This window comes from Flavicella sp. IMCC45537, assembly GCF_057197705.1.
Window position 1 is genome coordinate 692,055 of sequence record NZ_CM170067.1, and the last position, 57,671, is coordinate 749,725.

At 33.5% G+C, this 57,671-nt stretch carries 49 protein-coding genes and 2 tRNA genes (2 of these 51 cut by a window edge); 26 read left to right on the forward strand and 25 right to left on the reverse strand.

Annotated elements, in window-relative coordinates; genetic code table 11:
* The 3 genes in view from AC2DGP_RS03200 to AC2DGP_RS03210 are tightly spaced (at most 30 nt apart) and all read left to right on the forward strand, a layout consistent with a single transcriptional unit that may run on beyond the window.
* A protein-coding gene (locus AC2DGP_RS03200; protein ID WP_484491590.1) for a sensor histidine kinase crosses the window boundary here: on the forward strand, nt 1-539 show its 3' portion. 412 nt of this gene lie to the left of the window's left edge; the window shows 539 of its 951 coding nt (coding positions 413-951); the start codon falls outside the window, past its left edge; it ends in the stop codon at nt 537-539.
* A gap of 5 nt (nt 540-544) precedes the next feature.
* Nucleotides 545-1,309: a LytR/AlgR family response regulator transcription factor gene (locus tag AC2DGP_RS03205; protein ID WP_484491591.1), complete on the forward strand. Its 765-nt coding sequence runs from the start codon at nt 545-547 to the stop codon at nt 1,307-1,309.
* Between the two features lie 30 nt (nt 1,310-1,339).
* On the forward strand, nt 1,340-3,073 hold the full coding sequence (locus AC2DGP_RS03210; protein ID WP_484491592.1) for an alkaline phosphatase D family protein: 1,734 nt from the start codon (nt 1,340-1,342) through the stop codon (nt 3,071-3,073).
* 4 nt (nt 3,074-3,077) lie between these two features.
* On the opposite strand, the gene AC2DGP_RS03215 is transcribed toward AC2DGP_RS03210, so the two are convergent.
* From AC2DGP_RS03215 to AC2DGP_RS03225, 3 genes are read right to left on the reverse strand one after another with little or no spacing between them, the layout of a single operon-like run.
* On the reverse strand, nt 3,078-4,565 hold the full coding sequence (locus tag AC2DGP_RS03215) for a TolC family protein (RefSeq protein ID WP_484491593.1): 1,488 nt from the start codon (nt 4,563-4,565) through the stop codon (nt 3,078-3,080).
* A gap of 2 nt (nt 4,566-4,567) precedes the next feature.
* Nucleotides 4,568-5,923 (reverse strand): HlyD family secretion protein, encoded by a 1,356-nt coding sequence (locus AC2DGP_RS03220; protein WP_484491594.1) that lies wholly within the window; start codon nt 5,921-5,923, stop codon nt 4,568-4,570.
* 9 nt (nt 5,924-5,932) lie between these two features.
* Nucleotides 5,933-7,582 (reverse strand): peptidase domain-containing ABC transporter, encoded by a 1,650-nt coding sequence (locus tag AC2DGP_RS03225; RefSeq protein WP_484491595.1) that lies wholly within the window; start codon nt 7,580-7,582, stop codon nt 5,933-5,935.
* A 222-nt stretch (nt 7,583-7,804) separates the two neighbouring features.
* Between AC2DGP_RS03225 and AC2DGP_RS03230 the strand changes: the two genes are divergently transcribed.
* The 4 genes from AC2DGP_RS03230 to AC2DGP_RS03245 all read left to right on the forward strand — a co-directional run bounded on the left by AC2DGP_RS03230 (nt 7,805) and on the right by AC2DGP_RS03245 (nt 14,845).
* Entirely contained in the window at nt 7,805-8,137 is a 333-nt protein-coding gene (locus AC2DGP_RS03230) for a DUF6660 family protein (protein WP_484491596.1), read from the forward strand.
* Between the two features lie 67 nt (nt 8,138-8,204).
* The gene (locus AC2DGP_RS03235; protein ID WP_484491597.1) at nt 8,205-12,548 is read left to right on the forward strand and encodes a CusA/CzcA family heavy metal efflux RND transporter; all 4,344 of its coding nucleotides are present in this window, start codon (nt 8,205-8,207) and stop codon (nt 12,546-12,548) included.
* Nucleotide 12,549: 1 nt separating this feature from the next.
* Nucleotides 12,550-13,758, forward strand: coding sequence for an efflux RND transporter periplasmic adaptor subunit (locus tag AC2DGP_RS03240; RefSeq protein ID WP_484491598.1), 1,209 nt, complete (start codon nt 12,550-12,552; stop codon nt 13,756-13,758).
* Between the two features lie 52 nt (nt 13,759-13,810).
* Nucleotides 13,811-14,845 (forward strand): bestrophin family protein, encoded by a 1,035-nt coding sequence (locus AC2DGP_RS03245; protein WP_484491599.1) that lies wholly within the window; start codon nt 13,811-13,813, stop codon nt 14,843-14,845.
* Nucleotides 14,846-14,874: 29 nt separating this feature from the next.
* Here AC2DGP_RS03245 and AC2DGP_RS03250 read toward each other — a convergent pair whose 3' ends face one another.
* The 4 genes from AC2DGP_RS03250 to AC2DGP_RS03265 all read right to left on the reverse strand — a co-directional run bounded on the left by AC2DGP_RS03250 (nt 14,875) and on the right by AC2DGP_RS03265 (nt 18,447).
* Complete coding sequence (locus AC2DGP_RS03250) at nt 14,875-16,038, reverse strand: right-handed parallel beta-helix repeat-containing protein (protein ID WP_484491600.1); 1,164 nt, start codon at nt 16,036-16,038, stop codon at nt 14,875-14,877.
* A 177-nt stretch (nt 16,039-16,215) separates the two neighbouring features.
* Nucleotides 16,216-16,848: a nitroreductase family protein gene (locus tag AC2DGP_RS03255; protein ID WP_484491601.1), complete on the reverse strand. Its 633-nt coding sequence runs from the start codon at nt 16,846-16,848 to the stop codon at nt 16,216-16,218.
* Nucleotides 16,849-16,857: 9 nt separating this feature from the next.
* A complete protein-coding gene (locus AC2DGP_RS03260; protein WP_484491602.1) occupies nt 16,858-17,436 on the reverse strand; it encodes a TetR/AcrR family transcriptional regulator in 579 nt (192 codons plus the stop codon).
* Between the two features lie 111 nt (nt 17,437-17,547).
* Nucleotides 17,548-18,447 carry an EamA family transporter gene (locus tag AC2DGP_RS03265; RefSeq protein ID WP_484492477.1) on the reverse strand — a complete coding sequence of 300 codons (900 nt, stop codon included), beginning with the start codon at nt 18,445-18,447 and terminating at the stop codon, nt 17,548-17,550.
* A 220-nt stretch (nt 18,448-18,667) separates the two neighbouring features.
* On the opposite strand from AC2DGP_RS03265, the gene AC2DGP_RS03270 reads away from it, so the two are divergent.
* The 3 genes from AC2DGP_RS03270 (at nt 18,668) to AC2DGP_RS03280 (ending at nt 23,612) form a co-directional block, all read left to right on the forward strand.
* On the forward strand, nt 18,668-19,477 hold the full coding sequence (locus AC2DGP_RS03270; RefSeq protein WP_484491603.1) for an SDR family NAD(P)-dependent oxidoreductase: 810 nt from the start codon (nt 18,668-18,670) through the stop codon (nt 19,475-19,477).
* A gap of 5 nt (nt 19,478-19,482) precedes the next feature.
* Nucleotides 19,483-20,496, forward strand: a complete 1,014-nt coding sequence (locus AC2DGP_RS03275; protein WP_484491604.1) for a zinc-binding alcohol dehydrogenase family protein — start codon at nt 19,483-19,485, stop codon at nt 20,494-20,496.
* A gap of 158 nt (nt 20,497-20,654) precedes the next feature.
* Complete coding sequence (locus AC2DGP_RS03280) at nt 20,655-23,612, forward strand: sulfatase-like hydrolase/transferase (RefSeq protein ID WP_484491605.1); 2,958 nt, start codon at nt 20,655-20,657, stop codon at nt 23,610-23,612.
* Between the two features lie 53 nt (nt 23,613-23,665).
* Here AC2DGP_RS03280 and AC2DGP_RS03285 read toward each other — a convergent pair whose 3' ends face one another.
* Nucleotides 23,666-25,495: a cation:proton antiporter gene (locus AC2DGP_RS03285; RefSeq protein ID WP_484491606.1), complete on the reverse strand. Its 1,830-nt coding sequence runs from the start codon at nt 25,493-25,495 to the stop codon at nt 23,666-23,668.
* A 262-nt stretch (nt 25,496-25,757) separates the two neighbouring features.
* Here AC2DGP_RS03285 and AC2DGP_RS03290 point away from each other — a divergent pair, with 262 nt between their 5' ends.
* The 8 genes from AC2DGP_RS03290 to AC2DGP_RS03325 all read left to right on the forward strand — a co-directional run bounded on the left by AC2DGP_RS03290 (nt 25,758) and on the right by AC2DGP_RS03325 (nt 35,490).
* Complete coding sequence (locus AC2DGP_RS03290; RefSeq protein WP_484491607.1) at nt 25,758-27,548, forward strand: hypothetical protein; 1,791 nt, start codon at nt 25,758-25,760, stop codon at nt 27,546-27,548.
* Between the two features lie 18 nt (nt 27,549-27,566).
* Entirely contained in the window at nt 27,567-28,739 is a 1,173-nt protein-coding gene (locus AC2DGP_RS03295) for a ferritin-like domain-containing protein (RefSeq protein ID WP_484491608.1), read from the forward strand.
* A 299-nt stretch (nt 28,740-29,038) separates the two neighbouring features.
* Complete coding sequence (locus tag AC2DGP_RS03300; RefSeq protein WP_484491609.1) at nt 29,039-29,878, forward strand: EboA domain-containing protein; 840 nt, start codon at nt 29,039-29,041, stop codon at nt 29,876-29,878.
* Between the two features lie 10 nt (nt 29,879-29,888).
* Nucleotides 29,889-30,794, forward strand: a complete 906-nt coding sequence (locus AC2DGP_RS03305; protein ID WP_484491610.1) for a TatD family hydrolase — start codon at nt 29,889-29,891, stop codon at nt 30,792-30,794.
* A 1-nt stretch (nt 30,795) separates the two neighbouring features.
* Nucleotides 30,796-31,683, forward strand: coding sequence for a UbiA-like protein EboC (gene eboC, locus AC2DGP_RS03310; RefSeq protein ID WP_484491611.1), 888 nt, complete (start codon nt 30,796-30,798; stop codon nt 31,681-31,683).
* Between the two features lie 48 nt (nt 31,684-31,731).
* Nucleotides 31,732-32,916, forward strand: a complete 1,185-nt coding sequence (locus tag AC2DGP_RS03315; protein ID WP_484491612.1) for a 3-dehydroquinate synthase — start codon at nt 31,732-31,734, stop codon at nt 32,914-32,916.
* Nucleotides 32,913-34,118 (forward strand): metabolite traffic protein EboE, encoded by a 1,206-nt coding sequence (gene eboE, locus AC2DGP_RS03320; RefSeq protein ID WP_484491613.1) that lies wholly within the window; start codon nt 32,913-32,915, stop codon nt 34,116-34,118. The genes AC2DGP_RS03315 and eboE overlap by 4 nt, the downstream gene beginning before the upstream one ends.
* A gap of 4 nt (nt 34,119-34,122) precedes the next feature.
* Nucleotides 34,123-35,490, forward strand: a complete 1,368-nt coding sequence (locus tag AC2DGP_RS03325; RefSeq protein WP_484491614.1) for an alkaline phosphatase family protein — start codon at nt 34,123-34,125, stop codon at nt 35,488-35,490.
* A 76-nt stretch (nt 35,491-35,566) separates the two neighbouring features.
* Here the strand turns inward: AC2DGP_RS03325 and AC2DGP_RS03330 are convergent, their stop codons facing one another.
* From AC2DGP_RS03330 to AC2DGP_RS03390, 13 genes are all read right to left on the reverse strand, one after another.
* On the reverse strand, nt 35,567-36,148 hold the full coding sequence (locus tag AC2DGP_RS03330) for a TMEM175 family protein (protein ID WP_484491615.1): 582 nt from the start codon (nt 36,146-36,148) through the stop codon (nt 35,567-35,569).
* A gap of 9 nt (nt 36,149-36,157) precedes the next feature.
* Nucleotides 36,158-36,604 carry a cupin domain-containing protein gene (locus AC2DGP_RS03335; RefSeq protein WP_484491616.1) on the reverse strand — a complete coding sequence of 149 codons (447 nt, stop codon included), beginning with the start codon at nt 36,602-36,604 and terminating at the stop codon, nt 36,158-36,160.
* Nucleotides 36,605-36,615: 11 nt separating this feature from the next.
* Nucleotides 36,616-37,056, reverse strand: a complete 441-nt coding sequence (locus AC2DGP_RS03340; RefSeq protein WP_484491617.1) for an SRPBCC family protein — start codon at nt 37,054-37,056, stop codon at nt 36,616-36,618.
* Nucleotide 37,057: 1 nt separating this feature from the next.
* Complete coding sequence (locus AC2DGP_RS03345; RefSeq protein WP_484491618.1) at nt 37,058-38,542, reverse strand: Dyp-type peroxidase; 1,485 nt, start codon at nt 38,540-38,542, stop codon at nt 37,058-37,060.
* Between the two features lie 4 nt (nt 38,543-38,546).
* Nucleotides 38,547-38,948 carry a hypothetical protein gene (locus AC2DGP_RS03350; protein ID WP_484491619.1) on the reverse strand — a complete coding sequence of 134 codons (402 nt, stop codon included), beginning with the start codon at nt 38,946-38,948 and terminating at the stop codon, nt 38,547-38,549.
* Nucleotides 38,949-38,982: 34 nt separating this feature from the next.
* On the reverse strand, nt 38,983-40,116 hold the full coding sequence (locus AC2DGP_RS03355) for a ferritin-like domain-containing protein (RefSeq protein WP_484491620.1): 1,134 nt from the start codon (nt 40,114-40,116) through the stop codon (nt 38,983-38,985).
* A gap of 12 nt (nt 40,117-40,128) precedes the next feature.
* Nucleotides 40,129-41,721 (reverse strand): GMC oxidoreductase, encoded by a 1,593-nt coding sequence (locus AC2DGP_RS03360; RefSeq protein ID WP_484491621.1) that lies wholly within the window; start codon nt 41,719-41,721, stop codon nt 40,129-40,131.
* Nucleotides 41,714-42,268, reverse strand: coding sequence for a hypothetical protein (locus AC2DGP_RS03365; protein WP_484491622.1), 555 nt, complete (start codon nt 42,266-42,268; stop codon nt 41,714-41,716). Before AC2DGP_RS03365 ends, AC2DGP_RS03360 begins: the two co-directional genes overlap by 8 nt.
* Before the next feature lie 27 nt (nt 42,269-42,295).
* On the reverse strand, nt 42,296-43,903 hold the full coding sequence (locus tag AC2DGP_RS03370; protein ID WP_484491623.1) for a phospholipase D-like domain-containing protein: 1,608 nt from the start codon (nt 43,901-43,903) through the stop codon (nt 42,296-42,298).
* 404 nt (nt 43,904-44,307) lie between these two features.
* Nucleotides 44,308-44,934 (reverse strand): DEAD/DEAH box helicase, encoded by a 627-nt coding sequence (locus AC2DGP_RS03375; RefSeq protein ID WP_484491624.1) that lies wholly within the window; start codon nt 44,932-44,934, stop codon nt 44,308-44,310.
* Between the two features lie 93 nt (nt 44,935-45,027).
* Nucleotides 45,028-45,810, reverse strand: coding sequence for a DUF6503 family protein (locus AC2DGP_RS03380; protein ID WP_484491625.1), 783 nt, complete (start codon nt 45,808-45,810; stop codon nt 45,028-45,030).
* A 74-nt stretch (nt 45,811-45,884) separates the two neighbouring features.
* Nucleotides 45,885-46,412: a KdsC family phosphatase gene (locus AC2DGP_RS03385; protein WP_484491626.1), complete on the reverse strand. Its 528-nt coding sequence runs from the start codon at nt 46,410-46,412 to the stop codon at nt 45,885-45,887.
* The gene (locus tag AC2DGP_RS03390) at nt 46,396-47,160 is read right to left on the reverse strand and encodes a Rossmann-like and DUF2520 domain-containing protein (protein ID WP_484491627.1); all 765 of its coding nucleotides are present in this window, start codon (nt 47,158-47,160) and stop codon (nt 46,396-46,398) included. Before AC2DGP_RS03390 ends, AC2DGP_RS03385 begins: the two co-directional genes overlap by 17 nt.
* 79 nt (nt 47,161-47,239) lie before the next feature.
* On the opposite strand from AC2DGP_RS03390, the gene AC2DGP_RS03395 reads away from it, so the two are divergent.
* The 8 genes from AC2DGP_RS03395 (at nt 47,240) to AC2DGP_RS03430 (ending at nt 54,830) form a co-directional block, all read left to right on the forward strand.
* Nucleotides 47,240-47,812: a glutathione peroxidase gene (locus AC2DGP_RS03395; protein WP_484492478.1), complete on the forward strand. Its 573-nt coding sequence runs from the start codon at nt 47,240-47,242 to the stop codon at nt 47,810-47,812.
* Nucleotides 47,813-47,815: 3 nt separating this feature from the next.
* Complete coding sequence (gene bshB1, locus AC2DGP_RS03400) at nt 47,816-48,532, forward strand: bacillithiol biosynthesis deacetylase BshB1 (RefSeq protein WP_484491628.1); 717 nt, start codon at nt 47,816-47,818, stop codon at nt 48,530-48,532.
* Nucleotides 48,533-48,585: 53 nt separating this feature from the next.
* A tRNA-His gene (locus tag AC2DGP_RS03405) sits at nt 48,586-48,661 on the forward strand.
* Between the two features lie 126 nt (nt 48,662-48,787).
* A tRNA-His gene (locus tag AC2DGP_RS03410) sits at nt 48,788-48,863 on the forward strand.
* Between the two features lie 296 nt (nt 48,864-49,159).
* Nucleotides 49,160-51,928, forward strand: coding sequence for a T9SS type A sorting domain-containing protein (locus tag AC2DGP_RS03415; RefSeq protein WP_484491629.1), 2,769 nt, complete (start codon nt 49,160-49,162; stop codon nt 51,926-51,928).
* A 122-nt stretch (nt 51,929-52,050) separates the two neighbouring features.
* The gene (locus tag AC2DGP_RS03420; RefSeq protein ID WP_484491630.1) at nt 52,051-52,371 is read left to right on the forward strand and encodes a DUF6787 family protein; all 321 of its coding nucleotides are present in this window, start codon (nt 52,051-52,053) and stop codon (nt 52,369-52,371) included.
* A 105-nt stretch (nt 52,372-52,476) separates the two neighbouring features.
* Nucleotides 52,477-53,427, forward strand: coding sequence for a peptidoglycan DD-metalloendopeptidase family protein (locus tag AC2DGP_RS03425; protein WP_484491631.1), 951 nt, complete (start codon nt 52,477-52,479; stop codon nt 53,425-53,427).
* Nucleotides 53,428-53,495: 68 nt separating this feature from the next.
* Entirely contained in the window at nt 53,496-54,830 is a 1,335-nt protein-coding gene (locus tag AC2DGP_RS03430) for an MATE family efflux transporter (protein ID WP_484491632.1), read from the forward strand.
* Between the two features lie 187 nt (nt 54,831-55,017).
* Here AC2DGP_RS03430 and AC2DGP_RS03435 read toward each other — a convergent pair whose 3' ends face one another.
* From AC2DGP_RS03435 to AC2DGP_RS03450, 4 genes are all read right to left on the reverse strand, one after another.
* Nucleotides 55,018-56,031 (reverse strand): hypothetical protein, encoded by a 1,014-nt coding sequence (locus AC2DGP_RS03435; RefSeq protein ID WP_484491633.1) that lies wholly within the window; start codon nt 56,029-56,031, stop codon nt 55,018-55,020.
* Between the two features lie 157 nt (nt 56,032-56,188).
* Nucleotides 56,189-56,485, reverse strand: coding sequence for a hypothetical protein (locus AC2DGP_RS03440; protein ID WP_484491634.1), 297 nt, complete (start codon nt 56,483-56,485; stop codon nt 56,189-56,191).
* Between the two features lie 5 nt (nt 56,486-56,490).
* On the reverse strand, nt 56,491-57,192 hold the full coding sequence (locus tag AC2DGP_RS03445; protein ID WP_484491635.1) for a hypothetical protein: 702 nt from the start codon (nt 57,190-57,192) through the stop codon (nt 56,491-56,493).
* 20 nt (nt 57,193-57,212) lie between these two features.
* On the reverse strand, nt 57,213-57,671 hold the 3' end of the coding sequence (locus AC2DGP_RS03450; protein WP_484491636.1) for a DUF2235 domain-containing protein. It continues 573 nt past the right edge of the window; only the last 459 of its 1,032 coding nucleotides appear in the window; the start codon falls outside the window, past its right edge; the stop codon is at nt 57,213-57,215.

Below are 57,671 nucleotides of genomic sequence, written 5' to 3' on the forward strand. Positions count from 1 at the left end.
AACTTGCTGCTTTAAAAAATCAAATCAATCCTCATTTTTTGTTCAATTCCTTGAACTCTTTGAACTCCCTGATTAGAGATAATAAAGAAGCAACAAATTTTGTGAATCAACTTTCCTACATGTATCGCTATATTTTACAGAGTGGTAACCGAGACTTGGTTGATTTAAAAGAAGAATTGAAGTTTATAGATAGTTACGTGTTTCTCATCAAAACCAGATATAGAGATAAATTCTCTATTGAATTAGACGTAAAAGATGCAGTTTTGAGTTCTCAGATTCCAGTATTAGCTTTACAATTATTGGTAGAAAATGCCGTGAAGCACAATGAGATTTCTAATAGAAACCCATTGCATGTGAAAATATTTAATGATGATGAGTTTTTAATTATTGAGAATAAAATTCAGCCGAGAAGTACTTTCGTTGATAGTACAGGCCAAGGTTTGGTAAATATTAATAAAAGATATATGCTATTGAAGGAAAAAAGCATAAAAATATCAAATGAAAACAATATCTTTAGAGTCAAAATGCCTTTAAATTAAAAAAAATGAAAGTTGTAATAGTTGAAGATGAAATCGCTGCAAGTGATAACCTAACTCATATCTTAAAATCTATTAACTCAGAAATTGAAATTTTAACAGTTATAGATTCTGTAGCTGATACTATTGATTATTTCTCAAACCCTACAGAGGCGGTTTTGGTGTTTATGGATATTCATTTGGCAGATGGAATATCCTTTGAAATATTTGACAAAGTTAAAATAGAAACGCCAATCATTTTCACAACGGCTTATGATCAATATGCAATTCAAGCCTTCAAGGTAAATAGTTTAGATTATTTATTAAAGCCTATTTCAGAGGAGGATATGGCAGCGGCGCTTGATAAGTTTTATAAAAACAGCGCAAATAGTGAAGCTATTGAAGATCAATTAAAAGGTGTTTTGTCACTTTTGCAAGCATCAACCAATAACAATTTTAAGCTGAGTTATTTAATTCAGAAGCGAGATGAACTGATTCCAATTAAAGTTTCAGAAATTGCTTATTTTTATATTGATACAGGGATCGTTAAAGCCGTTACTTTTGAAAAAGAGGAATATACTTTAAATAAGAAACTAGAAACGATAGAGGAAGAATTGGATCCTACAAATTTTTCTAGAGTGAATAGACAATACATACTAAATAAAGATTGTATTGATAAGTTAAAGTTTCATTTCAATGGAAAGTTGATTGTAGATGTACATCCTAAAACGGAAGAAAGAATCATAGTTAGTAAATTAAAAGCGAGTGAAATAAAAGCTTGGTTGAATTCCTGATAGATTCTATCTTCTTTTTACTATTTGATTATGGGAATAAAGAATGATAGACGAAATTTTATTAAAAAAAGCATTTTAGGAACTGGAGGGTTATTCATTGCTACAAATATTGTTAGTTGTGAAGATGATTTCCAAGAGGAGCAAGCCATAAATTCTTTTTTAAATGAGGAAAATGAGACCTTTCCCTTAGGAGTTGCCAGTTTTGACCCAACAGGAACGAAGGTAATTATTTGGTGTTTTATAGAAAGCCTTCTGTCAGAAGCTAGATTGGAATGGCAAATAGCCTTAGATTCTAGCTTTAATCACATTATTAGATATGGTAGGGTATCAACGAGCGCTTCAGTTGATTATACGGTTGCTGTAGAAGTTCAGGACTTAGAAGAAAACCAAACATATTTTTATAGGTTTATAGATATTATTAGTAGATCTGTTTCTATAGTAGGGGAGACACGTACGTTTTCAAATACAAGTGTAGATAGTTTAAAAATTGCTGTTGCTTCTTGTTCTAATTATGAAATAGGCTATTTTAATGTTTATAAAGAAATCGCTCATTCAGAGGTTGATTTAGTGTTGCATCTCGGAGATTACATTTATGAGCAAAAAGCTAATAGTTTTGGTCAAACTGCGGATACGATCGCTCTAGGCAGAAATCATCTTCCGGAAAATGAGCTGCTTTCCTTGGAGGATTACAGAGCAAGATATCAGCAATATAGATCAGATGAAGATTTAAAGCTGTTACATCAAAAAAAGCCATTTATATGTATTTGGGATGATCATGAAATTGCCAATGATAGTTATAAAAATGGTGCAGGTGCACACCAAGAAACTGAAGGTGATTTTGAACAAAGAAAAAGGGTAGCTTTACAAGCTTATAGTGAGTATCTACCATTTATGTCTTCTGATAATGCCATAGGTTATAGGAGTTTCAAATTTGGCGCATTAGCTAAATTAATAGTTTTAGATACAAGAATAGCAGGTAGAGATAAGCAATTGGAGATAAATGATTATTACAATTTGGATGGTAGTTTAAATCAATCATTATTTCAACAAGATTGGGCAGATGCTTCAAGATCAATTTTAGGAACTACTCAAAAGAATTGGTTGAAGTCTGAAATATCGAATTCTACGGAAGAGTGGCTGGTTGTTGGACAGCAAGTTTTGATGGGTAAAATGTATTATCCTTTAGAATTGGTAGAAAGCCTTAACGCCATTGTTATAGAAAGGAATTCTACTGGTGTAGTTTCAGATCAAAGTATGAATAACTTTGAGTTGCTTTTGTTTGAATTGGTACGTATCAAGTTAAGAATACAAGCATTAGATCCTACATTAACAGAAGAGGAAAGTCTACGTGTCACGAATGTTTTTCCTTATAATTTAGACTCTTGGGATGGGTATCCAACAGAAAGGGAAGAAATTCTTGGTTTATTGGAAACAAAAAAAACACTTGTGTTAGCTGGCGATTCACACAATACTTGGCATAATCAAATTATGATAAATGGAGGAGGAGGTGTAGTGAATGAGTTTGCTACTGCTTCCGTAACATCACCAGGATTTGAAAATATTGTGGACGATTCAGATCAACGACAGAACTTCCAATCTGCAATAACATTGTTATTAGATCAATTAGCATATTTTAATAGCTCTGACAGAGGTTATGTGGAGTTATCAATAGAGCAAAATAAGGTAGATACTCAATGGAAAATGGTTGACTCTATATTGATCAAAGAATTTACCACAAATATTGATCACGAAGTGAATCTATAAAAACTTAAAAGATGACTAAGCTATTGTATAATTTGGCTTTTGTTTTTAAGTAAGTGTTGATCAGTTGTGCAAACTTTAATTCTGCTTCTATTTGTTTAGATTCTCTAATATTTACATAGAAAATCGAGCTTTCTCCAAGAGTGAATTTTCTTTGCTCTGCTTTGGACAGTGCTCCATAGTCTCTAACCAAAACTTTTGAAAATTGAATCTGAGTTTCAAAAGAATTTAATTCTTGTAATAAACCATTTACTTTGTTAGTAATAGAAAGTTCTTGCGTCGACCTTTCATAATTCAGCGCTTCAATTTTTAATTTAGATAATTTTAAATCAGAACGTTCTTTTCTGATAAAAATCGGGACACTTACCTTTATCCCAGCTTTGTAATTATCTAACCCAAAAGCATTGTCATTGCCTAAAGAACCTGATAAAAAGTTATATTCACCTTCTATTGTTGGGAGTAGTTTATTGAATTTAAGTTTTCTATCAATTTCAAGGTTTTCAGTTTTGAAACCTAAGGCTTTTAGTTTTGGGTGTTCACTAATTTCAAATTCGTCTGTTTCAATCTTGGAGGTATTTAAAGCGTTATCCACATTATTTATGGTTAACGTATCAGGTATTACGTTTGAATTTAGTTCAACAGGTACATTATTCTCTAGCCACAGATAATTAGACAATTCTAAGGTAGCTTTTATGTACTTAATGTTAGCCTTTTCAAGGTTTAATTTCCTATTCCCTATAGCAATGTTAGCTTCCAGAGTATCAACAGCAGCCATTTCACCGGAATAAAAACTTTTTTTTATGGCAACAAATCTAGATTCAGCATTGGTTAAGAAGGACTCATGTATTTTTCTTTCATTATAAAACCGAAGCCAATCAAAATAGCTATTTGCAGCATCGTATAAAATATTATTTACTAATATTTTTTGCTCTTCAATAGCCTGTTTTTGATAGTTTTTGGCTTGTTTAACATCTGCCATTCTTTGGTTCATCAACATGTTACCACCTATAGAAGCCGTAACTCCTAATCCGTATAAACCATCAGTTGGAGTTGTACTTTCAGGGTTTAAATATTCACCATCATTATTTTCATAATTTGCTTTTACGCCTACACCATACCAAACAGGTATTTTGAAGGTCGCATTTAGCTTGTCATAATATTCTTTGCTTTTGAATTGCTTTTTAGCATAATCAACTTCTAATTTGGGGTCAAAAGCTCCTCTTGATTTTAGTCTTTTTATATCACTCTCTGTAACAATCAAATTAGCTTGTTTAACAATAGGGTGAAATGTTTTTACGTAACTTAAAAATTCAGAAAGACTAATAAAATCATTAAACACACCAATAGAATCCACGGGTGTTAATTTATTTAGTGGTACTAAAGAGTCATTTTCTTTTAATACTATGTTAGACTCTTTTAATGAAAGAGAGTCATTTGAGATTTGTCCAATCAAAAAGCTTGGTCCTAATAGAAAAAAAAGAATATATTTTTTCATAGTTATTTTTTAGATTTTTCTTTGGATTGCATATCATTTGGTTGGTAATAGTTAGGTGGGAAACTATTGATTTGCCTCCATAGTTCATACCAAATCGGTACATCTTCTAACAATGCAAAGGTACGTGCTCCTGAACCAATTCTAATCGCATCTGGCCAAGCATGATCTGTAGAATCTGGTGCTAACAACACACGGTATTTTCCGTTTGGACTTATAAAATTTTGTATAGCCACAATTTGTCCACCATAAGTTCCATAAGACTGATTTGGCCATCCACTAAATACAATAGCTGGCCAACCTTCAAACTGAACCCTAACTTTTTCCCCAACATGAAGGAGCGGTAAGTCATTTGGTTTTACAAAAGTTTCTACTGCCAATTCGTACGAGGCAGGCATAATCCCTAAAAGTTCTTGTCCTTCCTTAAAGGTTTCTCCAATTCCTCCAATAATAGCTTTATTGATGTAACCATTTTGTGGACTAGTGATAAATAGAAGATCGTTTCTTTTTTGATAATTGGTAAAACTGTTCTCTAATTTTGAAACCTGTACTTGAGTATCGTAATGACTAGATTTAGCGGTATATAAATCACTTTGAGCTTTAGAAATTTTATCAACGTAAGTGTTTTCTATCTGTGATACATCCACCTGAGCATTGATGATGTTATTTAAACTAGTAAGTAGTTTATTTTCTTGCGCAATTAATTTGGCATTAGATTCTTGTAGTTTTAGGTTTTTTTCTTCCACATCTTTGATAGCCTTCAAGCCGTCTTCCGCAAGAATTACAGTACGATCATATTGACGTTTTGATATTTCTGCATTTATCTTTGCTGCTTCAAAATCAATACTATCACTTTTAGCCTTTAAATAAGATTGTAACAATTTATTTTTCGCTTGTTTCATTTTCAGCTTTTGCTCTTGTTTTAAGGCAACAATCTGTCTGTTTAAAGCTTCTATTTTAGATTTATAAGCGTCTACTGAAGAGCTTTTGGCAGTTATCTGATCGTTAGTTCTTTCAATCAAACGATCGTCAAAATAATCAATTTTAATTTCAGATATTCTAAGAATGGTATCTCCTTTTTCTACATAATCACCTTCTTGTACAAACCACTCTTCAACTCTTCCAGGAATTTGCGATTGTATTGTTTGAGGACGCTGATTCGGTCTTAAAGTAGTTACAATTCCATTGCTTTTTATATTTTGGGTCCAGGGCATAAACAAAGTGATGATACCGATAAAAGCGAATATCATGAGAAACCTATTGAAATGCTTGTAGTGTTTTTTATAATATGCAAACTGACCTGATTGATAGGACAATAAATCTATTTTGCTTCGTCCTTTTGTATTTGATATATTGAGCATATTGTTTAATTATTTTAATTTACCTTCTTCTAAAGTGATGATTTCATCAGTGTAGTTCTCCCATAATGGGTTGCTACTTACAACAATTAAAGTCCATGGTTGAGAAGGTTTTGATAAATATTCTACAATTGATTTAGTTTCTTGTTTATTAAATCTATCTAAAGGATCTTCCAAGATAAGTACCTTAGGTTTTTTAGCGATTGCCCTTGCCAAAATTATTTTTTTAGCAATGGTGTATGAAATTTGTTTTCCATCGGGCTGTAATATAGTTTGTAAGCCATTTGGTAGTTCCTTAACATATTGAGTAAGACCAACATATTTAATTATTTTGAAAACCGTTTCGTCTGATACTTCTTTGATTCCAAAAGTAATATTGTCTTTTAAGCTACCTTCAAACGGAGTTTCCTCTGATAATGATAGTCCTAATTGAGCACGATAGTGATTCAATTGCAAACTTTGAGCAGAGACATTGTTGATGTACATATTACCTTCTGTTGGCTCTATAACAGCTGAAATAACGCGAAGTAGACTAGATTTACCAGAACCACTTTCTCCTTTAATTAGAATTCTTTTTTTGAAAGGTATTTTTAAATTGATATCCTTTAAAATAGCTTTTTTTCTATTGGAAACCTCGTAAGTAACATTTTCCAATTCAATGTTAAAATCTTCTTTAAAAAGAGGTTTTTCTCCAACTTGTGGCTCTAATTCTTTGTCTACAACTTGACCCAGTTTTTCAATAGAGGTTAATACATCATAAAAAGACTCAAGTCCAAGTATTAATTTCTCTACCGATCCGATAACTAATAGAATAATAATTTCTGCTGCAACGAATTGCCCAATATTCATTTCTTGGTTTAATACTAAGGCCCCTCCAATAACCAATAAACTTGCCGTTATTAGCATTTTAAAACTGATCATTTGGGAGTATTGTATTACTAGTACTCTAAAGTGTTTCTCACGAGACTTTAAATATTTTATTACAAGCTCGTCGTTTTTCTTTAAAGCAATACTAGAATCTCCAGATAATTTAAAACTAACAATTGTTCTAGCAATCTCTTGAATCCAATGTGCTACTTTATATTTATTTTTTGATTCTTCTAAACTTGTTTCCAATCCTCTTTTTGCTGTGAATTTAAAAACGATATACACAAGCATTAATAACAATAAACCAAACAAAATAAAAAATGGATGATAAAAAGAAAGCAACATTAAGGCAAAAATTATTTGCAATAATGCTGTGGGGACATCTATTAAAATTTTTGATAGACCTTTTTGAATGGTTAGGGTGTCAAAAAAGCGATTCGCAAGTTCAGGTGGATAATAGTTCCTTAATTCATTCATTTTTATTTTAGGGAAACGATAACTTAATTCAAAAGCTGCTCTCGTAAAAACACGTTGCTGAATCGTTTCAATAATACGCAATTGCATTAATTGTAGACCTCCATTAAATAGTACTCCAATGGTTACTAATACAACCAACACTACCCATGAAGTAGATATTTGAGCACCTTGAATTAGATTAATAATAGCTTGAATTCCTAAAGGAAGTGACAAAGAAACGATTCCTGAAAAAATTGCATAATAGAAAATTTGAAAAATTTCTTTCTTTTCTAGCTTTAATAAACCTATGAATCGTTGCCACGGAGTTAAGTTATTCATAATGAGTTGTAAAATTTACATTTAATTGCAAAGATAATAGTAATACTATCGAAAAAAAGTTAATTACTGTTAAAAATATTTAATACATCCATAAACAAAATTTATAGATCCAATAAAAAAAGCATAAAAAAGCTTATATTTAAATTAGAGATATAAACACACCTCTATATTTACTTGCAAATATACCATAGTTGGATACATTTTTTTTATATTTTTGACCTAATGAAAAGCTTAATTTTTTTACTTTCTTTTTACCTATTATCATTGTCTTTTATTACATGTAATGATGAAGGATCTATTTGTAACAAGTTAAAAACAGAATTACAATTAGGGGAAGATTCAGATTCTCATACACATTCGGTTCCCAAAGAATCGGATAGTTGCTCTCCTTTTTGTTTTTGTGATTGCTGTCAAATGATCATAACTCCTATAGAACTTACCAGTATTGAATTGTCTATAGATGTATTTTTTGAAAATAAAATTTTAACTTTTTGTAACGATACAACACAGGAAGTATTGAGCTCATTATACCATCCACCAATAGTTACTGTTTAAAATTTAGTGGGATAAGTGTGTCTTTTTGGGGCACTCTATTACGATTTTTAACTTAAAACTATTAAAAATGATTAATAAGATCATTCAGTTTTCCATCCATAACAAGTTTGTTATAGGATTGTTAACGCTAGCTTTGATATTTGGGGGAATATATAGCGCCAGCAAAATCCCTGTAGATGCAGTGCCTGACATCACCAATAATCAAGTCCAAATTATAACTCAGGCTCCAAATTTAGGTACTGAGGAGATTGAGCAATTTGTTACATATCCTATTGAGATAGCGTTAGCAAATCTGCCGGATGTTACGGAGATAAGGTCCATCTCTAGATTTGGTTTATCCGTTGTGACCGTTGTTTTTAATGATCGTTTGGATACTTATTTACCTAGACAATTGGTATCGGAAAAATTGGGGGAAATAAACTCACAAATTCCGGAAGGTTTTGGGAAACCTTTTATGGGACCTATTTCTACTGGATTAGGGGAGATTTATCAGTATACATTGGAGGTAGATGAAGCGTATAAAGAAGCGTTTACTCCTCAAAAATTAAGAGAAATTCAAGACTGGATTATCAAACGACAGATGGCGATGGTACCCGGAGTCGTAGAGATAAACTCTTTTGGAGGGTATGTCAAACAATATGAAGTTGCGATTGATCCTGAAGAGTTAAATGCTATTGGGTTGACTATTAAAGAGGTGTATGTCGCTCTAGAAAAAAACAATCAAAATACGGGAGGAGCTTATATAGAGAAAAACCATCAAGCTAATTTTATAAGAGGTGAGGGCTTGTTGGGGAATATTGAAGATATCAAAAATATTGTGGTAGCCCATAAAAACGATCTCCCAATTTTAGTTAAGGATATAGGAGAGGTAAACTATGGAAATGCCATCCGCTATGGTGCTGTCACAAAGAATGGAAAAGGGGAAGCTGTTGGCGGCATGATTATGATGCTCAAAGGGGCCAATACCAATACAGTGATTCAGGCTGTTAGCAAAAGGATTCATATGATACAAAAATCTTTACCAAAAGGGGTTCGTATCAAACCGTTTTTAGATAGGTCTAATTTAATTGAAAGCACCACAAAAACAGTTCAAAAAAATTTATTGGAAGGGGCGTTGATCGTGCTTTTTATTTTAGTTCTTTTTCTAGGAAATTGGAGAGGCGGAATGATAGTGGCTTCTACAATTCCGTTAGCTTTACTTTTTGCTTTTATTTTGATGTATGCTTTTGATGTTTGGGCGAATTTAATGAGTTTGGGAGCAATTGATTTTGGTATTATTGTAGATGGATCCGTAATTATTGTTGAAAGTACCATTTTCTATTTGTACAAGCATATTTCGTCGCGTAAAAAAATAAGTCAAGACGATAAGGATGCAATTACCTTTAAAGCCTCCTCTAAAATGATGAATACTGCCTTTTTTGGTCAGTTTATTATTTTAATCGTGTTTTTGCCAATATTGTCACTTGAAGGAATAGAAGGAAAAATGTTTAAGCCAATGGCCTTTACCTTTATTTTTGCAATGATCGGGGCTATGATTCTATGTTTAACCTATGTACCCATGGCAACCGCTTTGTTCATCAAAGCTCCTAAGGAAAGTTCACATAGGAATTGGGGAGATCGAGTTGTTTTATGGATTGAGTTGCTTTATGAAAAAGTATTGAATCAAATAATGAGGTACTCAAAAATAGTTATTGGAATAGCATTATCCATGCTATTGGTTAGTGTTTATGTTTTTTCAAACCTGGGCGGTGAATTTATTCCAAAATTAGACGAAGGGGATATAGCTTTTCATGTGATATTAAAACCTGGTAGTTCTTTGTCTGAAACAATTAACGCAACAACAAAAGTAGAAAAGATATTGAAAAATCAGTTTCCTGAAGTAATGGATGTAATTAGTAAAATTGGTGTTGCTGATGTTCCAACAGATCCGATGCCGATGGATTTAGCGGATGTTTTTTTAATTCTAAAACCGATTGAGGAATGGTCGTCTGCACATTCTAAACCGGAACTCATAGCAAAAATAAAAAGGGTTTTGCAAGAGCTACCAGGAATCAATTATGAATTTAGTCAGCCAATAGAAATGCGTTTCAATGAATTGATAACAGGGGTTAGAGAGGATATCGCGATAAAACTTTATGGTGAAGATTTAGAGGTGTTGTCTGCAAAAGGAAAGGAAATTGGGGCTTTGGTCTCTGGTATTGATGGAGTTTCAGATATGAGGGTAGAGGCTACTGCTGGGCAGCCACAAATTACGATTAAGTATAATAGAAAAAAGATTGCTCAATATGGTCTACAAATAAATGAGATGAATAGATTAATTGAAACTGCGTTTGCAGGAGGTGTTGCGGGGGTTGTTTTTGAAGGTGAAAAACGTTTTGACCTTGTAGTTCGTTTGAAAAAAGAGTTGCGTCAAGATGTTCAGGATGTTGAGAATTTATTTGTGAGTTTACCAAATGGAAGTCAGATTCCATTAAAAGAACTAGCGAAAATTAGCTTTAAACCAGGACCTATGCAGATTAGCAGGGACAATACAAATAGACGTATTTATGTAGGGATAAATGTTCGAGGTAGGGATATTAAAACCTTAGTTAAAGAAATTCAATTAAAAATAGAACAAGAAATTAGTTTGCCTGCAGGTTATTATGTTAGATATGGTGGTGCTTTTGAAAATTTAGAAAGAGCTACAAATAAACTGCAAACAGTAGTTCCTATAGCTCTGATTTTAATTTTTGTTTTGATATTCTTTGCGTTAAAATCGTTCAAACAAACAATGATGATTTATATGGCGATTCCTTTGGCGACCATAGGAGGTGTTTTCTCCTTGTATTTCAGAGATATGCCTTTCAGTATCTCAGCAGGTGTTGGGTTTATTGTGCTTTTTGGCGTTGCTGTTTTGAATGGTTTGGTTTTAGTGAGTGGTTTTAATGAGTTGAAAGAAGAAGGCGTTAGCGATTTGGGTATTAGGATAAGAATGGGAACAAAAAGACGAATAAGACCAATATTGTTGACAGCCCTGACAGATATTTTTGGTTTTTTACCTATGGCTTTATCTTCCTCAGCAGGTGCTGAAGTACAACGTCCGTTGGCAACTGTCGTAATCGGAGGACTGATAACATCAACCTTATTAACACTATTTGTGATACCTATTTTGTATAAGTGGGTAGAATCTTTCAATAAAAATAGGAGCTTTGTGGGGTCTAATTCTATTTTGGTTATCGTATGTTTTGGATTGCTATTTTCTTCATCTATAGCTTCAGCACAAAAGCCAAAAGTTAATTTAGAACAGGCAATTGAGTTGGCTTGCCAGAATTACCCAGAGTTGATCGCTGCTGATTTGGTGATTGAAAAGGAGAAAGCTATAAAATCTACTGCATGGGATTTTGGGAATACAAGAATTTTTACTGCTGGTGACGAAATTGGTGCTGATGGAAGCGGAACTTATACAACGCTTGGTTTGGGACAATCTAATATTGCATTGTTTTCAATTGCTTCTAAGAATAAATTAGCAAAGGAAAATATTAAACTTGCAGAAACGAATAAAACTCTAAATAATATTCAGTTAAAACAAAGAGTTCAGTATGCTTGGATAAATGTCTATACAAAGAAGAGAATATACGACTCTTATATTGAAATTGATACCGTGTATTCAGGTTTAAAAAATGCTTTGGAAATACGGTATGAGACACAGGCTATTTCAAATTTAGAGTTCCATACAACAATGAACCAGGGTGCGTTGATTAAACTTCAAAAGGACCAATATAAAATGGCTTATGAGATTGCGTTGCAAGAGTTGAATCAATGGCTGTTCTCAGAAGAAAGTTATGAAATTTCAGATATCCCGATCGAAGAGTTATCATTGCCTCTGGATTTGAATAATAATACAATCACGGAGCATCCTTTAAATACGTTATGGGAAAACGAACTTGCTGTAGCTAAGGCAGAGTCAAAAGTATCAAGTTCAAAATACTTACCTACAATATCGGCCCAATATGGATTTCAGAAAATTGCGAATGAAAGTGGATTTAATAGTTATCAAGTAGGAGTACAATTACCACTAATTTTTAACAAAACGAAAGGTGAAACCAAGGCCTCCAAACTAAATGTTGCAATATTAGAACAGACTAATAAAATAAAACAATTAAAATTATCGAATAGCTTTACCAAAGCATTGGCAAAGTATAAGCAATTAAAGATAAAATGGGAGTATCATAAAAATAATGCGTTGCCCTTGGCAGTACAACAAAGAAATGGTGCAACCCTGTCATATGCAGAAGGCAAAATGAGTTATATCGAATTTATACAAACTATGAAAAATGCGGTAGAATTAGAAGTTAGTTCATGGGAGGTATTCAAAAATTATTATGAGAGTAAGGTAAACGTATCTTATTTTTTAGAAACTAAAATGAAATAACATGAAATTTATAAAAATATTACTGTTTTCTCTGATACTTTTGGGATGCAAGGAGTTAACGAATAAAAAGGAAGTTGGAGTGTCTAACGATGGCCAAAATATGGATGGTCGAAATAAGATTGAAGAGGAACATGATGAAGAACCTCATGAAAATGATTTGCATTTGACTCGAGAACAACTGCAAATTTTGGGGATAGACATAGGCGTCATTCCAAAACGAAATATGAATGGTTTCATTAAAGTTAATGGAAAAATCAGTGTTCCTCCACAAAACGAAGCTGTAATTACTACGAGTATCGGGGCCAACATAGTTAGTATTCAGGTAATAGAAGGACAAGAGGTTAAAAAAGGGGATATACTTGCTTATGTGGCGCACCCAGATTTGATAAAGCTTCAAACAGAATATTTAAATGTGTACAATCAATTAAATTTTTTAAAACAAGAATTTTTAAGACAAGAAAAACTGTACAAAGCAAAGGTCGGTTCTGGAAGAGATTATCAACAAGCCAAAGCTAATTATCATAGTTCGCAAGGTTTGGTAAAAGGTTTGGAAAGTCAATTGGGGTTATTGGGGTTTAACGCAGCATATATCAATAAAGGAAATATTTATTCTAAAGCACCTTTAAAAAGTACCATTGATGGTTTTATAGAAAAGGTTGCTGTGAAAACCGGACAATATGTAGCACCGCAAACTACTTTGTTTGAAATCATAAATACAGATCACATACATGTAGATCTTATGGTTTTTGAAAAGGATATTTCAAAAGTTAAAAATGGACAAAAAGTGAAGTTTTTAATTAAATCAGTTGGGAATAAAGAGTTTGAAGGTAAGATATTTTCTGTGGGTAAATCTATAGAAGAGGGACCAAAAGCAATGCACGTACATGCTGAAATTAATGATCATCTTGATAATTTAATTCTTGGAATGTATGTGAATGCAAGGATAATTTTTGAAGAAAAAGAAGAGCAAGCGCTTCCGGTTGAGGCATTTTTTAGGGATCAAGAAAAATTATTTTTATTTTCTGTATCCAAATTATCAGAGGATAGGGTAGAATTTGAGCCATTGGAAGTTTTAGAAAAGGAAAATGCAAATGGATATATATCTTTTGTTTTTAAAGATAAACCTGATGAAAATGTTCAAGTTGCCAAATCCGGAGCCTATTATTTGATTTCTGAGCTAAAAAAAAGTGAAGCGGGACATCATCATTAACTAAGACTTTTATTAAGTTTGAAGTCGTAGAATATTATTTAAAAAAAAGCCTATGTTAATCACAAAAAATATAAGTCTTCTAAATCTGCTGAAATGGTCTGGTGGCCATATAATCTGGCTTCTTTTGTTTACAGGTGGAGTAACGCTTTTGTATGATGCAAAAATTATAGAATTTGAAATTCCTTGGTTGCCAGTATCTGTAATTGGTACTGCGGTAGCTTTTTATGTTGGTTTTAAGAATAATCAAGCTTATGATAGAATGTGGGAAGCAAGGAAAATATGGGGTGGTATTGTAAATGACAGTAGATCTTGGGGAATGATGATTGACGGTTTTGTGAGCAATCAGTTCACAGATAATAAAGTTGAGCCAAAGGAAGTGGAGAAGATTAAAAAAAGATTGATCTATAGGCACCTAGGGTGGATGTATGCCCACAGAAGTCAATTATTGGTACCGACGCCTTGGGAGCATATCAGCCAAAAGGGACTGGTAGGTTTTGCTGCGAAACGTTCTGTAAGTAAATATGGAGTGGGTATGGTAGATGACGAAGTTTCTAAAGCACAACTTAAGTGTTTTTTACCTCAAGATGAATATGAACGTTTGATCAATAATAAAAATACAGCAACACAGATTATCAATGAGCAATCAAGAGATCTAAGCGATCTTAGAAAAGCAAATTTAATTGATGATTTTAGGCATATGAGATTAACCGATTTATTAAAAGGTTTCTATACGCTACAAGGAAAAAATGAAAGAATAAAAAAGTTCCCTTTACCAAGGCAATACGCTAATATGAGTCGAGTTTTTGTGTGGATATTTATTGGGTTATTACCTTTTAGTATGGTTCCAGAATTAATGAAAATAGGAAAAATGGCTATGTGGGCATCCATTCCTGTAACCGCTTTAATTGGTTGGGTATATTTAATGATGGAAGTGATAGGAGATTATTCTGAAAATCCATTTCAGGGGATGGCAAATGATATTCCGATGTTGTCTTTGTGCAGAACTATAGAGATAGATTTAAGAGAAATGTTAGGCGAAAAAGATTTGCCTTCTCCAATACAGGCTAAAAAAGGAATATTGATGTAATGAAAATTCATTACATCAATATTTTCAGTTTAACTTTTTAGAAAAAAGTAATTTTCAAGTTTAGCTGAATCTTTGAGGGAATTATATTTCTTTCCGTTCATTAAAACGTTGTCGTCAATATAAATTTTCATTGTGTTTTTTGTTTCATATCCACGAATAATTTTGTCTTCAGAATTAATAATATTATTTCCTAAGACTTTTAAAAAACCACGTCCGTAACCTATCATAATTGCAGCCTTTTTAGAATTGGTAATTGTATTTCCATCGAGTGTAATGTTGGATGATCCAAAGTCAATTTTTTCTTCATTTGGTATTTTTCTACCATTTCCATGTCCTGTGTAACCTGTTGAGAAAATAATAATGGCGTTTCCAACGTCATTTTTCATGGTGTTGTTTTTTATCAAAACATCTCTAGTATCATGTTCTATATGAATGGCTTGCGAATATCCTTGCAGTCCACCGTCCATTCTTTTATTATTACTGATCACAGCATTTCGGGTATTTGCTAGCGCAATATTGAAACGTGCTGCAACAAAGAACTCACAATCATCAATTAAAATATTTTCATGGTCTATTTTATTAGTATCTGCAAATGCATTGTCAATACTAATTTGATGGTCGCCTCTTTTAAAAATAGATTTTGTTACCGTAAAATTCTTTAGAATCACAGAGTCCATGGTTTGAACACCAAATTTACAATCATCAAATAAACAATTTACGACCATTATATCCGTAAAATTCCCTCTAAAGTCGACTCCCGTATATCTGGAGTTTAAAAAATCACAATTATTAATTTTTATGTTTGTTAGCATTTGTTTTTTTGCTTCAACTCTAAGCAAATTTACAGCAGTTGAAAAACTCAAATTTTCAAATTTTGTATGCCCCACGGCTAATACAATAATGTTTCCCTTTTTAGAAGATCTTGATAATTGATATTTTTCTCCTTTTTTATTCTTCGCTCCTTTAAAAGTTAATCCCGATTTTTTTATGGTTAGATGTTTGTCTGAATCGTTAAAGGTAATATTGATGTCAATTAAAACAACATCTCCCGCTTTCGCCTTATTGTAGGCGGTATTTAATTTTTCTACAGAATTTCCTTTTTGTTTAGATACTTTAATAGTTTTAGCATTCAGATTTTTCGCTACTCCTAATACAAATAAGAGTGCAATCATAAATTTTAATTTTTGTGTCATAGGTGTACATATTAATTCTTTTCAAAACTAATTAATTATAATATTTGTCACTATAACAAAAAAATGAAAGTCTAACTCTAATGGTTAATTGCCTATTTTTATTGTGTAAAAAAAGCCCACAATATTTAAAAAAATAAATAGTGCGGGCCAAATTCAGATCAGGGGTAATCTTATTTTCTATTCTATTAATGTGACTAAGTCTTCTGTGCTTTTTCTGACTTTTACAAGTGGCGCCAACCAATCATTTTTTTCTTCTCGATATCCAATAGGCAGCATTACTGCACTTCGTAAACCTTTAGATGCTAAGTCAAGTATTTTGTCTACAGCAGTCGGGTCAAAACCTTCTAATGGGGTGGCATCTACTTCTTCAAAAGCTGCGGCAATAATTGCTTGTGAAAAAGCAATGTAAGCCTGTTTCGCAGCATGATTAAAATTTTCTTCAGCATCTCTTTTAGGGTAGGAGTTTAGTAGCATTTGACGATAATCTTCCCAACCTTGATTTTTAAAGCCTCTTATTTCATTAGTCAGATCAAACATCATGTTTATTCTGTCTTCTGTATACGTGTCCCAAGCAGCAAATATCAACAAATGTGAACAATCACTAATTACAGATTGGTTCCATGCTACGGGACGTATTTTGTCTTTTATATCTTGATTGGTAATAACAATAATTTCAAAAGGTTGCAAACCACTTGAGGTAGGCGCTAATCTCGCTGCCTCAATAATTCTATCTATTTTATCTTGATCTACCTTTTTACCATTCATGGCTTTTGTAGCATATCTCCAATTTAATTTATCTAATAATTCCATAATGCTATTTTAATTTTTGATACTATTCCAAGCAGATTGAAATGCTTCCTCAATGTTTTTTTTATCCATAAAATGAGCTTCACGATTTTGCATTACTATCAAAAAAGAAATTGGGGTTATGGTATAAGCATATATAAGATAATCTGATATATTCTTAATTATTCCTTCCGTTTTTCCTCTGTGTATAACTTCTATAAGTGGAGTTAAATGAATAATTCCTTCTTGTCTAATGTTTTCGTCAATAATCGGAGTATTGTCACATTGTGCTAGAAACAATGCCTCATCAATTTCCTTTAATTTATAATCTGCGATGCGAAACCACATTTCTTTAAAATTATCTTCAACGCATAATTCAGAGTCGTAATTAGCAAAAGAATAGTTGGCAAATTTTTCTTTAACTTCTAGATAAACCTTGTTAACTAAATCTTGTTTGTTTTCAAAATATAAATAGATTGTTCCTGGTGATACGCCCGCCATTTTAGCTAATTTTGACATGGGAGTAGCATGAAAACCGTTGCTGTTAACTAGGGCCAAAGTTGCTTTAATAATTGCCTCTCTCTTTATTTTGCTTTTTTCTAGTTGTTTCATTGTAACTTATCAAATATATGAAAATAAAATGAATATTCATTCATTTTTATCTATGAATATTAATGTACGGTAATATTGTTAAGGAAAAACCATTACATTTTTTGTTAAGTATTATGAATACAATATCAATGCAACTCCAATAATAATCCCTACCAAAGGAACCAACTTTTTTCTTTTGTTTTTTTCTTTAAAAATTAAACCTCCTACAACCACTGCTATTAAGATTTGACTTCTTTTAATGGCAGACAAAAGCATAATAAGTGCTTCTGGATCTTGTAAAGCTTTAAAATAAAAATAATCAGCGGTTTGTAATAAAATTCCAACTGCAGGGATAGACCATCTAAAAGTGAAGGCATTTCGTTTCGATTTAAAAGGAAACCAAGTAAAGCCCAAGATGGTAATTAATATCAAAACTGTGTACCAACAAAACCAGAACTGTAAAGTTTGTGGATTTAATCCTTGGTATTGAATTAAAAACTTGTCATACAGACCACTTGACGCTCCTAAAAATGTGGCTCCAATAATAGCGAAAACCCATTTGTTTTTTTTAAAAACAATGCCTTCTTTTTTTCCAATTCTAGAATAAAGAAAAACGGAAAATATAATTAGAAAAAAACCAATCCATTGATAACCATTTGGTTTCTCTTGATAAATAAAAATAGCCCCCAAAAATGTAAAAAACGGTCCTGCCGATCGAATAGGAGTCACAATTGTGATGGGTAAATGTTTTAAGGCTTGGTAGGCTAAAACCCAACTACTAGCCATTATCATTGATTTGATAAAGATGAATCCATGTGTACTCCAAGGAATCGTATCTATATAAAATCCCATTTTTTTTGTCTCATCAGGAAAATACACGGAGCCGATAAAAAATGGTAGAATTAATAGAAAACCAGAAGTTATAGTCCCTAACAATACAGGAAAAACTTCATTTCCTTGGACAGCATGTTTTTTACATAAATTATGTAATCCTAAAAATAAAGCCGACAGCAGGCCTAAATACATCCACATGCCGGCAAAGGTACTTTTTATATACACTTTTGAAAGAAAAAACAGGACTTATTTAATCACTTTGTGGTTTGTATGTATAAACTGTAAGAAGTGATTAAGTCCGTCCGTTATTCAATATTCGATGCAATTTTTTATTTTATAAATTATGTAGATACTTTAGTTGATTTACCTGAAAAAGTAGTAACTTTTTTCCTGATTTATAATTAGAAAATATAGAAGTATGAAAAAGAAAATACTTGTCACAGGAGGGACCGCCGGAATTGGAAAGTTAGCAGCGATGGCGTTAGCAAAGAAAGGTCATACTGTGAGTATACATGGAAGAAATAAAGAGAAATTAGCGGCAACCATTGAAGAGATCAAAGAGGAGTCGGGGAATAAAAATATAAATGGATTCTTAGCAAATTTTGCAGATTTGAATGCGGTAAGGGAAATGGCAGAAGAGATAAAGAGTTCTATTAGTAGGTTGGATGTTATTATTAATAACGCTGGCGTATTCAAATCAAGTGTTGATAGAAACGATGAGGGGTTGGATGTTAGGTTTGTGGTAAACTATTTGGCGCCATATATTTTAACAAATGAACTGTTGGAGTTGTTAAGTGAAAATGAGTCTAGAATTATAAATTTAAGTTCTGCAGCTCAAGCAACAGTTTCATTGGTGCAATTAGCGGGTAAAGCATTGATAACTGATAATGAAGCTTATGCCCAAAGTAAGTTGGCATTGACTATGTGGAGTTTTGATTTAGCTAAAAAATTAGAGGATGTAGTGGTTATTGCTGTAAATCCAGGTTCTTTATTAGATACTAGAATGGCACAAGAGGGATACGGTCAAACATGGGCGCCTGCGGAAAAAGGAAGTAATATTTTAGTTGATTTAGCTCTGAATGAAGTTTATTCCGAAGATTCAGGTAAATACTTTGATAACGATAAAGGAGAGGATGTTGGATATTTTGCACCAGCTCATGCAGATGCATATGATGTAGAAAAGATACATGAATTGATAGAGGTTACAGAAAGTATTTTAAAAGGGTAAGATTTATGAAAGCAATCGGTTTTAAAGAGTCTTTGTCTATAAATCAAAAGGATAGTTTTATTGAGTTTGAAACGGAAATTGAGGCACCTAAGGGGCATGACATATTAGTGAAGGTTGAAGCTACTTCAGTTAATCCCGTTGATTTTAAGGTAAGACAAAATGCGGCGAAGGACACTGTTTTATCAACTCCAAAAATAATAGGTTGGGATGCTGTTGGTGTTGTGGAAGCAATTGGTGAAGCTGTAAAGAATTTTAAAATCGGTGATCAGGTGTATTATGCAGGGGATATCACCCGGAATGGAAGTAATGCAGAATACCAATTAGTTGACGAAAGAATTGTTGGGTTTAAACCTAAAAGTTGTACCAATGCGGAAGCTGCTGCAATGCCTTTAACTACCTTAACAGCTTACGAGTCGATTTTTGATAGAATCAAATATAATGATGCTAATGATGCTGGAAAAACTATTTTAATTCTAGCAGGAGCTGGTGGTGTTGGTTCAATAGCGATACAGCTAGCTAAAAAATTGACAAACCTAAAGGTGATCGCTACGGCGTCTAGAAAAGAATCAATCGATTGGTGTTTGCAATTAGGGGCAGATCATGTTGTGAATCATAGAGATTTAAAAGAATCCTTAAAATCTATTGAGCAAGAGCAAGTAGATTATATTCTCGACTTTGTAGATTTAGAAGGGTATTGGGATCTTATAGCGGATTTAATAAAGCCACAAGGACATATAGTATCTATTACAGGTAGTAATACTCCTTTAAGTTTAGATATTCTAAAATCTAAAAGTATTACCTTTTCCTGGGAGTTTATGTATACTAGATCTATGTATACAACTAAGGATATGCAACGGCAAGGTGATATCTTAAATCATGTTTCAGAACTTTTAGAGCAAGGCGTAATAATATCTACTTTGACAACTATATTGAAAGGATTTACAGTTGAAAATATTAAAAAATCCCACGAACTACAAGAGTCTGGCAGGTCAATAGGAAAAACGGTAATTGATTATTAATATTAAAAGTTGAAATTTTATTCAGAAGATAAACAGATGTTTAGAGGTGTAATTGGGAATATCTAGTATCAGTTAAGGACAAAATTGTTATGTTTTGAACACCGAATCCTATTTAATTTTGTTTGAGCAAATTTAATTGCAAAAATGAAATTAAAGATATGAATAAACTACAACTACTACTATTTACTTTTTTAATCTTGCATGGATCGAATGTTTTGTGCGCTCAAACCACCAATGGAACCAGACCTAATGTTATAGTTATCTTAGCAGATGATTTGGGGTATGGAGATGTTGGTTTCAATAGAGAAGATGATTTTCCTGTTGACAGGGGAGTGATTCCAACTCCAGAGATTGATAAACTTGCAAATAGCGGAATCGTTTGTAAAAATGCGCACGTAGCCCACCCATTTTGTGGACCTAGTAGAGCTGCATTGCTTACAGGAATGTTACCACATAGAATTGGGGCACAATATAATTTGCCTAATGATATTACTACCCCTTTAGGGATTCCAATAAATGAGACTTATTTTACAACTGTTTTACAGGATTCTGATTATAACACTGCTGCTTTTGGAAAGTGGCATTTAGGGTTTACAGAAGGTTCCTACCAACCACTTGACAGAGGGTTTGATTATTTTTTCGGTTTCTTAGGGGGAGGAAAGAATTATTTTGAGTCAATTTATGAGGATGCTTTCTATAATAGGTTAGGAGGAGATAACCCGGTAACAAATGAGTATCAGGATCCTGTATGGAGAAATCGAGGGTATGTGGATAGAGATGAGTACAGTAATTCTGGAGAAGAAGATTATTTGACAGATGTTATAACAGACGATGCCATTAATTATATTCAAAGTATTTCAAATTCATCAGATCCTTATTTTATGTATTTGTCTTATAATGCACCGCACACACCTTTACAAGTTCCAGCTGCGGAAGAAGCTCAATTCAAAATAGACAATCCTAATTTTGAAAGTTTAATTAGTAATAGTACTTATATAACAGAATCTACACCCGTAGAAAAACTTACAGATCCGCAAGAGAAACAAGATTTGATTGACGAATTTGTAGCCGCTAGGATTACTTATGCAACTATGGTCTCTAATATGGATACTAACATTGGTAGGTTGGTAACCGAATTGAAAAAAGATATGACCAAATTCAATAACACGGTAATCATATTTTTAAGTGATAATGGCGGTTATACGCATAGTAAAGGAGCAGTAAATTATCCTTTAGATGCTGGTAAGGGAAGTGTTAGAGATGGAGGACACAAAGTACCAATGTTCGTATCATGGCCGAATAAAATTTCACCTGCGACTTATGAGCATCAAATAAGTTCTTTAGATATATATCCAACCTTGATAAGTTTGGCAGGAGAGCCCGTACCCAATGGAAAAATTATTGATGGTGTTGATTTTATGGATGCGATGATTGATGGAGATGATGCTAGACCTAATGAAGGTTTATTGGTTATGAGACCTCAAAACGGTTTTCATAATGGGGCTTTCGCTTATGAGAATTATAAAATTGTAAAAACTGCTAATGGTGGACAATGGAGTTTATATGATATCGCAACTGATCCAGGCGAAAGTACAAATATCAGAAGTCAGTCTGGTGGAGAAGAAATAGTTCAGAATATTTTAGACAAAGCAGTGGATTTGGTTAAAGACTTTAAAGATGTAAAACCAGCGTGGTATGACAATAGCCATTACGATAGTGATAATGATGGTGTAGGAGATACTCATGTTCATGATCCTTTATGGAAAGACGGAACCTTGCCTGGTTATGATAGATTATTTGAGGACACATCACTTAAATTAGAGGGAGAATTAAGTGTTGTTTCAGTAACCGGAGCCAACGATGCTATTGAAGGAGGAACGAATGGCGTATTTACAGTAAGCCTACCTGAAGATGTTCTTGCGGAGGAGGATATTAATGTGGACTACACAATTTCTGGAGAAGCCACAAACGGTGTTGATTATACAATGGTTTCAGGAACTGTAACAATTTTAGAAGGAACCAATTCAAATGTAGTTACCATTAATGCTATTGAGGATGGTATTGATGAAACTAGCGAATCGGTGATCATATCCTTGACAGGAATATCAACAGGAACTGTAAATGAAACACCAGCTCAGATTATAGTATACGATGTTATAAACCCAACAATTATTACAGCAGGTGATATTGCAATCACAGGTTGGAAAGCTGGGGCAGGTAATATTTCATTTGTCTTATTAAAAGACATTAGTGCAACAACAAAAATTTCTATATCAAATAGAACCTGGAATAATACTTCCAATCAATTTACCGGAGACTATAGTGTTGATGACATATGGACTTGGTCTGTAGGAGAAGCGCTTCAAGTAGGGGATCATTTTATTCTTGATTCTGACGGTTCGGTAAAGCGTGTCGTAAACAATAATTTAGAGGTTGTCGGCACAACAACTCATGATTATACAGGTAAAGTGGCTGAATCAAGTGATGGAGATTTTGATTTATCTACAAATGGTGACGGAATCTTATTTTTTCAATCAGATCCTTTTGTGCTACCAACAGATGGAAATGCTAGTTCATGGGTAACTGGAATACATACTGGATTAGGATGGGGTCAAGGAGGAGGAAACTCATATTGTGAGTTACCATCTGTATTGACTAATGGTGGTAATGCCAATTTTGTAGGAGAAAAACACAATTATGGAGTTTATACAGGTGCATTATCTGGTTCTGAATCGGATTTAAGAACTAGCATTAATAACAGTTCAAATTGGATTTTTTCTGAAGATACCGAATATAATTTATGGCGATTTGATGTGACGGTTAACGGAGTATCTGGAAATATAGGATCTGAAGGAGAACTAAGTGTTGATAATGAGTTTTCTAAAAAACTTCAAATATACCCAAACCCATCAAGCGATTCTTTTTATATTTCAATTCAAGAACGAATCAAAAATTTAGAAGTGGAGATATTATCTGCTTCTGGGCAATTGATAAAGAAGATAACTTTAGATACTCGACTCCCAAGAATAGATGGATCTGATTTACCTTCAGGAATGTATTTTTTGCGCATTAAAGCTGATGACAATACTGCCTTCAAAAAGGTAATTAAGATATAAAATAAGAAAGTTCGATTATGAAAAAAGCCACCAGATAAAATGGTGGCTTTTTTTTATTGATTGTTTTCAATTTCTTTTCCGAGGTACACAAAACTGGTGCCAGATTGTATATTCTCCAAACGTGTTTTATTTACGTAAGTAATGATGTCTAAATGGCCATCAGGAAATTTGACGAATAGCGGTATCATATCCTCATCTTTCTCCGTCAAACGAATCAATGCTATATATTCTTCTTTGGTCGTAAATGGAACTTCTTGAACAGTAGGGAACTGATTGGCAACTTCCATTACAGAAACATAATCATTTTTATGATACATTAAATTTGAGTTCCTTGGGTTCTCAACAACCTCATCATGAGTACGAATTCTAAAAACACCATTTTCTCCAAATTGTTTTTTGAATCGTTGAATGGCGTATTTGTTTATTTCCGCATTTCCTGTTAATGCAATCAGAAACCCAATATTACTCAATTCAATATTGTCTATTAGTTCATCTGAATAAATGTCTACCAAAGAAGCATCTAATCCCATTTTTTTTGCCTTTTCAATATTAGCAATATTAGAGTCCATCAACACCACTTGTTGGTCGTTTTCATTTAGGTATTCCGCAATAAGTCTAGAGAATTTTGATGCACCGATGATTAGAATTCCGTTAGAGTTTTGTAAAAATACTTTGGATATTTTTGCAAATAAACGAGCTGTTGTGGCATTAAATAGTACTGTTCCCAACACAATAACAAAAACCAATGGTGTAATGTATTCTGCTCCTTCTACGCCGTTTTTAACAAGTTTTAAACCAAATAGAGAGGCAATACCTGCGGCAACAATACCACGAGGCCCAACCCAACTAATAAAGAGTTTTTCATTGAACTTTAAGGTAGAATTGATTGAAGATAGAAATACGCCCAATGGTCTCACTACAAAAACAACAATTAAAAAAATCGCCAAAGTTTTCCAGTTATAAATCAACATCAAATCACTCCAATTGACATTTGCAGCTAATAAAATGAATAAAATAGAAATCAGGAGTACACTTATAGATTCTTTAAAATCTAATATTTCATTTAAGTGTGGAAGATTAGAATTTCCTAAAACCATTCCCATCACAACAACAGATAATAATCCTGATTCGTGAGAGAAAGCATCAGATAATACAAATATTCCCAAAACAGAAGCAAGAACGAAAACGTTTAATAAATAATGTGGGATTAGTTTTCTTCTAATGGCGTAACCCAAGGCATGCGCAAATGTAAACCCGAAAGTTGAACCAAATAAAACAATTTTTCCAAATTCAACAAAAGCTGTTTTGGTATAGGTTGTTCCTGTGCCTACATTGATAAACTCAAATACCAATACGGCAACCAATGCTCCAATAGGATCAATTAATATTCCTTCCCATTTTAAAACAGCTGAGATGTCTTTCTTTAAAGGAATGTTTCTTAAAATCGGAGTGATTACAGTTGGACCAGTCACAATGATTAAGGCTGAAAATAGAAAGGAAACTTGCCAAGACAGTTCAAAAATAAAATGAACAGCAAATCCAGCTCCCCAAAAAGTAACTGCAGAACCGATAGTTATTAATTTCGTAATAACGGGACCAACATTTTTTATCTCGTTTAATTTCAACGTTAACCCTCCTTCAAATAGAATCAAACTAATAGCAAGAGAGACAAAGTAATAAAGACTTTCTCCAGGAAATAATCCTTTTTCACCATTCCATACTGGTTCAATCCATTTAGTACCATCAGAGCTAAGCCATTCAGAAGCAACAGGTCCCACTAAAAGACCAATTAAAATTAAAGGTAAAATGGCAGGTATTTTAAATTTCCAAGCTGACCATTGTGCTAAAATTCCAAGTATTATAATTCCGGAAAGTTCTATCATTTTATAATGTTAAGTAGTTCGTCACTTTGAACAAATATAACAATCCTTTTGAAATACAAGAGAAGTTCCTTGAATTGCTATTCAAATAAATAAAATTATCCTTCACGATCGTGTGTTTAGGAAATACACTTATACTTAAAATTAGGGTGTTTATGGAATTTGTAAAATTTCAGTTTCTCGAAATCTTTAATATTGATACTAAATTTAATCAAAATGTTTGTACTCATAATGATTGAATAAATAATCAACTAAAAAAAATAAAATGTCTTATTTACAAAGCCCTAGGCTCACCTTTTCAGGAAGGTTTCAGTCGGATGTATCCACGGTAAACAATGATCCTAATCATTTCAATAATGCCACATTTCAGTCGAGTTATCAAGAATTTCAAGATGAAAAAAATGCCAATGGTTGGTGGAACCCAACAGGTACAGGTAACTTTAGATTAATAGATCTGAAAATTCAAAGTGTTACCTATTTAGACGGAACTAGTACTAAAGATCCTAAAAAGGATCCCATTATCGGTATGAATATTATGGATACTGATTCAAGGGTTGCTGGAAAAATGGTGGATTTGGATTCACAGCAGCAAATGGTTTCAGAAATATGGGGATTGATCGTTCGTATTGGAAAAGGCGATCAAGTTTATCTTTCAGGTGATTACGATGTAGCAGCTTTTACCAATATTTGGTTTAATAGGTCTACAGATAAATCTCGTGATGCAGCGGCAGCTGCAACTTATCAATCTCAATTGAAAAATTTAGATTGGAAAAATATTGAAACCTCTGGTTCTAGGTATTTAAAAGAGTTAATGCAAACAAGTAAAGAAAAGTTGTCAATACAATTTACCGTGGATAGATATAATGGAGATCATACCTCTCCAGAATTTACACTTGGTAGAATGGTGGGGAGTATCGGACCTGTTTTTGATGATGAACCAATTCATCATATTCAAGGAAGACAGTTGTTTCCAAGTATTCCAACAGTTAATTATGCAATGGCGATAGTGGATGAAAAATTAAGCCAAGTTGTTTTGAATTTATCGAATTCCTTGCAATTTGGAATTGCGCCAGAAGCACCTGTTCAGATAATAGATACTGAAGGAAAAGCAGAACAGATAGCTACTGCCAATGTAGGTATTGTTGAAACAGCGACCATGACATTAGCAATTAATAACGGAACAAAAGAGGATCCGAATTATGTGTTTTTAGGTGCAGTAAATTATACTGATCCAGTCTGGTACGAACAAGATTCGGGAATTTGTACATTTCAACTATCTCCTGAAAATTTAGTCTTGATTCAAAATAATCCATTGGTGATTTTAGATTATTCCTCTACCCAAACAAGTAGTTTAAGCTTGAAACAAACGGTAACGCCGATGCTGGAAGAGAAGAAAAATTATGTGGTTGCAGATACCTATGTTTTTAGGATGAACCCGAATGATGAAGCAACGGTTAAATTTTATGCGACTCAATATGGTAAGCCATTAAAGAATAGTGCTATTGTGTTGAATGATGATACTACAAATTTATTGCAAGGTGCCAATAATCCAATTTTGGGAGTTCCTAAGAATGCTTTAAGTTTTACGGCAGCCACAGAGACAGATTCCAAAGGTATCGCGGAGGTCAAATTAAATGCTTCGGATCCAGGGAATCCAAGAGCGTTTATTGATGGTCAGTTGTATGCGTTGAATTATAGTTTAGAAGGTGAATTTTTTGCAGATTGTAATCCGATAAACTTTATCAGTATTATGGTTTTTGATAATGTAGATGCTGCTGTTGTAAAGAATCCTACTTGGGCTGATTTACAGCCAACAATGCAACAATACTCAAATTTGTATCCAATTATGTCAAGAGGAGTATTCAAATTATCAAATCAAGAGGTAGTCGATGAACATGCTGAAATTCTAAAATTTGTTTTTGGCAAAGAAGTATCTGATCCAAACTATATGCCGGTAACAAGGGATTTGTCTAGAGACAAACAACAGATGATTCTAAACTATTTAGACAGTGTTCTAAGTGAAAAGAAGAAGAACGAAACTATGGAAACAAATTAGAAAAACTTATAGAATATTATGATTTTACTAAAAAACAAAAAGATAGATTCACTTGAGAAATTAAAAGGTGCAATTCAAACAGCAATTGAGTTAGAACATGCTACAATTCCACCATATTTAACTGCAATGTTTTCTCTAGCGAATACAAAAAACACTAAAATAGCTGGGTTAATTCATTCCGTTGTTATTGAAGAAATGCTTCACTTAACTATCGCATGTAACTTATTGAATGCCATAAAAGGCGAGCCTGTTTTGAATAAACCAGAATTTGTTCCAAACTATCCCGGTCCTTTGCCAGGAGGTGTTGAAACAGGTTTAATTGTACCAATTGCAAAATTTTCTAAGAATTTGGTTAAAAATGTTTTTATGGTTATCGAAGAGCCTGAAAATCCTATCGATATTAAATTAAAAGCAAATAATTTAGAGGGAGCTACTAATTTAAAATCACAGCTAGAAGCAAGAGTTGTTATATTAGAAAAGAAAGATTCTTTGACTATTGGTGAGTATTATGAGTATATCACCTTATTATTGGAGATCTATGAAATTATTGCTCAATTAAAAGGAGATACGATTTTTAAAGGTGATGTGACTAAGCAAGTTGTAAACCCTAATTGGTTTCCTGAATCTGAGCTTTTTGCGATAACAGATTTAGCGAGTGCTAAAAGAGCCATTGAAATTATTGTAGATCAAGGTGAGGGTAGTGCGACTGATCCTTTTGTAGATACCGATAATGATGGAGATACACCAAGTGAGCCCGCTCATTATTACAGATTTGCCGAAATTTTTGCAGGAAAAGAATTAGTAAAAGATAGTAATGCTAAAGTGGGATATTCTTACTCAGGTGAAACCATTCCTTTTTATGAAAATGAAGTACCAAATATGACTGAAAATCCTAAAACGAGTAATTATTCCGTTTCATCATTGGCGTACTTGAACAGTAAATTATTTAATTATAATTATACCAATTTATTAAACGGTTTACATGATACGTTTAATGGGGCTCCAGAGAAGTTAAGTAATGCCATGGGATCTATGTATGCATTGCGCTTGTATGCATTAAAACTAATGGCTTTGCCTGATCCTAATAATCCTGGGTTTGTGGCAGGACCAAGCTATGAGTATGTCGTTTCTCAAGATTTAACGGAAAATGAAAAAGCCTCACTAAAAGTTGATTTAGAGCGAGTATCATGATTTTAGCATGATATTTGTTAAACAGAATTAGACTTTTGTTAGTTATTAGTCCGATAGCATGTTTGTTATCGGATTTTTAATAGGGTTTAGAGATGAATGTATAATTTGCTTAAACGATTAAGCAATAGTATATCCTTATAAAATAAAGGATTAGCGTGATGAAATAATAAGTTATAGATTTATTTTGAAAAGCATTTGATTATCTAATAATAAGAAAGTAATTTTAGAAACGGTTGCAGTGGTTATTTTAATTGAATTAAAACAAACTGCAGGCAAATAATATCAAGAAAGAAAGGAATATGTCGGGAATTAATAAAGGAGTGTTTCTAGAAAAAATATTAAGGAATCATTTACCTCAAAAAGAAGAGGAATGGTTAGATTCAAGTCTTCATAAAATTGATAAAGATACAACTGGAAATAAATTTTTATTGTCTTATAGTTTAGTGCAAAGATTTATTACAAAAGAAGCTGTTGCTTATACAGAAAAAGAACTTAAAGAGTTGGATGTTATTTATCCTTCTTTCTGTGGTGAACAATGGAACACACACTCTTTATCAAGAGCGGTGATGATGTCGCGTTTAAAAATAGAAAACAATAAATCAATTCTTCAGAAACTTGAGAATACTGCAAGTGATAAAGAACAAGAAGATTTATATAAAAGTCTTTACTTCCTTGAAAACGCAGAAGATTTTACGAGTTTTATAGAAGAGGGGATTCGAAGTAACGTAATTACGGTATACGATGCTATTGCACATAACAATCCGTTTGCGGCAACGTTTTTGTCTGAGAATAGCTGGAATCAACTTGTTCTAAAAGGGATATTTAATTTTCGCCCTTTATATTTAATTTACAATTTACAGCAACGTAACAATAAGCAATTAGCACTAGTAGCTAATGATTATGTTAAAGAACGCTGGGCGGCAGGTAGAACATTTACTCCAGAACTTTGGCAACTTATGATTGGGACCAATAATGACGAAATGAAAACATCATTAACAAAAGCTAAAAATTCAAGCGATGTTTTAGAAAAGAATGCTGCCACGAAAGTACTAAATATCAATAGTGGATCTGAAATTTATGAAATAGAATTTTGGAATACTATTGGAAAAGAATACATAAACACTACACTATATAATTAAACTTTTACAAATGCATTTTATTGATCCACATATACACATGGTTTCTCGTACTACAGATGATTACGAGGCTATGAGAGCGGCAGGAATTGTTGCTATTATTGAACCCGCTTTTTGGATGGGACAACCGCGAACATCGGTAGGTTCCTTTCAAGATTACTTTAATAGTTTAGTCAATTGGGAACGTTTTAGGGCATCTCAATTCGGAATTAAACATTATTGTACAATCGGACTGAATTCTAAAGAGGCTAATAATGAGGCTTTGGCGGAAGAAGTAATGGAGTTACTTCCGATCTATGCGGCTAAAGAAGGGGTAGTAGCCATTGGAGAAATTGGTTATGATGATCAAACTGCTGCTGAAGATAAATATTTTAGACAGCAGATAGAATTGGCAAAAGAATTGAATCTTCCAATTATGGTCCATACACCACACAGAGATAAAAAGAATGGTACTCTTAGGAGTATGGAGGTAATAAAAGAACATGGTGTTGCTCCAAACATGGTAGTGATAGATCATAACAATGAAGAAACAGTAAAAGATGTTTTGGATCGTGGGTATTGGGCTGCATTTACTATTTACCCTAATACAAAAATGGGGAACGAAAGAATGGTGGAAGTTGTAAAACAATATGGTTCTGAAAGAATCATTGTTGATAGTTCTGCCGATTGGGGAGTGAGTGATCCTTTAGCAGTTCCTAAGACTGCTGCGCTAATGTTAGAAAGAGGTGTTTCTAAAGAAGATATGCACCTTACATGTTATCAAAATGCTTTAGACGTATATGGACAAAGTGGCCAATTTAATGAGGCTGATTGGCTTACAGAAATGAAAATTGAAGAACAGGAATTGTTGAATGGGAATTCCGTGTTACGTGGACAAGAGTTTGTAAAAAAAACATACTCTAATATTATCAAGAACTAACATGAGGTTAGGTAGTTTTATAAAATTAGCTCGTCCGGCAAATATCATCACCGCCATTTCAGATATTGTTGCTGGGTTGGCAATTGCAGGAGTTTTTAATAATGGTTTTGAACAAACATTGTTTAATTCAAGTATGCTTTTGATGATTGCCACGATTGGACTTTATGGTGGAGGAATTGTTTTTAACGATGTTTTTGATTTTGAAGATGATAAAATAAATAGACCAGAACGAGTATTACCAAGAGGTATTATTACAAAAAAAGAGGCTATCTATTTTGGGGTAGTTTTGTTTGTAGTGGGGATAATATGTGCGTTAAATGTATCTGTTTTTAGTGGAGTTTTAGCAGCTATTACTGCTGTTTTGGCTTTGTCTTATGATAAATATGCCAAGCATCATGCTGTATTAGGTCCCATAAATATGGGATTATGTAGAGCAACAAACCTATTGTTAGGAATGAGTATTATTCCTGGGGTAGTTAGCTCTATGTGGTTTATTGGTTTTGTGCCGTTACTATTTGTTGGAGCCATTACCTTGGTTGGTCAAAAAGAAGCACAAGGAAACAATAGAAACGCCATTCTAAAAGCTATATTATTGGACACTTCTGTTGTCTGTTTTTTTATAGTTTTAATATTTAAAGGATACTTAAATACCTATGCAGCGATCCCTTTTTTATTATTTTGGTATGGAATTAACTTGAATGCAAAGATTAAGGCGATAAAAAATAATATTCCAGAAAAGATAATGAAGGCTGTTAAGACAGGTGTGTTGTCTTTAATTCCACTCAATGCTATTTATGTTGCTGGTTTTGCGAATCCGATTCATGGATTATTGCTTTTATGTTTATTGCCTTTGTCTGTTTTGATAGCAAAACGTTATGCAGTAACCTAGAAGGTTGAAGATAAGAATGAGTAGAATGATTATTTAGGTTTGTAAAATATGAATAAAGTAATACAACAAAATTTTGAAGTTAAATTCAATTATAACATTTCTTTTACAGAGGATGTTTTCGGAACAGAGAACCCTTTTTTAAAAGATGTTTTGAATAGTGTTCCAAGTATAGGTACAGCCAAAGTTGTGGTCGTATTAGACAGAGGGATGTTTGTTCATCATAGTTACTTAATAGAGAAGATAAAAAAGTATTTTCAGTCGTATCATAAAAATATAAGTTTACAGGTAACACCTTTAATTGTAGATGGAGGAGAACTTGTTAAAAATAACTGGCAAGCAGTTGAAAGTGTTTTAGAATTACTAAACACTCAAAAAATTGATCGACATTCCTTTATCATCACCGTTGGAGGAGGAGCTGTATTGGATATGGTTGGGTTTGCGAGTGCCATTGCCCATAGAGGGGTTCGTTTGATTAGGATTCCGACAACAGTATTATCACAAAATGACTCTGGAGTTGGGGTAAAGAATTCATTCAATTATTTTGAAAAAAAGAACTTTTTGGGAACTTTCCAACCACCTTTTGCTGTAATTAACGATGCTCGTTTTTTAGATAGTTTATCGGATCGTGATTATCGCTCTGGTATATCTGAAGCAATTAAGGTTGCTTTGATTAAAGATAGCCTGTTTTTTGAATGGATAGAATCTAATGTTAGCCTTTTGAATAAAAGGGATAAAGGGGCTATTGATTATTTGATATTTAGATGTGCCGAATTGCATACAGAGCATATAGCAACGGCAGGAGACCCTTTTGAGCAAGGTTCATCAAGACCGTTGGATTTTGGACATTGGGCCGCTCATAAATTAGAAAACTTAACAAATTATGAGCTAACCCATGGAGAAGCGGTTGCTGTAGGTATCGTTTTAGATAGTTGTTATTCATATTTTAAAGGTTTTATATCGGAAGAAGAGTTGTTAAGGATAGTACGTTGTTTTCATTCATTAAAATTTGAATTGAACCCTTTGTTGCTTTTCAATTCTGACGATCGTTCAAAAATCAATCCTGAATTATTAAGAGGTTTAGAAGAATTTAGAGAACATTTAGGAGGGAAACTAACTATTATGTTATTAAAAGCTATTGGTATAGGAGAGGAAATTAATGAGATGGAGGATTCTAAACTTCATCAATCAGTTGCTTATATTGATCAGTTTGTATCACAATTACAAGGTATATGAGAATAGGAAATGGAGATTTAAGTTATTGCACTAATATTCATGCCGGTGAAACATGGCAAGAAATATTTGATAATTTAAAAACGTATGTGATAGAAGTGAAACATAGAATTTCGCCTCAAGGAGCTTTTGGAGTTGGACTGCGTTTATCAAACCTGGCTGCAGTAGAATTGAGTAAACCTTCCGTTTTATTGGAGTTTAAAGAGTGGCTAACGTTGAACCAATTGTATGTATATACAATGAATGGTTTTCCGTTTGGCAGTTTTCATGACGAAGTGATAAAGGATCAGGTTCATGCACCGGATTGGACAAATGACACGAGAAAGCAATATACAAAGCAGCTGTTCGATATTCTAGGAGAATTGTTGCCAGATTCTATGGAAGGAGGGATCTCAACTTCTCCCATATCCTATAAATTTTGGCATGCTTCTGAGTTAGAATTAGAAATGGCTAAAAGTCAGGCTTGTACCTCCATAATAGAGGTAGTGGAGCATTTAATGAAAATTAAGCTGAGAACAGGTAAGTCTATGCATTTAGATATTGAACCTGAGCCGGATGGAATTATAGAAAACTCCATTGAGTTTGTTCAGTTTTATAATGATTACCTCATAGATAGAGGAGTAAATCAGTTAATGGATCTCGTGAAGTGTACAAAGTCGGAAGCTGAATCAGCAATCCGAGAGCATGTTCAATTGTGTTTTGATATTTGTCATGCTGCTGTGGCTTATGAAAAACCGTTGGAAGTTGTTAATATGATGGAAACGCATCGAATTAAAATAGGAAAATTACAATTAAGCTCTGCTTTGAAATGTAATATGGACGGTGCTTATTCAAGCTTGGAGTTACAAAAGTTCCTACAGGAGTTTTGTGAACCGAATTACCTTCATCAAGCAATCATTAAGTCAAAAGACGGAGAGTATCATAAATTTCCAGATTTAGATGTAGCCATAGAAGCTATGAGTTCATTGAGTTTTGAGGAATTAAGAACGCATTATCATGTACCAATATTTCTTGCAGATTATCAAAAATTGCAATCTACACAAGATGACTTGATAGAAGTTTTACAGTTGTGGAAATTAAGGTCTTTTACAAAGCATCTAGAAATTGAAACATATACTTGGGATGTTTTACCTAATCAAATGCAAACGGATATCACATCAGCAGTAACAAGGGAAATGAAATGGGTTTTGAACCAAATTAAATAATTAGATGAAGCAAACTGTAGTAATAAACGTAGTTGGACTAACTTCAAAGATATTAGAGGACAACAGTCTTTTTATTTCTAAATGGAGCAAAAAAGAAAAAAATGTTGCTACAATTACTCCAGTATTACCTGCAGTTACTTGTACAATGCAAACTACTTATTTAACAGGTAAATCTCCGTCGGAACATGGAATTGTTGGAAATGGATGGTATAACAAAGAACAATCTGAAGTTCAGTTTTGGAAACAATCTAATAAAATAGTAGAAGTACCAAGTTTGTGGGACGATGGTAAAGAAAGGGATGAAAATTTTACTTGTGCTAATATGTTTTGGTGGTATAATATGTATTCATCTGTAGATTATTCTGTTACACCAAGACCGCAATATTGGGCCAATGGTTTGAAAAAGCCAGATTGCTATAGTGTTCCTACTGGTTTAAGGGATGAATTGCAGGATAAGTTTGGTGTTTTTCCTTTGTTTGATTTTTGGGGCCCCAGAACAACGATAAAATCAAGTCAATGGATTGCAGATGCCTCAGTATATGTGCATGAAAAATACAATCCTACTTTACAGTTAATTTATTTGCCTCATTTGGACTATTGCTTTCAAAAATACAAAGCTGATTCTTATGACGTAAAAAAGGATATCAAGGAAATAGATGATCTGCTTAAAAATTTGATCCAGTATTATGAATCGAAAAATGTAAAGCCTATTGTCCTTTCTGAATATGGTATTTCTCCTGTAGATTCTCCAATTCATTTGAATAGAGTACTCCGTGATTCTGGATTGTTGCAGGTACGTACTGAAAATAATAAAGAATTATTAGATGCAGGTGCAAGTCAGGCTTTTGCGGTAGCAGACCATCAAGTTGCACATGTATATTGTACTCCGGAAGTAGAGGAAAAAGTGTATCAACTATTGCTTCACATAGATGGGGTGGAGGAAGTTTTAAATAAAAAAGAACAAGTACAAAGAAAATTATGGCATAAAGAACGTTCAGGGACTTTTATGGTAGTAGCCAAAAAGAATTCTTGGTTTACCTATTATTATTGGAAAAATGATAAGCAGGCACCTGATTTTGCTAGAACGGTTGCGATTCATGATAAGCCTGGCTATGATCCTGTTGAGATGTTTTTAGATACAGATAAGACGGCTGTTAAACTTCAAGTAGTAGCTAAATTATTACTAAAAAAAATGGGATTCAGAGTTTTATTTGATTTTATCCCTTTAAAAGGAGAGATGATTCAAGGGTCACACGGTAGGATAAATGTACCAAAGAATGAGCTGCCTATTCTTATTTCAGAAGATAATCATGATAAGACTATTGAAGCGATAGCTGTTAAAAATGTAATACTTTCTAGTGTATTTCACTAATTAATTGTGGAGTATTAAGAGTTAAGATAAAACCACTCTAAAGTCAAAAAGTCTACTAGAGTGGTTTGTTTTTGAATTATACAAAGGAGTTTTTCGAAAAATTCCTAAGTTTAAGAACCTTTAAAAAGCCTGCGGATAAGAAGAGTCCCATAGAGATATATGTATTCATAAAGGATAGAAATATACCGGCCAAACAAACGAAGGCACAACTGAAATCTATTGTTTTTTTACTTAGCATTTCAGACACCTTCGATTCTTTACCATGGATTTTAATAATGTAACTTCTTAAAAGCATAAATGACAATTGGCTCATCAATAAAATAAAACCATAGAGTAATACAGGAGTAATATCTGTATGGTGGTTTCCCTCACCAATCCAACTAGTTGAAAAGGGTATTAAAGAAAGCCAAAAAAGCAATAATAGATTTACCCACAATACCTTACCATCTATTTTTTCAACAATTTTAAAGAGTTGATGGTGGTTGACCCAATAAATGCTTACATAAAGAAAGCTCACAAAATACCCAATGAATTTAGGGACAACCTCATAAAACCCAACTAAAGTATATTCATTGGGTGCTTTTAAATCTAAAACCATAATTGTGATGATAATAGCTATTACCCCATCACTAAAAGCTTCTAGTCTAGATGATGTCATTTTGAAAAATTAATAAGTTCCTACCTCTAAAACCTCGTGTCCATATTTTTTCGAATATGCTTGAATTTCTTCAAAGTCATCAGAATCAACTTCTGTTAATTTATCGAAAAAGTCAAATGTTCCTGATGGGGTAAATGTACCAATCAAACGACCTTCGGTATCTCCAACATTTGTGAATTTGTGAGCTACACCTCGTGGTAAATAAATGAACGTTCCTACGGGTGCATCATAAACTGTTTCGTCAACCTGAAAAGTGAATGTTCCTTCAGTTACTTGTAAACTTTCATCGTTTTTATGGTGAATATGTAATGGGGCACCTTGTTTCGCAGGTACTACCAATTCAAAATAATCTAAATACTCACCGGTAACACTTTTTTCTGTTTTGTAGATAGCATCAAATCCTGTAATCTTTGTTGTTTTTCCTTCGTTCGGCTTTAATATTCTTGTTTCGCTCATGATATAAATTTTTATTTTTTAATTGGAAATCTTTTCAATAATTCATCAAATCCATTTTGATAAAACTCAGATATAGCATCTTCTTTGTAGTAAAAAGTGGCAACCCATTGCACAATAGAGGTTCCTCCTTTGATATCGAATACTCTTAGATCTGAATAATAGTTATGGATGGCTTCTCCCCATTCTCCAGCATGCCATTTGTATCGGTAATGGAAATTTTCATTATCCATCATTACCAATTCTTCAATAGCTTTTGGTTGCCCCGGAAATGTTAAAAGTCTTCTTATTTCCCTTGTTTCTGTTTGTTCTTTTAAAACATTTAATTCTGTAATATCTGGATGCCATTCATGGATGGTAAAAAAACCACCGATAACATTCCAAATTTCCTCCGCAGAGGCTCCTAATTCGATAGATTGTACTACGCGCCAATCTTTGTAACCAATTTCTGTCATATTATTTTTTATTTATTAAGTTTTTAAAAAAAGAAAGGCTAGGGGCGAAAAAATATTCACCTCCACGTACCTTGATTAAATCTTGAAAGCCAAACTCGGATTCTATTAACTTGTCACCGATTTTAATTTTCCATTGTTTTGATTGATTGTCAATCGTTGTGTTCTGCCCGGATGTTATTGGGTCGGTACCAATTCCTTTAATAGGGAAATTAGGGTTGTCTGACCAGCCGGTTTGCGTTACCAAAAATTGTTGTTCAATATCGCTTTGACAAGAAAGAAAAAGGAGTCCTGCATCTGTCCATTCTTTATCTGGGGTCAGGTTTTTGTCTCCATAACTGATACCTCTTCTTGTAATTCGTTTGCTTCTTTCGTTGAATATAGGAACACCATTTCGTACCGCCGTATCACCCCTAGGATTGGTTTTTCTAATATGGGATTGAAATGGACATTTGAATCCATGGGTATCATTAGCGAAATTGAAATTATTGGGGATTTCACCAGTATCAGAGGTAATGTTTTCATCCAAAGGAGCTCCATTTTTATGTCTTCCAATTGCTAATGCAGCGGCAAACTCTTCACTTACTTTTGAATTTGTTGCTTTTGATAAAAGGTCTGAGAATTGTTTGGCTTGCTCTTTAAACCCTTTTATATTTTGTTGAAGTTTTCTGTAAACGAAATAGCTTCCGTAACTTCTTTCAGCGAATACACCTCCTGGGTCTTCTGTGGCTACTAATCCAAACGAACCTGTCGGGTTGTATTTGTCAACTTCCTGTAAGCGCTCCATATCAGATTTGAAATAAACAGGGTTACTAACCCCATCTGCAAAACCAAAGTGTTCTATAGTGGTATCATTTTTATTTTTTAAAACATAGCCATTTTCAACACCAAGAATTTCACCAGTACCCGCTAATAGCTCTTTTAGTTTTTTTACCTCATCGCAAAGAGTGTTATCTGCTATCACAGCATTCGTTTGAGAGCTTCCATAGCCATAAATGATTAATAGATCAATATTGTTTTGGAATGTTGTTTCCCATGATTCTATCGTATCGTTTAATGGATTCTTTGTTCTAGCATGTACTCCTTTAGGGCCAGTGTCATATTGAAATTCTGTATCTTTCATCCCAGCCACAAATGCTTTGTCATCTGGGATGTATTTTGCATCAACTCCAAGTGCTTTATAGGCGGTATGACTTAACAAAAAACCAGTAAAAATGTGTTCTTTGCCGTTTTCTTTGTGATCAATTGAGGTTTGATGTTGTGTGTATGCTGATGTGATTTTGGGAGCTAAGGCGTTTAAAAATTTTCTATTTCGATGAATGTCATCGCCTAATTTTAAAAATACATGCTTTGAATAGGCACGACCATGACTTTTCAAAATATTTCCCTGAATATCCTCAAAAACATCTTTTAGTCCCGGATCTTCAATATCTAAATTAGTTTGGCTTAATTTTAATACTGATTTTTGTGATTCTTGGCAGTTTGACATGTGACTATTTGTAATAGTTTCGGTCGTCAGGTGCCTCATTTGTAGTAAATGTTTTTTGATACTCCGGACTATAGACATTTAGAATTTTATAGGTTCCCGATGTTTTCCATGAGCCTTCTGTCCAAGAACCATCGTCATTTAGCGATTTTTCTACCTTTTGAGATTGAATTAATACTCTTCCCCAAAACAACCACTTACCATTGATGTTATGAGCAAAATAAACTCTAACTGGATCTATTTGAAAAATACGAGCACTTGGTTTATTTTTAAATTCGAAAATTCTACCTTCCACATCTTTCAGTGTGACAGGGTTGACTTGGTGTTTCTCTAAGTTAAAAATTTCAACAGGGAAGCCTTGTTCCTCTGTTAGTTGTAATGTGTCATTGATTTCGACAAAACTTCCCATAATATATTTTTTGAGTTTTTATTTTTTATTTGGATTATAACATTCTAAAACAAGGACCGTATGTTTCTCCTTTAGTGTTATTAGGTATAGGTGTTTGCATTAGTGGAATTGCATATTTTTCTAGTTTAAACATAACCTCGATAGCATTTACCAAGGCCGCTTGTCCACGTCCCCCGATAGCCCAAGCATTTTCAAGTAATTTCACTAAATCTGTATAAGCTATATCAAACTCTCTAATAAGGTGCCATACTTTTTCATCAACATCTTCTTTTTGATAGCCACCATCAGGTATTCTGGCAGTTTTATAGGCATCAGGTCTAGGCAGCTCCTCTTTGAAATAAAACTTGTTGTTTTCTTCAATTATTTTTTTGCCTTGAAAAACCTCCCAGAATCTGTAAAAATGAGCAAGATTATCCATTCCGGTACTTTCCGGACCAACATCTTCAGATCCTTCTCCTTGTTCCTTAATCATGTCAATTGCTTTAGATACACTTGTTGCATCTGCCATTACCCACCATGATAAAGGCCCTGCTAATTGTCTTTCCACATCCATTTCTGGCTGTAGTTCTTGGAAAAGCTCATTAATTCGATCATATAGTTGACCTATTGTGGTGTTGTGAATATGATTGGTGTTAGCTTTTCCCGGTGTCCCATCAGCGTTGTATAAACCGCAAAGTTTTACAAGTTCGCCTGTTTCGTAATCATAGATGTCCGCAACGGCATCTGGTAATTCAATTTCTATAAAGTTTCTAAGTGAACGGTCACTCAACCCTTCTAAATGTAAAAACAAATCAGGATGAACCCCTCCTGGTAAGCCTGAGGGAAATTTTAATCCAAATTTCGGATCATAAATTCTTGGTTCTCCACCAATTCCAACAATCATATTACAAACCATTGCCATATGAAGCATTTCTTCTTGAAATATGTTTCTGATGGATTTGGCTACTTCACAGTTGTTGTCTTTGATAGACCACATGGCTTGTAAGTAGATAGGGATAGTAGCAAATTCTAATATTACCGCACTATTTAATAATTCTTTTAAGACAAATAATTTATCCTCATGAATGTCTTCAACGGATTTAGAATGATTTATTAATTCATTTATGTTGTTAGTTCGAAAGGCTTTTTCTTGAAAGGAATTTTGATATATTTCGGGTGTTGCAATCATGTATTTGAGTGTTTATTGACTAATTAAATGTTCTACGAGCCTAAATGATAAGGCAGTAAGTGTAAGTGTTGGGTTAACTGCGGATCCTGTAGGGAAAGCAGCATTGGAACAAATAAATAAATTATCTGTATTGTGTACTTTCATATATTTATCGGTGACACTATTTTCTGGAGAAGTTCCCATACGAGCAGTTCCCGTTGTGTGATGTCCTCCGGGTTTATCTACTTTTGAAGAGATGATTTCTAGCCCCATTTTAGTGATAACATCTTCTAGTAGTTTTAACCGATCATTAGCATTTTTTGTTTCCTCCTCAGTTCTGCTAAAATGAACTGATGTTTGGGGTAGGCCAAAACGATCCGTACCTTCTTTAGCTATCAGTCTATTTGAAAATTTACCTTTTTCTTCTAGGAAAGCTTGTAAATTGATTTTCATTTCACCGTATACAACTCGATCTATTTCTTCTCTTGATTTACCATCAATCATTAGTTGAGCAATATCTGTATCTGGTGTAGTTCTGTTTTTAAACATGAAAATTTTACCTTTTTTCTGATGTTCTTTAGTGTTGTAACTGTGAGACATTAGCGTAGGGAAATCGTATTCTTGAAACCAACCATTTGGGTTTGATTTTGCCTTACCCACTACATTTAACATAGAATGTGATACCACATATCTACCTACTAAATCATGATCGTTTCCGATACCTTCTGTCCAGTATTTACTTTTCGAAGCCATCAATAATTTTGGTACGTTATAAGCACCAGATGCAACTATTATTTTGTTACCATACACTGTGATCTCCTCACCGTTCAGATTATTTGTGTAACTAACGGACTCGATAGTGTTTTTACTTTTTACATTAATTTGATGAACAGGAGCGTTTGTTCGGACTTCAAAATTCACAAATCTTTTATCGTTTTTTAAATCATCAAGTATATATTGAGCGCTAAACCTTCCTCCAATAGGGCAGTATTTACAGCTTCCGGTAGTCATGCATTTTCTGTACCTTGCGATAGGCATTTTGCCCGATTTTATTTTTTCTTTTGTTCCAGGGTTTAGGTCACCTTCTTGGTATGTTACATCGAGTTGTTCCCAGGCTTTTATCATTTCGCCATCTGCTGCAGTCCAAAGAAATGGAGGTACAGGGTAGGGTTTTGATCTAGGAAACCAATTTTCAGAAGCATCACCACATACAGATAAATACGCTTCGGCTTTATTGTAATAATGTTCAAGGTCTTCATAATTAATTGGCCAATCGGCGCCTTCTCCGGTATTAGAAAAAAGATTAAAATCTTCTGGCTTAAATCTTAGACACCAAGCTCCCCAGTGCATAGTAGAACCACCGTATGCTTTTACTCGAACACCTTCTGTTTGATACTCAATATTTCCTGTGCTTTCTGCTTCCCATTTTTGATCATAAGTATACGTGTAAGGTCGTTCTCCTTTTGTAATATAGTCCCACCAAAAACGACGATCTTTTGCAATAATTTCAGGTCCAGCCTCAAGAATTAAAATGGACGTGTCGTGTTTGTGTTCTAGCAATCCTTTGGCTATCGTAGCAGCAGCAACACCGGCTCCCACAATGATATAATCAAAATTTTCATTCATGGTTGTTATCTTTGTTTTTTGGTTGGTATGCTCTTACCTTTGATTCTCGGTTGTAGCGAGTTCCGCTTAAAAAACCATGATAGTTTTTACCTTTTTCTCCGCCATATTTATTCCCCCAACTTTTAAAGCCACCTGCTGTGATCTGCATCCGGATAAATTCGTTTACAACATAAATTTTACAATGAGCCAATCTGGTAGTGGGAGGTAAATCGTTATCAACACCACTCTCAAAAAATAATCTCTTAAAAGCTTCTTCAGTACCATAAATTGATTTTAACTCATTTATTACGTATAATGCATTTACGTACTCTCCGGTATAATTTGGAGCATTTTCTGTTTTTGCTTTGATCATTTCATACCAAGAACTCCGTTGGTTGTTTGAGTTGTAGATGGTGTTGGACCAATTGCTTCCAATTGCTTCAAAAAGTTCCCATAAAGCTTCTTTGTTGGTGTGAGTAAGATGTTGACCTTCAGCGAATATTAATTCGGATTTTAGTTTGTCGTTGCAGACATCTCCACCTATTTGCTGCTCCTTTGTTTTTTTCATAAATTTTTATTTAGAAGAAATCTTTAATTAACTGAATAATTCACGTTCCATATGATGTTGAGTCCCTTCCTTGAAATATATATCTGTCCATGAATTGGATTCAAATAAATAGTCACTAAATAAAGATTCGTCTAAACCTTGATTTGCCATTTGATCTCTAAATTCAAAATGGTTGAACAAACGCACAAATTCAGTCAAATAAATGTCTACGACATTTGTATCTCCTTTTATAATGATCATGTTTTCATCATTATTTTTTGTAGAGGCTTCTGAAAAGTTTGCAGATCCCGTAATTAAGGTCGGGTTATCTGTTAGAGGGTCAACTAGTAGATATTTGGTGTGTAGGTATTTAACATGATCGTTTAATCCTGTTAAGTGTTCAGATTCCCAGCCTTTTAAACCTTCTTCTTTAATTTCTTCTTTATTTAAAACTGCACCAAGGGCAATTCTATTATTGGAGGTATCTTTAAACTTGTCAAAAGTATTTCCCTGGTGTTCTAGTAAAATGTAACGTAAGGATTCATCTTCCTTACTCATGATTTCAGCAAACTCTTGGTTTACCCCAAATGCAGCTGTAAAACCGATAGATTCGTTGGCATCCTTAATTTGATTACCGTACCAATCTAAAATACTTAAATCTGGTCTTGGACTAAATATTGGCGTGATTCCTTGATTGAGTTCAGAAGTTGGAGTAGGTGTGTGAGCATGATTTTCTGGTCTGATGTCTTTCATTTGAGGATCCTTTGATAACCGAGTCCAGTAATCAAAATAATCTTGCGCAATCTTTTTGTCTCTAACGATATGTCCAACGTTAGACTGACCAAATATTCCTCCTCTCGTAAAGTTGGTTGAGCCCATCCAAACTTCAGTGGGTGTTCCTTTGTGTAATAAAACAATAAATTTATTATGTTTTATAGAAGCATTTGAGCTCCTAGGAATCATGTGCTTTTCAATACCTGGTACTTTTGCTACAGCTTTATCAGTGTTTTCCCAAGGTCCTCGTTTAGAGCGATCATAAATAATTTTTACTTCAGCACCTCTTTTTGTAGCATCAGATAGGGCCTGGATTACCGGTACGTGGTCAAACTCATAGGCTGCGACATGCAAAGCATAGTTGGAATCTTTTGCATTGTTAATAAAAGAAAGCATAGCTTCTTCTAAGCCACGTGATAGCCATTTATAAGCTTCATTATTGGGGAATTTATCTGGACTTTGATTGTTGAACTTTCTTGCATAGGCTTGTCCAACAGTTCCACGATTAAAAAAAACACCATGAGTACCTTCGTCAGGGTTTTCTGTAGATATTTTGATGTCTATTGGAGCTCCTTTATCCATTTTTTCAGGACTTCCGTACACAGGCCTTGCCGAATAAGAATATGTTGTATTGGGTTTTGCGGTATAATCTCCCCAAAGAAATGCTTGAATTAATTCCTTGTCATCAATTTTTCCTTTGTTTTTAAACTCTTTAACTCCTGTCAGTTTTTTTACTTTTCCAGTAGTAATGTCTTTACGACTTAAATAAAATCCTAATAGGTTTTCTCTAGCTTGTGTATTTACGTTCAAGCAAAGTAATACCACATGTGTACCACTTATTAGGTGCATTGAAACCCCATTAATTTCTTTTCTTGATCTCATAACTTTATTTTTAAGATTATAAGCATACCATCATATCGATTATGGGTGTATTACTTATTTTACTTTAAGGGTAACAATTTTAAAAACTTAAAAAAGGATAATCAATCCCCAATAAAATTGGTATTTCCTTATCCGTATATATTAGGAGTTGTTAAAAATAAATAGTTGGTTGATTTAAGTGGTTTTAAAATTTAGCTATTATTTTATATATATGTAATTCAGTGCTTTAGTGTGTTATGGTTAGTGTTTTTTTACTAGCTATATCTAACTAGTGTAAATTAGCTGTGTTTTTATAGAATTTTACAAATAGAAACTGGGATAGAAAAGAGCTATGGATTAACAAATGTTAATCAAAAAAAATCCCATCTAAAAAGATGGGATTTAATATACTTAGAATTGTTTTTTTAAACGCTTACAATTTTCGCATATTCCATAAAATAGGAATCGAGTGAATTTAATTTTGGTGTCATTTTTTGTGCATATAGTACAAATTGACATTTCGTGATGCTTGGTGTGATCGAGAGCAAGGTTGAAAATGCAGTGCGTTGAGAAAGAAAGTCTGCATCATCAATATTAAACAACATCAATGAAGATGTACTTACTCCATTTGCCAATAAGAGTTTGTTTAAGGTTTGTGGTGTTGCAATAAGAACATCTACACCTTCAAAAATTTCAGATTTCAACAAGTCTATATGAGATTTTTCATCCGCATAATATACCCGCAAGCTATTGTATCTTGTATATGCTGAGAAGGTGTCATATAGCGTATTTGCTTTGTCTCTATTTTCAACAATAACAATTGCTCTAGGAGCTGTACCTACCGCTTCACATTTTAGTTTGTGCATGGTAGTTAGGATTAAAGTAGTTGTTTTCCCTGATTCAGCAGGACCAGTGCAGAAAACATTGGCACCACTTTTAATTACAGGGATGCTTTTTATTTGAAATTTTGTTGGTTCCGAAATTTCTAAATTTTCTAACAATTCTTTGATCGTTGTATGAAGCTTTTTAAAAGGCATTGGAAGTGCTGACATGGGCAAAATATTGTGAGTAATTTTTAAAAGAACAAAGATATACTATCTAGCTTTTAAATAACATATGAGCATTCTGATTAATCAAGAAAAATTTTAATTTAATTTTCTTACTTGTTCCGTTTGTATGCGTGAAATTTCTTCTAATTGATTCGATTCATATAATTGTCCAAGATGCTCTAGGTTAGTCCCTATTAAGGCTTTGAAATTGACGTAGTCTTGAAAAATAATTCCTGAAACGTTCCTTCTGTTGTAAGCAGCTCTGAAGCGAATTCCTCCGTTGTTAGTTTTATAGCTATAGGCTAAATAATCTATAAGATGATTTTTTTTATTGATCCAGTAAACAAACTGATCGTCATAATCTTCGCCGCCACCTTCTTTTAAAAAGGTAATTTTCAGTAATTCATATTCTTGTTCTTGAATAGTAGTACTTCCAATGTGTTTTTTGATTACTGAAGCGTCTCCAAGTTTATGTGGCAAGGTTGCAAAATAGATCACAGAGTTTAAACTATTCAAAGCACTGTTTGATTTTTCTTCTTTGAGCGTTATTATCTTGTTGTTCGTATATCTTGAGAATTTACCATTTTCCAGAATATCTTTGGTGATGGAATTTTTATTCGAACTAGTTTTTGAGTAAGTATAGGTACTGTTTTGATTCTGAAATTCATAACGGTTCCCTCTAAAAACAAAAGAATAATGGGCATGATTATAAAGTTCACCACCATGTGCTTTCATCGTTAGGTTAAAAATACTATCGGCTTTTGATAGTTTCGGAACAACGACATTTTGAACGTTTTTTTTGTGGTGAGATTTTTGTTGTTCACAGGCAAACAATGATGCAATGCTTATGGATAGAGCTAAAATCTTTAATGTTTTCATATAGCAATATTTAGGAGTTTTTTCTTAGAGTAAAAATTCAACTAAATATAGTTGAGTGCTTAGCTAAAGATACATTAATCAAATTTAGCATAAAACTTACCTTTCCATTTCCCTTGAACACGCATAATTTGCTCAATTACATCTCTAGCGCAGCCTTCGCCACCTTTTTTAGGAGAAACGTATTTTGATATTTTTTTGATTTCAGGTGCCGCATCGTTGGGAGCACAGGCAAATCCAACTTTTTCCATAACCGGATAATCAGGTACATCGTCTCCCATATACAGAACATTTTCAGGAGTTAAATTGAATTTTTCAATTAGCTCTTCGTAAACTTTTATTTTGTCATGCACACCTAAATGAATTTCTGTAACCCCAAGTCCTTGTAGTCTTGTCCTGACACTTTCACTAGAGCCACCAGAAATAATACATACATTGAAACCAGCATCTACTGCAGATTTTAAAGCATATCCATCTTTTATATTCATTTGACGTACCAATTCACCGTTAGGAAAAATTGTAACGATTCCATTGGTTAATACACCATCTACATCAAAGATAAAAGTATCGATTTGAGGCATTAATTCTTTATAACTTATTTCCATCTATTTGGGTATTTAAAATTGCTTCAGTGAGCAAGTTGTATATTTCTGTTTCTTCTTTTTTGAGCTCTTTTTTGTGAGCTGCAATAGTTTCTTTGTCGTTTCTAATGGCAGGTCCTGTTTGTGCTTGCGAAGGCGATAAGGTTTCCATTTTATCAGCTGTTTCTTGAATCAGCGGGATTAAAACTTCAAACGGTATTTTATTTTCAAGACATATTTTTTCACCAATCCCATACATGTAATTGACAAAATTATTTACAAACACAGCTGCTACATGTAGTTTCTTTCTCTGTTTGCTAGTCATTGGATAGACTTTTTCAGAAATAGCTGTGGCAAGTTTCTCTAAAATAAAATAGTCTTGTTTGTTATTCGTCTCAAGACACAAAGGAATTGTGTTGAAATTAACGTTTTTCTCTTTTGTAAAAGACTGTAGCGGGTAAAACACACCTCTGTTATTTGAGGCGAGTACATCCATTTCTGTGGCACCACTTGTATGAACAATCAATCCAGGTAGGTCGCCTAGTTTTAAAGATATGTCTGCAATTACATTATCGCTTGTTGCAATGATATAAATGTCGGCAATTTTCACATCTTCTATGGTATCTGTGATTGGAGCGAATTTTTCTAACTTCTGGATATTGGATAAGGTTCTGTTGTAAACTTGCATTAATTCAATATGTTCATTTTTCGCAAAAGTATTTGCTAAATGAAATGCAAGATTCCCGCCACCAAGTAAAACAACACGTACCATGCAGCGAATATACAAAGCAATCCTATTTTTAGGAAAGGAATTTGTACTTTTGATTATGCGAATTATTAAATCACCTTATATGTACTACGGAATTTTATCAGTCCTTTGTTTTTTTGCGATTCAGAAGATTGATTTTAAAGACAATGATAATACTGTTTTAACTCAAGAGATCGAAAATATTTATCAATATAAGGTTACAGATTTGTATGGGGATGAGTTTGATTTTAATACGCTTAAAGGTAAAAAAATCATCATTGTGAATACAGCATCTAAATGCGGTTTGACACCTCAATACGCAGGTTTACAAAAGTTATATGACACCTATAAAGATGCTGGAGTAGTGGTGGTTGGTTTTCCATCAAATGATTTTTTATGGCAGGAGCCAGGTTCATCAGAAGAGATTTCTAGTTTCTGTAAAGAAAACTATGGAGTTACCTTTCCTATGATGGAAAAAATTAAAGTGAAAGGAAGTTCAAAACATGACGTCTATTCTTTTTTAACAGAAAAGAAAAAAAATGGTTTAGAGGATTCAAAAGTCAAATGGAATTTTCAAAAATATTTAATCAATAGAGAAGGGGAGTTAGAAAAAGTGATTTCTCCTAAAACAAAACCAAATGATCCAGAAATGATTGCTTGGATAGAAAAGGAATAATATATGAAGTTAGATATACTTGCTATAGGAGCGCATCCAGATGATGTAGAGCTTAGCTGTGGAGCAACCATTGCGAAAGAAATTGCAAATGGAAAAAAAGTTGGGATATTAGACTTAACTCGTGGTGAGTTGGGTACTCGGGGATCGGCGGAAATACGAGATGAAGAAGCTGCAGCTGCGGCAGAAATCCTGGGAGTGTCTGTGCGAGAAAACTTGGCTTTTGCCGATGGCTTTTTTGTGAATGATAAAGAACATCAATTAAAAATTATAGAAATTATTAGAAAATACCAGCCTGATGTGGTTTTGTGTAATGCTATTGAGGATAGGCATATTGATCACCCTAAAGGAAGCAAATTGGCTTCGGACGCTTGTTTTTTATCAGGACTTAGAAAGATTGAAACGAGTTTAGATGGAGTGGAGCAAAATGCCTGGAGACCAAAAAAAGTATATCATTATATCCAATGGCAACCTTTAGAACCAGATTTTGTAGTTGATGTTACTGGGTTTGTAGATATAAAAACGAAAGCAGTAAAAGCATACGCTTCTCAGTTTTTTGACCCTAATAGTAAAGAGCCAGAATCTCCAATAACGAGTAAAAACTTCATTGATAGTGTGATCTATCGTGCAAATGATCTAGGAAGATTGATTGGAGTAGAAAGTGCAGAAGGTTTTGTATCAGAACGTTATGTGGCAGTAGAAAAATTAGATGATTTAATTTAAAAAAAATGCTTGCACAATTGTTGAAATAGTGTAAATTTGCAGCCGTTAAACATGGTGGTTGTAGCTCAGTTGGTTAGAGTATCGGTTTGTGGTACCGAGTGTCGCGGGTTCGAGTCCCGTCTTCCACCCACAGTTTTAAAGGTCTGTTTTTACAGACCTTTTTTTATGTTTAAAAAGTAAAAAATATTACTACAAATATGTTGCAAAAAAGTTTTGAAATTGGAAAAAAAATGTAAATTTGCAACCGTTAAACATGGTGGTTGTAGCTCAGTTGGTTAGAGTATCGGTTTGTGGTACCGAGTGTCGCGGGTTCGAGTCCCGTCTTCCACCCACAGTTTCAAAGGTCTGATTTTTATCAGACCTTTTTTTGTACCCCAAATCTAGGGATTGTATCTCACTAGAAATCATTAGCTATTTTTTTTAGAGAAGCTTATCCATATTTGTAGCTCACTAAAAACATCTCAAATATACATTCTAAGAACAGTATAGAGTTATTATATAAAGAAGTTAATTTACTGTTAGTTAAAGATTTCGACAGAACAAATGTCTTATTCAGGGCTAAAATTGTTTTCTTACTTTTTAGAGTACTGCTCTACCTTTATATTGCTATTCTAAAAAAGGTAACCCATGAAACCAATCAATCACATCGTGAATATTATTCATCAAAAAGGCATTTTAGTTTTGACAGTTTTTATGTGCTATTTAGGTATGCCATTAAAATCTACAGCACAGCAAAATATTAAGATAAGCGTATCTCCATCAGTGAATACTTCTATTGAGGGACATTTAGATCTGAATCGTAAAAAATATTTCAGTCTTGCGGGATCTTCAAGAGAAGCTGTTAAAAATTTAGATAACCATCAAATCAATTATTATTTCAAGGACTTAGAAATAACCTTAGGTAGAGCTTTGGGTATGGTTTATTCAGAAAACCGTTGGGGGAATTCTTTTAGAGAAGATTCGAATAGGCCTGGATTTATCGATGTCGATTATATGAAATCAAAGTTAAACCCTAATGATACCGGATACGATCTTATGAAATCTTTGCTAGGTGAAAATCAAGATTTAGCCATGCACGATAGGCATACAGCGTACCCAAGTTTTATGGAATCCTATACGAAAGAGGATACTCATGATACTTATTTCCCTGTTAATAATGGCGCTGCTGCAGAGATTGTTGCAAATTTTTTAAAATACAATTATACTGATTTTCAAAGACCTGCTTATTTTGAGCTTGTGAACGAACCGCACTGGAAATTCTGGGGAGACCCTAGGTTTCATGAGTTTCACAGAAAAGCAAAACTAAAAGTAGATGAATTAAATGTACCGACCAAAGTAGGAGGCCCCTGTATGTCGGTTTCCTATTTCTATAAGAAGGGCTTTGGTAACCTAAATCAAATTGTGGATTTTATTGATAATACTAATTTTGAACTGGATTTCTATTCTTTTCATACCTATGATTATATGCGTTGGGATCATGACAATAAAAATTTCATAGGTAGTGTCACCTCAGGTCTGCCTTTGGAAAGTGTTTTTGATGTATTAGCATCCTATACATTTAATACCTATGGTAGAGAGTTGAGTTATGTTGCATCAGAACACGGCGGATACATCTCAGATACTGATAACAGACAACAAGCTTTGGATTACTTGGCAAATACCTATTTTCCTGGAGATGGATTTGAGTTCGAAATGGAAAAAAGAAGCATTGATAATTTTTTAATGGTAAACAGTGCAATTGCCAATACACTTACTTTTATGAATCATCCACATGTGGTAGAAAAAACGGTTCCTTTTATTTTATTAGAGACCTCAGGATGGAATCCTTATTATTATTCTAGTCTGTTGGTTAAAGAAAACTTTGACAAAACTAGCGAAAAATTTGCTGAATCAAAATTGATTCATTTTTATCAGTTTTTTAAAGATGTAAAGGGTAGAAGAGTAGAGTCTTTTTCTAGAGACCCAGATATTCAACAACATGCTTTTGTAGATGGTAATAAGTTAATTTTAGTTTTGCACAATCAAAGTGATATTTCTGGAGAAATTTCTTTGGAGATTGATGATGTAACGCAAAACTCAATATTGAATTACCAAGTGAGGGAGTTGAAAAGAAAAGAAGATTTTAGACCGGAGTTAACTGAGAGCAATAGGGAAGATCTAAAAGATTTGACTATTGCCCCGCAAGGATCTTTGGTGGTTGTGGTGAACTACGAGAACCCAATACAAGCAACACAGACTATTGATGAACAAGTATATTATAGTAAGGATGTTGTAACTAGTTTTACTGGTAAAAAAGAGTTTACCGTTGAGATCCCTGAATACAAAAGAGTAAAGTACGGAGAGTTACGTGTTGGGATTGATAGAGATATCTCGTTTTCTAAAGAGGTTGAAATTACCTTGAATGGTACTAAACTAAAGGTTTCTTTAGAGGATTGCGCGGACAGAATTGCGGGTGATGATGATTATGCTACTACCAAATCATTTAAGATTGCTGGATACCTGCTTAGAGAACACAATAGCATTGAAGTCAATTTTCCAGATAATAAAGTTGGAGCAGTTGGCGCTATATTGATAAGAGCTGGACTGACGGAAAGTCCAATTGCAGCCATTGATACAGATGGAGATGGTGTGTTTGATGCTTATGACAATTGTCCAAACACGAAACTTGGTGTTTTGGTAAATCAATATGGATGTCCCTTAGTAAAAGGAAATTCAACTTTTGTTATTCAAACCAGATCTGAGACATGTCCAGATAATAATGATGGTAAAATCACGATTAATACGGATTTAGAAGTAACCTGTATTGCTAGTTTAGATGGTGTTGACAAAGAATTTGAGAGATCGATAACATTAGATCATTTGACACCTGGCACCTATGAAATCTGTGTTTCTCCCAAGGGACAACTTAGTAAAGAGTGTTATTCCTTTTATATTGCCGCCATAGAAAAGCTTTCATTAGTTACTAAAAATATTCAAAATAAAACTGAAATTACTATTTTACAAGGAACACCTCCGTTTACTATTTCTTTAAATAAAGAGGTGATGGCCAAGACTGATGATATGCGTTTTCATGTAGATGGAAAAATTGGTGATTTGATAGAAGTAAATTCAAACAAAGAATGTGAAGGAACGGTTGTTTCTAACATAACCGGATCTTTAATTATTTTTCCCAACCCATCAAAAGGTCGAACAAAAATTAACCTTATGGGAATTCCCGGCGGGATTGTGGAGCTTTCATTAATTGACTTTTCAGGCAAATTAATTAAAAACACCATTCGTACTGATATAGAGGAAGCTATAGATCTAGATTATTCTGATGTCTCTAGAGGAATCTACTTATTGAAAACTAAAGTGGATGGTATGGATCTCAATACAGAAAAAATATTTTTAAACTAATTGGTTTATTTCTTCTACCCTTTAAATTAGGAATTGAAGTATAATTTATTTGAGATCTTAATAAAAAAGTATGTTGAATTAAGATAAAAGTTTATTTTTGCCGTCAAATTTAGAGGTAGAAAATGGAAAAATTAAAACAACGTTGGGGAATAGAATCTAATTGGGATATCTTCTTTATTATAATAGCATTTTCTATCAACGGTTCCTTCGCTTCATACATCGCGAAGCCACTAACTGAATTTATTGGATTGGATTATGAAACAACAAACCCTTGGGTGTTTTGGCCAATTCGTATCTTTTTAATCTTTGTAGTATATCAAACAACATTGCCTATCGTAGGTTGGTGTGTAGGTCAGTTTAAATTTTTCTGGGCAATGGAGAAAAAAATGTTAAAGCGCATTGGTTTTAAACGTTTTTTTAAAGAAGAAGATACGACAAAGTAACAAGGAAACATTTTTAACATTTTTGAAACACTTCAGAGAAAGCCTGCTTGAACAAAGTTGGTATATTTGGGCTGAATTTTAAATCTATGTCATTTGTTGTGTAGGGTGCTTTTTTTTATTCAAATACTAAAGTCTTTTCTGGGAGTTGTCACGGTGTTAGGTTTCTTTTCTGGCTTTGCACAGAATGATGGTTATTTTCGCTCTAAAAATCTCCAGAAAAATGATGAAATTGAAATTCTAGAAAAAGTTGTGTTAGGGGAGTTTTCTAAAACTCCAGTTCTAGTGGTTCCTGAAATTATTCCTGAAAAAGATTATATAGCCGAAAATTGGATTACAACGAGGTTCAATCCTTATGAAAATACCGTCTTGGAATATCCTTTTAAATTAACTTTTAAGGATAGTGTATTCGCATCACCTATCAAAAGGAAAAAAGTAATTACATCTCATTTTGGATGGAGGAGAGGAAGTGCGCACAAGGGAATTGATATTGATTTGTACACAGGAGATAAAGTGCTGGCAATGTTGGGAGGTAAGGTGCGTTATGTAAAGTGGCATTACGGACATGGCAATGTCGTGGTGATTCGTCATTATAATGGTTTAGAGATGGTTTACGCTCACCTATCTAAACAATTAGTTCAAGTAAATGATTCTGTGAAAAAAGGTCAAATTATAGGAAAAGGTGGTGTTTCAGGTAATGCTAGGGGAAGTCATTTACATCTAGAAGTACGCTTTAAAGGAACCTGTATCAATCCTGAATATGTATTTGATTTCGGTCCAGAAAATAAAGTGAGAGCTTCTGAAATATGGGTGAATAAAAAGTGGTCTCAAGCTTATACACAAAATTCAAGACATCAAGAAGAAATTCATATATGTCACACGCTAGAGGAAGCGAAAGCAATAGCAGCACCGGAAATTACTTATCATATTATCAAAAGAGGTGATACGCTATCGTCAATTTCTCATAAATATCAAGTCTCCATACCAAATTTATGTAAGAGCAATCACATCACCACAAAAACTATGTTACGTGTAGGGCAAAAGATAGCAATTCGCTAATCGCATTATAGTCAAATTCAATACTTACTCGGAAACAATTACAAGAATAACGAGTATCTTGCATACCGATGGCTACAAACAAAGAAATTTTTGGAACAGAACCGCTTCGTAAATTATTAAAAGCACAATCTATTCCTGCGTCTATTGGTATTTTGGTAATGTCTGTGTATGGGATCGTAGATACTATATTTGTTGGGCGTTGGGTTGGTGCATATGGTATTGGTGCCATTACCGTGGTGATGCCAATTACCTTTTTAATCTCAAGTATTGGAATGGCTATTGGTGTTGGTGGAGCTTCTATTATTTCAAGAGCTTTTGGAGAAAAAAATGATCAAAAGGCATATAAAGTTTTTGGTAATCAAATGATGTTGACTCTCAGTTTAGCGCTTTTATTTGTGTTATTTGGTTTTTTATATCAAGATGAATTTTTAAATGCTTTTGGTGGTAAAGGTGAAATATTACAACCAGCAAGGGATTATTTCGGAATTACACTTATTGGAGTGCCATTTTTAGCTTGGGCGATGATGAGTAATAATGTGATTCGTGCAGAGGGGTATCCCAAAATGGCGATGTTAACGCTGTTGATTCCTGCGATGACTAATATTGTATTAGATCCTATATTTATCATTGGGTTTGACATGGGGATCAAAGGTGCCGCTTGGGCTACGAGTATTTCTTATATGGCTAGTGCGATGTTTACCCTGTGGTTTTTTATCAAAGGAGATTCTCAGATAAAAATAAATTTAGGCTGTATTCAGCCTAATATATCTATTATCAAGGAAATAGGAGCTATTGGTTCCGTTACGTTAGCTAGACAAGGAGCAGTTAGTTTATTGTCTGTTGTGTTGAATAATACTTTATTTGCGTATGGAGGAGAATTGTCATTATCAGCGTATGGAATAGCAAGTAGAATGTTGATGTTTGCGAATTTTCCTGTTTTGGGAATTACACAAGGAACCGTTCCGATTTTAGGATATAATTATGGAGCAAAATTATATCGCCGTGTCAAAGCCTTGGTAACCTTATCTATGAAAACGGCGACTGTAATTGCATTGATTATATTTACAATAATTATGAGCTTGACTCAGTATATTGTGCAAGCCTTTACCGATGATCCCGAATTAATTAGGCAAACTGTACCAGCGTTACGATTGATTTTTTTGGCAACACCTTTGATTGCTGTGAACATGATTGGTGGTGCATATTTTCAATCGATAGGAAAAGCTGTGCCAGCATTGTTGTTGACTTTATCAAAGCAAGGTTTCTTTTTGATTCCTTTAATTTTAATTCTTCCAAATTATTTTGGTGTATATGGAGCATGGTACGCATTTCCAATAGCTGATGTAGGCGCAACTATTGTGACCTATATTTTTTTAAGAAGAGAAACTCGAAAATTGAAATAGTCATAGGGTAGTATTTTTATGTTCAAGATGTATTCTAAAATAATTCTGTTTCGAGAAACCCTATTTAACATAATGTAAATTATAGTACAAATACGGTTTTATAAGTAAATAGGCAAATACGCAGTATTTGACATAATATCAGATATAACCAACACGCAGTGTTTTATATTTTTTGTATTTCATTTTATCAAGTATTCTTCCTGTTTTTTCGATTCTCTCTCCATATACCAGCAAAAAAAGTGATAATTGGTATTATCATTACAGAAATTGGCCATTTTATATCATCATGACATGCATCAACAAATAATTGCCAAGTACTTTTCGCAACTTTTACTTCAATATCTATTGTTTTAAATTCATTTAATAATTCGATTCCATTTTTATCAAAAGCGGTAATTCTAAAAGATAATGACACACCCTCTTTACCTGCAGTACCTTCATTTGGAGTAACATGCCATTTCCACCTTGTACCATTCGCGAGGTCTATTTCTTTTTCCTCATGGCCATTTATTAACTTCATTTTATTGAAATCATGATTTTCTAACAATTCAATTTTCATTTTCAATGCTAAATCCACAACTTTAGAATCTCTAATTATAGGAGGTTCTGTGCTTGCCGGATTTTCATCTTTTGAAAAATTAAGAATTTTAATTTTAAGTTTTAAAGAATCAATAACTTTACCTAGTAGAGCTGAAACATTTGTTTGTGTTCCTTCTTTCATAACTAAAGGACAATCAAAAACAACATATCCTTTGTCTTTTCCAAGATATTCATTACTTGTTAAACTATCAATCAGCTCTTTTGAATCGGCAATAGTATTCGTTAATTCATTATTTATTTTCTGAGAATCGTAAAGTTCTTTTTTATAAAATTCTAATTCTTCATTGTTTTTTTCTGACACTAATTCTGAAGCCTCCTCAACTGGACAACCATTATTTGATTTTATTCCAAATTCATTAGGACACATATCAATATCGTCAGGAACACCATCACTATCTCCGTCAGCTAGAGGACAACCATCGTTTAATGGAGTACCGGGTGAATTAGGACATCTATCAAGGGAATCAGAAATTCCATCTCCATCTTCATCCAATTGTTTGCTGTTTTCTATGTCTTTGGTTGATTTTTGTAATGTTTCTAACTCAGAATACATTTGGTCTTGTTCTTCAAGTAATATGCTATGTTTTGTCTCTAAATCCAAATATTTTTTTTTTGACACACACGAACTAATTAGAATAATAAAAATGATGTAAAACAAGAGTTCCTTTTTCATAATAAAAAAATAAAAGTTATGTAATCTATATTGGAGTAAAAATAAAAAGAGCACAAAATGAGCCCGTTCATTTATGCTCATAAAACTATACAATAATACTTGCCAAACTAGGGATTTTTTTAGCAATTTCAATTCCAATTTCTCCAAGTTCTATGATTTGCTCTTTTAACGCAGCCTGTGATTCATTGGTTGCTGATGCTTCTTTTACAATATCTATCAATTGTGCATAAATTTCTAAATCTGTAGTGTCTGGCGTAATAGCATCTATTTCTTCTTTTGATAGTTCATGTAACTTATCAATTTCTGTTTTATACAGACCTGTAAACGCGGCTCTATTAATTAAAGCTCTTTGCTTCATTCTTTCCTTAAACGATAATGGCATATTTTTTATTTTTTAAATAGTTTATCAAATTGTGTTTTTACTTCAGTCATTTGTTTCTCAACATCATCTACATCTACTTTTTGTACCTCTTTTAGTATTTTATCTACTTCTATGGAATATTCGGAAAGTTTTTGAGCTGTGTCAGCCCTTAAATTTTCTACGCCAAACTTATTTAATATATCCTCTTGTGCATCATGTACTTTACGGACAGAAGCCAAATGCCCAGTAACAATAGAATTTGCATAAATGATTTGATTGTAAGAACGATCAATTGAAGCGATTACTTCTTTCTCTTGTTTTTCAATAGGAGCTAATAAAATTTTACGATAATCTTCAATTTCTTCATAAACTACAGAGATAAAATCTTTCATTAAACTGATGGCTTGCTTTTGTTTTTCAAAATCATCACTGTTTTTTGCTGCATCAATTAAAGAACCAGTCATAGATTCAAATTCTCCTGAATTAGCATCAGCAAAATCACTTTCTAATAATTTTCCAATTTGATAGGGTGCATAAGTGTCATCAACAAACGTATTTACATCATTTTTCATTCTCGTAAATAAAATGTTTGCAAGTTCTTTGTGTGCATCATAGGCAACCACTACATCTCTACCAACAGTAGCAGACAATTCTACGGACTCTTTGGGGACAGAAGCACATGAATACAATAGGGCTATTAAGCTCAAATAATAAATTCCTCTTTTCATAACAATCAATTTTAACGTAATTATTCAACAATTTCTGGCCAATTTCCTTGGTTTTCTTTTAAATAATTTTCAACTGGCATACTTTTATAGTTCCCAGATTCATATCTCTTTTTTACACTTATATGGACCTCTGTTGGAATGCTATTGTAATCTGGTATTTCTCGAACATACTTCCCTAAAAGTTTAAATGTTCTTTTGTATTCATTGTGTTTTTTAGAGTTAGGGTTTAGATTTTCAACCTTTAAAAAAGATTCGAATTGTAACCCCAACATATTTGCTTCGTTTAACAACCACATCATGGGAATGTCCGATAAAAAAGTTTTATCTGTATCTGGAGCATAACTGCCTCCAACATCAGAATGACAGCCAGCAAACCACACTTGCTTTAAATCGGTTCCTTCCCTAGGTTGCCAAATGGTAGGTTCAAAATCTTTTCTTTTTTCATCTAACGATAATGCATGTCTCGCTATATTAATATT

Excerpts from the sequence above, each read along its gene's own strand:
- AC2DGP_RS03205 (WP_484491591.1), top strand. The coding sequence starts at position 545 with ATGAAAGTTGTAATAGTTGAAGATGAAATCGCTGCAAGTGATAACCTA.
- AC2DGP_RS03210 (WP_484491592.1), top strand. The coding sequence starts at position 1,340 with ATGGGAATAAAGAATGATAGACGAAATTTTATTAAAAAAAGCATTTTA.
- AC2DGP_RS03215 (WP_484491593.1), bottom strand. The coding sequence starts at position 4,565 with ATGAAAAAATATATTCTTTTTTTTCTATTAGGACCAAGCTTTTTGATT.
- AC2DGP_RS03220 (WP_484491594.1), bottom strand. The coding sequence starts at position 5,923 with ATGCTCAATATATCAAATACAAAAGGACGAAGCAAAATAGATTTATTG.
- AC2DGP_RS03225 (WP_484491595.1), bottom strand. The coding sequence starts at position 7,582 with ATGAATAACTTAACTCCGTGGCAACGATTCATAGGTTTATTAAAGCTA.
- AC2DGP_RS03230 (WP_484491596.1), top strand. The coding sequence starts at position 7,805 with ATGAAAAGCTTAATTTTTTTACTTTCTTTTTACCTATTATCATTGTCT.
- AC2DGP_RS03235 (WP_484491597.1), top strand. The coding sequence starts at position 8,205 with ATGATTAATAAGATCATTCAGTTTTCCATCCATAACAAGTTTGTTATA.
- AC2DGP_RS03240 (WP_484491598.1), top strand. The coding sequence starts at position 12,550 with ATGAAATTTATAAAAATATTACTGTTTTCTCTGATACTTTTGGGATGC.
- AC2DGP_RS03245 (WP_484491599.1), top strand. The coding sequence starts at position 13,811 with ATGTTAATCACAAAAAATATAAGTCTTCTAAATCTGCTGAAATGGTCT.
- AC2DGP_RS03250 (WP_484491600.1), bottom strand. The coding sequence starts at position 16,038 with ATGACACAAAAATTAAAATTTATGATTGCACTCTTATTTGTATTAGGA.
- AC2DGP_RS03255 (WP_484491601.1), bottom strand. The coding sequence starts at position 16,848 with ATGGAATTATTAGATAAATTAAATTGGAGATATGCTACAAAAGCCATG.
- AC2DGP_RS03260 (WP_484491602.1), bottom strand. The coding sequence starts at position 17,436 with ATGAAACAACTAGAAAAAAGCAAAATAAAGAGAGAGGCAATTATTAAA.
- AC2DGP_RS03265 (WP_484492477.1), bottom strand. The coding sequence starts at position 18,447 with ATGTGGATGTATTTAGGCCTGCTGTCGGCTTTATTTTTAGGATTACAT.
- AC2DGP_RS03270 (WP_484491603.1), top strand. The coding sequence starts at position 18,668 with ATGAAAAAGAAAATACTTGTCACAGGAGGGACCGCCGGAATTGGAAAG.
- AC2DGP_RS03275 (WP_484491604.1), top strand. The coding sequence starts at position 19,483 with ATGAAAGCAATCGGTTTTAAAGAGTCTTTGTCTATAAATCAAAAGGAT.
- AC2DGP_RS03280 (WP_484491605.1), top strand. The coding sequence starts at position 20,655 with ATGAATAAACTACAACTACTACTATTTACTTTTTTAATCTTGCATGGA.
- AC2DGP_RS03285 (WP_484491606.1), bottom strand. The coding sequence starts at position 25,495 with ATGATAGAACTTTCCGGAATTATAATACTTGGAATTTTAGCACAATGG.
- AC2DGP_RS03290 (WP_484491607.1), top strand. The coding sequence starts at position 25,758 with ATGTCTTATTTACAAAGCCCTAGGCTCACCTTTTCAGGAAGGTTTCAG.
- AC2DGP_RS03295 (WP_484491608.1), top strand. The coding sequence starts at position 27,567 with ATGATTTTACTAAAAAACAAAAAGATAGATTCACTTGAGAAATTAAAA.
- AC2DGP_RS03300 (WP_484491609.1), top strand. The coding sequence starts at position 29,039 with ATGTCGGGAATTAATAAAGGAGTGTTTCTAGAAAAAATATTAAGGAAT.
- AC2DGP_RS03305 (WP_484491610.1), top strand. The coding sequence starts at position 29,889 with ATGCATTTTATTGATCCACATATACACATGGTTTCTCGTACTACAGAT.
- eboC (WP_484491611.1), top strand. The coding sequence starts at position 30,796 with ATGAGGTTAGGTAGTTTTATAAAATTAGCTCGTCCGGCAAATATCATC.
- AC2DGP_RS03315 (WP_484491612.1), top strand. The coding sequence starts at position 31,732 with ATGAATAAAGTAATACAACAAAATTTTGAAGTTAAATTCAATTATAAC.
- eboE (WP_484491613.1), top strand. The coding sequence starts at position 32,913 with ATGAGAATAGGAAATGGAGATTTAAGTTATTGCACTAATATTCATGCC.
- AC2DGP_RS03325 (WP_484491614.1), top strand. The coding sequence starts at position 34,123 with ATGAAGCAAACTGTAGTAATAAACGTAGTTGGACTAACTTCAAAGATA.
- AC2DGP_RS03330 (WP_484491615.1), bottom strand. The coding sequence starts at position 36,148 with ATGACATCATCTAGACTAGAAGCTTTTAGTGATGGGGTAATAGCTATT.
- AC2DGP_RS03335 (WP_484491616.1), bottom strand. The coding sequence starts at position 36,604 with ATGAGCGAAACAAGAATATTAAAGCCGAACGAAGGAAAAACAACAAAG.
- AC2DGP_RS03340 (WP_484491617.1), bottom strand. The coding sequence starts at position 37,056 with ATGACAGAAATTGGTTACAAAGATTGGCGCGTAGTACAATCTATCGAA.
- AC2DGP_RS03345 (WP_484491618.1), bottom strand. The coding sequence starts at position 38,542 with ATGTCAAACTGCCAAGAATCACAAAAATCAGTATTAAAATTAAGCCAA.
- AC2DGP_RS03350 (WP_484491619.1), bottom strand. The coding sequence starts at position 38,948 with ATGGGAAGTTTTGTCGAAATCAATGACACATTACAACTAACAGAGGAA.
- AC2DGP_RS03355 (WP_484491620.1), bottom strand. The coding sequence starts at position 40,116 with ATGATTGCAACACCCGAAATATATCAAAATTCCTTTCAAGAAAAAGCC.
- AC2DGP_RS03360 (WP_484491621.1), bottom strand. The coding sequence starts at position 41,721 with ATGAATGAAAATTTTGATTATATCATTGTGGGAGCCGGTGTTGCTGCT.
- AC2DGP_RS03365 (WP_484491622.1), bottom strand. The coding sequence starts at position 42,268 with ATGAAAAAAACAAAGGAGCAGCAAATAGGTGGAGATGTCTGCAACGAC.
- AC2DGP_RS03370 (WP_484491623.1), bottom strand. The coding sequence starts at position 43,903 with ATGAGATCAAGAAAAGAAATTAATGGGGTTTCAATGCACCTAATAAGT.
- AC2DGP_RS03375 (WP_484491624.1), bottom strand. The coding sequence starts at position 44,934 with ATGTCAGCACTTCCAATGCCTTTTAAAAAGCTTCATACAACGATCAAA.
- AC2DGP_RS03380 (WP_484491625.1), bottom strand. The coding sequence starts at position 45,810 with ATGAAAACATTAAAGATTTTAGCTCTATCCATAAGCATTGCATCATTG.
- AC2DGP_RS03385 (WP_484491626.1), bottom strand. The coding sequence starts at position 46,412 with ATGGAAATAAGTTATAAAGAATTAATGCCTCAAATCGATACTTTTATC.
- AC2DGP_RS03390 (WP_484491627.1), bottom strand. The coding sequence starts at position 47,160 with ATGGTACGTGTTGTTTTACTTGGTGGCGGGAATCTTGCATTTCATTTA.
- AC2DGP_RS03395 (WP_484492478.1), top strand. The coding sequence starts at position 47,240 with ATGTACTACGGAATTTTATCAGTCCTTTGTTTTTTTGCGATTCAGAAG.
- bshB1 (WP_484491628.1), top strand. The coding sequence starts at position 47,816 with ATGAAGTTAGATATACTTGCTATAGGAGCGCATCCAGATGATGTAGAG.
- AC2DGP_RS03415 (WP_484491629.1), top strand. The coding sequence starts at position 49,160 with ATGAAACCAATCAATCACATCGTGAATATTATTCATCAAAAAGGCATT.
- AC2DGP_RS03420 (WP_484491630.1), top strand. The coding sequence starts at position 52,051 with ATGGAAAAATTAAAACAACGTTGGGGAATAGAATCTAATTGGGATATC.
- AC2DGP_RS03430 (WP_484491632.1), top strand. The coding sequence starts at position 53,496 with ATGGCTACAAACAAAGAAATTTTTGGAACAGAACCGCTTCGTAAATTA.
- AC2DGP_RS03440 (WP_484491634.1), bottom strand. The coding sequence starts at position 56,485 with ATGCCATTATCGTTTAAGGAAAGAATGAAGCAAAGAGCTTTAATTAAT.
- AC2DGP_RS03445 (WP_484491635.1), bottom strand. The coding sequence starts at position 57,192 with ATGAAAAGAGGAATTTATTATTTGAGCTTAATAGCCCTATTGTATTCA.